Annotated in this window: 56 protein-coding genes, 1 tRNA gene, 1 pseudogene and 3 riboswitches (1 of these 61 cut by a window edge); of the genes and pseudogenes, 16 read left to right on the top strand and 42 right to left on the bottom strand. The window is 46.7% G+C overall.

Features of this window, described 5'->3' with window-relative positions:
• Positions 1-91, top strand: the 3' end of a protein-coding gene (locus RG959_RS11125; RefSeq protein WP_315693516.1) for a DUF3817 domain-containing protein. 212 nt of this gene lie to the left of the window's left edge; the window shows 91 of its 303 coding nt (coding positions 213-303); its start codon lies off the left edge, out of view; its stop codon occupies positions 89-91.
• 54 nt (positions 92-145) lie between these two features.
• Here the strand turns inward: RG959_RS11125 and RG959_RS11120 are convergent, their stop codons facing one another.
• Both RG959_RS11120 and RG959_RS11115 read right to left on the bottom strand, forming a co-directional pair.
• On the bottom strand, positions 146-940 hold the full coding sequence (locus RG959_RS11120; RefSeq protein WP_342797237.1) for an aldo/keto reductase: 795 nt from the start codon (positions 938-940) through the stop codon (positions 146-148).
• 103 nt (positions 941-1,043) lie between these two features.
• The gene (locus RG959_RS11115) at positions 1,044-2,249 is read right to left on the bottom strand and encodes an MFS transporter (protein WP_342797173.1); all 1,206 of its coding nucleotides are present in this window, start codon (positions 2,247-2,249) and stop codon (positions 1,044-1,046) included.
• 249 nt (positions 2,250-2,498) lie between these two features.
• Between RG959_RS11115 and RG959_RS11110 the strand changes: the two genes are divergently transcribed.
• Both RG959_RS11110 and RG959_RS11105 read left to right on the top strand, forming a co-directional pair.
• Positions 2,499-2,825 (top strand): winged helix-turn-helix transcriptional regulator, encoded by a 327-nt coding sequence (locus RG959_RS11110; RefSeq protein WP_342797172.1) that lies wholly within the window; start codon positions 2,499-2,501, stop codon positions 2,823-2,825.
• Between the two features lie 217 nt (positions 2,826-3,042).
• On the top strand, positions 3,043-3,564 hold the full coding sequence (locus RG959_RS11105) for a type 1 glutamine amidotransferase domain-containing protein (RefSeq protein WP_342797171.1): 522 nt from the start codon (positions 3,043-3,045) through the stop codon (positions 3,562-3,564).
• Between the two features lie 33 nt (positions 3,565-3,597).
• Here RG959_RS11105 and RG959_RS11100 read toward each other — a convergent pair whose 3' ends face one another.
• The 6 genes from RG959_RS11100 to RG959_RS11075 form a co-directional block, all read right to left on the bottom strand.
• On the bottom strand, positions 3,598-4,590 hold the full coding sequence (locus RG959_RS11100) for a LacI family DNA-binding transcriptional regulator (protein WP_342797170.1): 993 nt from the start codon (positions 4,588-4,590) through the stop codon (positions 3,598-3,600).
• 18 nt (positions 4,591-4,608) lie between these two features.
• Positions 4,609-6,087: a UDP-glucose--hexose-1-phosphate uridylyltransferase gene (gene galT / locus RG959_RS11095; protein WP_342797169.1), complete on the bottom strand. Its 1,479-nt coding sequence runs from the start codon at positions 6,085-6,087 to the stop codon at positions 4,609-4,611.
• Positions 6,084-7,085, bottom strand: a complete 1,002-nt coding sequence (gene galE / locus RG959_RS11090; RefSeq protein ID WP_342797168.1) for a UDP-glucose 4-epimerase GalE — start codon at positions 7,083-7,085, stop codon at positions 6,084-6,086. Before galE ends, galT begins: the two co-directional genes overlap by 4 nt.
• The gene (locus tag RG959_RS11085) at positions 7,082-8,263 is read right to left on the bottom strand and encodes a galactokinase (protein ID WP_342797167.1); all 1,182 of its coding nucleotides are present in this window, start codon (positions 8,261-8,263) and stop codon (positions 7,082-7,084) included. The genes galE and RG959_RS11085 overlap by 4 nt, the downstream gene beginning before the upstream one ends.
• A gap of 186 nt (positions 8,264-8,449) precedes the next feature.
• Complete coding sequence (locus RG959_RS11080) at positions 8,450-9,325, bottom strand: amidase (RefSeq protein ID WP_342797166.1); 876 nt, start codon at positions 9,323-9,325, stop codon at positions 8,450-8,452.
• Between the two features lie 43 nt (positions 9,326-9,368).
• Positions 9,369-9,456, bottom strand: a riboswitch (cyclic di-GMP riboswitch).
• 58 nt (positions 9,457-9,514) lie between these two features.
• Positions 9,515-10,255 (bottom strand): sulfite exporter TauE/SafE family protein, encoded by a 741-nt coding sequence (locus RG959_RS11075; protein ID WP_342797165.1) that lies wholly within the window; start codon positions 10,253-10,255, stop codon positions 9,515-9,517.
• A gap of 160 nt (positions 10,256-10,415) precedes the next feature.
• Here RG959_RS11075 and RG959_RS11070 point away from each other — a divergent pair, with 160 nt between their 5' ends.
• Together RG959_RS11070 and RG959_RS11065 are read left to right on the top strand one after the other, a co-directional pair.
• Complete coding sequence (locus RG959_RS11070) at positions 10,416-10,682, top strand: YiaA/YiaB family inner membrane protein (protein WP_242235144.1); 267 nt, start codon at positions 10,416-10,418, stop codon at positions 10,680-10,682.
• A gap of 133 nt (positions 10,683-10,815) precedes the next feature.
• Complete coding sequence (locus RG959_RS11065; RefSeq protein ID WP_342797164.1) at positions 10,816-11,466, top strand: DsbA family oxidoreductase; 651 nt, start codon at positions 10,816-10,818, stop codon at positions 11,464-11,466.
• Between the two features lie 67 nt (positions 11,467-11,533).
• Here the strand turns inward: RG959_RS11065 and RG959_RS11060 are convergent, their stop codons facing one another.
• The 3 genes and pseudogenes from RG959_RS11060 to RG959_RS11050 form a co-directional block, all read right to left on the bottom strand.
• Positions 11,534-12,598: an ATP-binding protein gene (locus RG959_RS11060; protein WP_342797163.1), complete on the bottom strand. Its 1,065-nt coding sequence runs from the start codon at positions 12,596-12,598 to the stop codon at positions 11,534-11,536.
• A gap of 338 nt (positions 12,599-12,936) precedes the next feature.
• Positions 12,937-13,349 (bottom strand): annotated as a pseudogene (locus tag RG959_RS11055) (ASCH domain-containing protein).
• Positions 13,342-14,517 (bottom strand): MFS transporter, encoded by a 1,176-nt coding sequence (locus RG959_RS11050; RefSeq protein ID WP_342797162.1) that lies wholly within the window; start codon positions 14,515-14,517, stop codon positions 13,342-13,344. Before RG959_RS11050 ends, RG959_RS11055 begins: the two are co-directional and overlap by 8 nt.
• Before the next feature lie 184 nt (positions 14,518-14,701).
• Positions 14,702-14,797: riboswitch (guanidine-I (ykkC/yxkD leader) on the top strand.
• A gap of 66 nt (positions 14,798-14,863) precedes the next feature.
• On the opposite strand from RG959_RS11050, the gene RG959_RS11045 reads away from it, so the two are divergent.
• From RG959_RS11045 to atzF, 5 genes are all read left to right on the top strand, one after another.
• On the top strand, positions 14,864-16,225 hold the full coding sequence (locus RG959_RS11045) for an APC family permease (protein ID WP_483298876.1): 1,362 nt from the start codon (positions 14,864-14,866) through the stop codon (positions 16,223-16,225).
• Positions 16,226-16,314: 89 nt separating this feature from the next.
• Positions 16,315-16,421, top strand: a riboswitch (guanidine-I (ykkC/yxkD leader).
• Positions 16,422-16,505: 84 nt separating this feature from the next.
• A complete protein-coding gene (locus RG959_RS11040; protein ID WP_342797160.1) occupies positions 16,506-17,234 on the top strand; it encodes an urea amidolyase associated protein UAAP1 in 729 nt (242 codons plus the stop codon).
• Entirely contained in the window at positions 17,234-17,887 is a 654-nt protein-coding gene (locus tag RG959_RS11035; protein ID WP_342797159.1) for an urea amidolyase associated protein UAAP2, read from the top strand. The genes RG959_RS11040 and RG959_RS11035 overlap by 1 nt, the downstream gene beginning before the upstream one ends.
• Before the next feature lie 13 nt (positions 17,888-17,900).
• The gene (gene uca, locus RG959_RS11030) at positions 17,901-21,557 is read left to right on the top strand and encodes an urea carboxylase (RefSeq protein WP_342797158.1); all 3,657 of its coding nucleotides are present in this window, start codon (positions 17,901-17,903) and stop codon (positions 21,555-21,557) included.
• A complete protein-coding gene (gene atzF / locus RG959_RS11025) occupies positions 21,517-23,262 on the top strand; it encodes an allophanate hydrolase (protein ID WP_342797157.1) in 1,746 nt (581 codons plus the stop codon). The genes uca and atzF overlap by 41 nt, the downstream gene beginning before the upstream one ends.
• 34 nt (positions 23,263-23,296) lie before the next feature.
• Here the strand turns inward: atzF and RG959_RS11020 are convergent, their stop codons facing one another.
• Positions 23,297-23,731, bottom strand: a complete 435-nt coding sequence (locus RG959_RS11020; RefSeq protein WP_251272487.1) for a DnaD domain protein — start codon at positions 23,729-23,731, stop codon at positions 23,297-23,299.
• Positions 23,732-23,891: 160 nt separating this feature from the next.
• Here RG959_RS11020 and RG959_RS11015 point away from each other — a divergent pair, with 160 nt between their 5' ends.
• Entirely contained in the window at positions 23,892-24,188 is a 297-nt protein-coding gene (locus RG959_RS11015; RefSeq protein WP_342797156.1) for a hypothetical protein, read from the top strand.
• Positions 24,189-24,230: 42 nt separating this feature from the next.
• Here RG959_RS11015 and RG959_RS11010 read toward each other — a convergent pair whose 3' ends face one another.
• From RG959_RS11010 to RG959_RS10975, 8 genes are all read right to left on the bottom strand, one after another.
• Positions 24,231-24,860 carry a LysE family translocator gene (locus RG959_RS11010; protein ID WP_342797155.1) on the bottom strand — a complete coding sequence of 210 codons (630 nt, stop codon included), beginning with the start codon at positions 24,858-24,860 and terminating at the stop codon, positions 24,231-24,233.
• Between the two features lie 135 nt (positions 24,861-24,995).
• Positions 24,996-25,712 carry a YebC/PmpR family DNA-binding transcriptional regulator gene (locus tag RG959_RS11005; RefSeq protein ID WP_309090790.1) on the bottom strand — a complete coding sequence of 239 codons (717 nt, stop codon included), beginning with the start codon at positions 25,710-25,712 and terminating at the stop codon, positions 24,996-24,998.
• A 73-nt stretch (positions 25,713-25,785) separates the two neighbouring features.
• The gene (locus RG959_RS11000) at positions 25,786-26,571 is read right to left on the bottom strand and encodes an enoyl-CoA hydratase-related protein (RefSeq protein ID WP_342797154.1); all 786 of its coding nucleotides are present in this window, start codon (positions 26,569-26,571) and stop codon (positions 25,786-25,788) included.
• A 128-nt stretch (positions 26,572-26,699) separates the two neighbouring features.
• Entirely contained in the window at positions 26,700-27,731 is a 1,032-nt protein-coding gene (locus tag RG959_RS10995) for an NADH:flavin oxidoreductase/NADH oxidase (RefSeq protein ID WP_342797153.1), read from the bottom strand.
• A 136-nt stretch (positions 27,732-27,867) separates the two neighbouring features.
• Positions 27,868-28,302 carry a MarR family winged helix-turn-helix transcriptional regulator gene (locus tag RG959_RS10990; protein WP_342797152.1) on the bottom strand — a complete coding sequence of 145 codons (435 nt, stop codon included), beginning with the start codon at positions 28,300-28,302 and terminating at the stop codon, positions 27,868-27,870.
• Between the two features lie 168 nt (positions 28,303-28,470).
• Positions 28,471-28,788, bottom strand: a complete 318-nt coding sequence (locus RG959_RS10985; RefSeq protein ID WP_342797236.1) for a thioredoxin family protein — start codon at positions 28,786-28,788, stop codon at positions 28,471-28,473.
• 223 nt (positions 28,789-29,011) lie between these two features.
• Complete coding sequence (gene ypfJ, locus RG959_RS10980; RefSeq protein WP_251272494.1) at positions 29,012-29,851, bottom strand: KPN_02809 family neutral zinc metallopeptidase; 840 nt, start codon at positions 29,849-29,851, stop codon at positions 29,012-29,014.
• A 183-nt stretch (positions 29,852-30,034) separates the two neighbouring features.
• Positions 30,035-30,523: an SRPBCC family protein gene (locus tag RG959_RS10975; RefSeq protein ID WP_342797151.1), complete on the bottom strand. Its 489-nt coding sequence runs from the start codon at positions 30,521-30,523 to the stop codon at positions 30,035-30,037.
• A gap of 165 nt (positions 30,524-30,688) precedes the next feature.
• Here RG959_RS10975 and RG959_RS10970 point away from each other — a divergent pair, with 165 nt between their 5' ends.
• A complete protein-coding gene (locus RG959_RS10970) occupies positions 30,689-31,273 on the top strand; it encodes an LOG family protein (RefSeq protein WP_342797150.1) in 585 nt (194 codons plus the stop codon).
• A 67-nt stretch (positions 31,274-31,340) separates the two neighbouring features.
• Here RG959_RS10970 and RG959_RS10965 read toward each other — a convergent pair whose 3' ends face one another.
• From RG959_RS10965 to cypC, 4 genes are all read right to left on the bottom strand, one after another.
• Positions 31,341-33,143: an ATP-binding protein gene (locus RG959_RS10965; RefSeq protein ID WP_342797149.1), complete on the bottom strand. Its 1,803-nt coding sequence runs from the start codon at positions 33,141-33,143 to the stop codon at positions 31,341-31,343.
• Positions 33,144-33,412: 269 nt separating this feature from the next.
• Positions 33,413-34,327, bottom strand: a complete 915-nt coding sequence (locus RG959_RS10960; protein WP_342797148.1) for a LysR family transcriptional regulator — start codon at positions 34,325-34,327, stop codon at positions 33,413-33,415.
• 114 nt (positions 34,328-34,441) lie between these two features.
• Complete coding sequence (locus RG959_RS10955) at positions 34,442-35,005, bottom strand: O-acetyl-ADP-ribose deacetylase (protein ID WP_342797147.1); 564 nt, start codon at positions 35,003-35,005, stop codon at positions 34,442-34,444.
• Between the two features lie 5 nt (positions 35,006-35,010).
• On the bottom strand, positions 35,011-36,270 hold the full coding sequence (gene cypC, locus RG959_RS10950; protein ID WP_342797146.1) for a CYP152 family fatty-acid peroxygenase CypC: 1,260 nt from the start codon (positions 36,268-36,270) through the stop codon (positions 35,011-35,013).
• Positions 36,271-36,440: 170 nt separating this feature from the next.
• Between cypC and RG959_RS10945 the strand changes: the two genes are divergently transcribed.
• Together RG959_RS10945 and RG959_RS10940 are read left to right on the top strand one after the other, a co-directional pair.
• Positions 36,441-38,174, top strand: coding sequence for an ABC transporter ATP-binding protein (locus RG959_RS10945; RefSeq protein WP_342797145.1), 1,734 nt, complete (start codon positions 36,441-36,443; stop codon positions 38,172-38,174).
• 187 nt (positions 38,175-38,361) lie between these two features.
• Positions 38,362-38,805, top strand: a complete 444-nt coding sequence (locus RG959_RS10940) for a KGG domain-containing protein (RefSeq protein WP_342797144.1) — start codon at positions 38,362-38,364, stop codon at positions 38,803-38,805.
• Between the two features lie 96 nt (positions 38,806-38,901).
• Here RG959_RS10940 and RG959_RS10935 read toward each other — a convergent pair whose 3' ends face one another.
• The 7 genes from RG959_RS10935 to proC all read right to left on the bottom strand — a co-directional run bounded on the left by RG959_RS10935 (position 38,902) and on the right by proC (position 43,516).
• A complete protein-coding gene (locus RG959_RS10935) occupies positions 38,902-39,363 on the bottom strand; it encodes an aldo-keto reductase family protein (protein WP_342797143.1) in 462 nt (153 codons plus the stop codon).
• Positions 39,364-39,604: 241 nt separating this feature from the next.
• Positions 39,605-40,309: a YjjG family noncanonical pyrimidine nucleotidase gene (locus RG959_RS10930; RefSeq protein WP_342797142.1), complete on the bottom strand. Its 705-nt coding sequence runs from the start codon at positions 40,307-40,309 to the stop codon at positions 39,605-39,607.
• Positions 40,306-40,776 (bottom strand): DMT family transporter, encoded by a 471-nt coding sequence (locus tag RG959_RS10925; RefSeq protein ID WP_342797141.1) that lies wholly within the window; start codon positions 40,774-40,776, stop codon positions 40,306-40,308. The genes RG959_RS10930 and RG959_RS10925 overlap by 4 nt, the downstream gene beginning before the upstream one ends.
• 16 nt (positions 40,777-40,792) lie before the next feature.
• Positions 40,793-41,503 (bottom strand): Crp/Fnr family transcriptional regulator, encoded by a 711-nt coding sequence (locus tag RG959_RS10920; RefSeq protein ID WP_342797140.1) that lies wholly within the window; start codon positions 41,501-41,503, stop codon positions 40,793-40,795.
• Positions 41,504-41,521: 18 nt separating this feature from the next.
• A complete protein-coding gene (locus tag RG959_RS10915; RefSeq protein WP_242235086.1) occupies positions 41,522-41,947 on the bottom strand; it encodes a DMT family transporter in 426 nt (141 codons plus the stop codon).
• Positions 41,948-42,079: 132 nt separating this feature from the next.
• Positions 42,080-42,421 (bottom strand): zinc ribbon domain-containing protein YjdM, encoded by a 342-nt coding sequence (locus tag RG959_RS10910; RefSeq protein WP_342797139.1) that lies wholly within the window; start codon positions 42,419-42,421, stop codon positions 42,080-42,082.
• A gap of 252 nt (positions 42,422-42,673) precedes the next feature.
• Positions 42,674-43,516: a pyrroline-5-carboxylate reductase gene (gene proC, locus RG959_RS10905; protein ID WP_342797138.1), complete on the bottom strand. Its 843-nt coding sequence runs from the start codon at positions 43,514-43,516 to the stop codon at positions 42,674-42,676.
• Between the two features lie 287 nt (positions 43,517-43,803).
• On the opposite strand from proC, the gene RG959_RS10900 reads away from it, so the two are divergent.
• Positions 43,804-44,565 (top strand): MerR family transcriptional regulator, encoded by a 762-nt coding sequence (locus tag RG959_RS10900; protein ID WP_342797137.1) that lies wholly within the window; start codon positions 43,804-43,806, stop codon positions 44,563-44,565.
• A 30-nt stretch (positions 44,566-44,595) separates the two neighbouring features.
• Here the strand turns inward: RG959_RS10900 and RG959_RS10895 are convergent, their stop codons facing one another.
• The 10 genes from RG959_RS10895 to sigW all read right to left on the bottom strand — a co-directional run bounded on the left by RG959_RS10895 (position 44,596) and on the right by sigW (position 56,764).
• Positions 44,596-45,459 (bottom strand): PPK2 family polyphosphate kinase, encoded by an 864-nt coding sequence (locus tag RG959_RS10895; RefSeq protein ID WP_342797136.1) that lies wholly within the window; start codon positions 45,457-45,459, stop codon positions 44,596-44,598.
• A gap of 157 nt (positions 45,460-45,616) precedes the next feature.
• A complete protein-coding gene (locus RG959_RS10890; RefSeq protein WP_342797135.1) occupies positions 45,617-46,903 on the bottom strand; it encodes an MFS transporter in 1,287 nt (428 codons plus the stop codon).
• A gap of 36 nt (positions 46,904-46,939) precedes the next feature.
• On the bottom strand, positions 46,940-48,541 hold the full coding sequence (locus tag RG959_RS10885; protein ID WP_342797134.1) for an amidohydrolase: 1,602 nt from the start codon (positions 48,539-48,541) through the stop codon (positions 46,940-46,942).
• A gap of 266 nt (positions 48,542-48,807) precedes the next feature.
• Entirely contained in the window at positions 48,808-50,610 is a 1,803-nt protein-coding gene (gene glmS, locus RG959_RS10880) for a glutamine--fructose-6-phosphate transaminase (isomerizing) (protein WP_342797133.1), read from the bottom strand.
• A 329-nt stretch (positions 50,611-50,939) separates the two neighbouring features.
• Entirely contained in the window at positions 50,940-52,145 is a 1,206-nt protein-coding gene (locus tag RG959_RS10875; RefSeq protein WP_342797132.1) for an MFS transporter, read from the bottom strand.
• A 151-nt stretch (positions 52,146-52,296) separates the two neighbouring features.
• Positions 52,297-53,646 carry a phosphoglucosamine mutase gene (gene glmM / locus RG959_RS10870; protein WP_342797131.1) on the bottom strand — a complete coding sequence of 450 codons (1,350 nt, stop codon included), beginning with the start codon at positions 53,644-53,646 and terminating at the stop codon, positions 52,297-52,299.
• 31 nt (positions 53,647-53,677) lie between these two features.
• On the bottom strand, positions 53,678-54,643 hold the full coding sequence (locus RG959_RS10865) for a CdaR family protein (protein ID WP_315693575.1): 966 nt from the start codon (positions 54,641-54,643) through the stop codon (positions 53,678-53,680).
• The gene (gene cdaA, locus RG959_RS10860) at positions 54,636-55,475 is read right to left on the bottom strand and encodes a diadenylate cyclase CdaA (protein ID WP_242235069.1); all 840 of its coding nucleotides are present in this window, start codon (positions 55,473-55,475) and stop codon (positions 54,636-54,638) included. The genes RG959_RS10865 and cdaA overlap by 8 nt, the downstream gene beginning before the upstream one ends.
• A 110-nt stretch (positions 55,476-55,585) precedes the next feature.
• Positions 55,586-56,182: a zf-HC2 domain-containing protein gene (locus RG959_RS10855; RefSeq protein ID WP_342797130.1), complete on the bottom strand. Its 597-nt coding sequence runs from the start codon at positions 56,180-56,182 to the stop codon at positions 55,586-55,588.
• A gap of 18 nt (positions 56,183-56,200) precedes the next feature.
• Complete coding sequence (gene sigW / locus RG959_RS10850) at positions 56,201-56,764, bottom strand: RNA polymerase sigma factor SigW (protein WP_242235058.1); 564 nt, start codon at positions 56,762-56,764, stop codon at positions 56,201-56,203.
• Positions 56,765-56,918: 154 nt separating this feature from the next.
• Between sigW and RG959_RS10845 the strand changes: the two genes are divergently transcribed.
• Positions 56,919-57,068: an aspartyl-phosphate phosphatase Spo0E family protein gene (locus RG959_RS10845; RefSeq protein WP_251272517.1), complete on the top strand. Its 150-nt coding sequence runs from the start codon at positions 56,919-56,921 to the stop codon at positions 57,066-57,068.
• Between the two features lie 131 nt (positions 57,069-57,199).
• Here the strand turns inward: RG959_RS10845 and RG959_RS10840 are convergent.
• A tRNA-Lys gene (locus RG959_RS10840) sits at positions 57,200-57,272 on the bottom strand.
• Positions 57,273-57,349: the final 77 nt, after the last annotated feature.

Raw genomic sequence — 57,349 nt, 5'->3', positions numbered from 1 at the left:
GCCTATTCTGTCAGTCATTGTCGCGTTTATTCCATTTGGCAATTTTATATTAGACAGAAAGCTTCATGATTTAGAGAAAGTATACAGATAAAAAAGAACCAGCCTGAGCACATTTCAGGCTGGTTCTTTTAAATATAATGTTCATTTAAAAATCGAAGTTATCAGGATCCGGCCCTACTCGGCGATGCTGGTCCATTTCGTTAATCGTCTTCACTTGCTCCTCATTCAGTTCAAAGCCATACAAGTCCGCATTTTCATAAATACGATGCTTTTTAACAGACTTTGGAATCACGGCCCATCCCGTTTGCAAATGCCATTTAAGGACAACTTGCGCCACCGTTTTCCCCAGGCTTTCGGCCATTCCGACTAAAACGGGCTCATTGAAAATGCCTCCCTGTGCCAGCGGTGCCCATGCTACAGGATGAATGTTTTTCTCTGTCAGATACTTGAATAACTCCGTTTGCACCAGCCGGGGATGGCGTTCCACCTGATTGATGGCCGGAACAATCTCCGCTGTTTGAAGCAATGTTTCTAAATGATGAATCTGGAAATTGCTGACCCCAATGGCGCCGACTTTTTCTTCTTTATATAAGTCTTCAAGCGCCCGCCAGCTCTCTGTAAATTTATTTTCAACCGGCCAATGAATCAAGTACAAATCAAGCTGATCAAGCCCTAAGCGTGCTGTACTTTCCCGGTAAGCCTCCAGCGCACGTTCATATCCCTGGTCAGCATTCCACAGCTTGGAGGTAATAAACAGCTCATCGCGGGTAATGCCGGCACGTTTCATACCGCGGCGGATTCCCTCTCCAACCCCCTCTTCATTTTCATAAACAGCCGCCGTGTCAATGTGGCGGTATCCTTGTACAATGGCTTCCTCTACAGAAGCTGCAACGGTTTCTCCATCTTCTACTTGAAAAACCCCCAGGCCCAGCCAGGGCATCTGTTTTTCTCCATGGTTTAATTGAAAGGTACTTTGTTTATTCACTTATTTTCTCCTCCATCTTTTTTCTTTTCTACGTTTCTCTTCATCATTTTCATTCACGTTATGATTTCTCAAGTTTCAATGAAACCGCGGTTAACAAAACGGCAAGCATTACCATTACGCCGCCTATCCACGGGGTATGGACCAATCCGATCGAATCCACGACAAAGCCGCCTATTGTCGCGCCGGCCGCAATACCAATATTAAAAGCGGCTATATTCAGAGCAGAAGCCACATCCACTGCGGATGGAACATATTTTTCCGCAAGCTGGACGACAAACAGCTGCAGGCCTGGTACATTCATAAACGCAAGCAGTCCCATCAGAACAACTCCGATCAGGCCAGCCGCTTTAAACGGAATCATAAAGGACAGGGCCACAAGAATGGCGGCCTGCGCAAGGAACATCCAAAACAACGCTTTAATAGGATGATGATTGGCCAAACGCCCGCCGGCCGCATTTCCAACCGCCACAGCTGCTCCATATACGAGAAGAACAATGCTGACCAGACCTGGCTTCAAACCTGTCACATCTTGTAAAATCGGTGTTAAATACGTAAAAGCTACAAATGTGCCTCCGTATCCAAGAGCCGTAATCGCCAGGCCAAGCAGAATTCGCTTGTTGGTGACAAGCTGCAGCATATCCCCAAATTTTGCCGGCTGTGACTGCTTTAAGTTTTTCGGAATCAACAGTGCACTTGCAACAACAGCAACTACACCAAGCAAGGCCACTCCCCAAAACGTAGCGCGCCAGCCGAACGACTGCCCAATAAATGTGCCAAGCGGAACACCTGTTACAGTTGCAACGGTTAAACCGGTAAACATGAGGGCAATCGCACTCGCTTTTTTATGCGGCGGTACGAGCTGAACCGCAATCGTTGATCCAATCGAGAAAAAAACACCGTGTGAAAAAGCCGTAATAAACCGTGCTGCAAGCAGCAATTCAAATGACTGGGACAAAGCAGCCACTACATTGCCTGTAATAAATAGCACCATTAAAGACATAAGCAGTGTTTTTCGGTTTAATCGATTTGTTAAAGCGGTCAGCACCGGGGCGCCAATTGCTACGCCGGCCGCATAACCAGAAACAAGTAACCCTGCCAGCGTAATCCCGATGTTTAAATCTTCTGCAATAGAGGCCAGCAATCCAACCGGTACAAACTCAGTGGTTCCAATTCCAAAGGCACTGACGGCTAATGCCCATAAAGCAAATCGACTGTTTGTTGAAGCGGCTTCCTGTTTAACAGCCGCTTGAACAGTGTGACTCATCTTTTTTCCTCCTTTTATTAAAAACGGCGGGCCCAGCCGTTTTCCTGTACGTCCATTTTGCATAGCAGCTATCCAAATAAAAGGTACGCACCTTTTTATCCTGTAGGAACGTTTAAGCATCTACCAGCTTTTAAGATCTTTTGTTTCGTTCCTGTGTATGTTATTATGGGTGCACTCAATCCAAAAGAAAAGTACGCACTTTAAAGTAATGTAGGTACTTAAAAGTGCCTGTATAAAGGAGGAAAGCATATGGCTTACAATATTCCGGTAGAAGCAACCCTTGATGTAATCGGCGGAAAGTGGAAAGTAGTCATTATGTGCCATTTGATCAAGGGGGAAAAACGGACAAGCGAACTTAAAAAGTTAATGCCGAATATCACGCAAAAAATGCTCACGCAGCAGCTGCGTGAGCTTGAATCAGACGGGGTTGTGAACCGGACTGTTTTTGATCAGGTGCCGCCAAAGGTCGTTTATTCCTTAACAGACTATGGCTGGTCGCTCCGTCCTATTTTAGATGCAATGTGTGCCTGGGGTGAAGGTCATATTGAATTAACCGAAAATGAAGTTATCCAATAAAAAAAACAGCCAATGTTATTTGGCTGTTTTTTTTTTTGGAAAAAGAACCGGTTTTAAACACACCCCGCTCTCAAACTATAATAAAAGCTGCCCGCTATTTTTTCTGCCACCATTGGACTTTCTGATTTTTTAATTCCCATGCACAAAGATAGATGGATGCTTTCATTTTTACCCACGCCATTCCTCTGTTACACTAAAGAAAAAAGGAGGCGTTTTGATGCGGCTGGAAAACAAAAAAGTCATCGCGCTTGTAGAAGAAGAATTCGAAGATTTAGAGCTTTGGTATCCGATTCTGCGGCTTCGGGAAGAAGGAGCGACTGTACACCTCGTCGGCAAGGAAGCCGGAAAAATATACACTGGAAAATACGGCGTGCCAGCGGAAGCCGATTATACTTTTGGAGATATTCGTGCAGATGAGTATGACGCCATTTTAGTGCCGGGCGGCTGGGCACCGGATAAGCTGCGCCGGTATCCAGAAGTACTTGAATTTGTCCGTTCGATGGATGCAGCCCAAAAGCCGATCGGGCAAATCTGCCATGCTGGCTGGGTATTGATTTCAGCTAACATCCTGCAGGGGAAACATGTGACAAGTACACCTGGCATTAAAGATGACATGACCAATGCGGGTGCCGTGTGGCACGACGAGCCGGTTACAGTTGACGGCCATATTGTGTCAAGCCGCCGTCCGCCGGATCTTCCGCCTTACGTAAAAGCTTTTGCGGACAAGCTTGCCGAATGAAAAAACTCCACCATCATAAGATGGTGGAGTTTTTTACTTTGTCGTGCCCCGCACAATCAATTCCGACGGCAGCACGACTTTTTTAGAAATACGCTTTGTGTTCAACTGTTCAAGCAAAAGCTCTACAGCGATTTTTCCCATCCATTCTGTATGCACCTTCACAGTCGTAAGCGGCGGATACATATATTTCGATACGCTGATATCATTCACGCCGATTAAGCCGACGCGCTCCGGAACTTGAATGTGTGCTTCATGCAGCGCCCGCAGTGCCCCGATCGCGAGCGTATCACTTGCCGCAAAAAAGGCTTCCGGCAGGTTTTCGCCGCGCTGTTCAATACAGTTTTTCATCAGCCGGTACCCGTCATCCGCGCTGTATGTTCCAACCAGCATATCTTCTTCAGCAAAAGCTCCTTTTTCCTGCAGGAAGGCACGGTAAGTCTGCTCACGCATGTCCGTGATCATACCAGATTTGTCTTCAAACTGCTCCCGGCCGCCAAGATAGCCGATACGGCCGATGCCCTCCTCCCAAAGATGGGTGAGCGCTTTTTCTGTTACACGCGAGAAATCCGTAATGACGCTGTCGAACGCTTCGTCTTCGGGTGAAAAATCAACAAAGACGATTCGGCTTGACCACTCGCTCAGCCGCTCAACCTGGGCACTGCTGTATTTACCGACTGCGATAATGCCTTCGATTTCCTCTCTGTCCAGCTGCTCCAGCTCATTGTACAACATTTTTTTCAATTGAAGACCGGATTCAAGGCAGCTGTTCTCAATACCGAGACGAATCGACCTGTAGTACAAGTCATTCAGCTCTTCTTCCTCGGTATACCAGTGAACGAGCGCTGCCGTCGTTTGAGGGGTTTTTTTTGAAACACGCCGCTTTTTGTAATCAAGCTGTTCGGCGGCTTCAAAAATTTTTTGTTTTGTTTCTGCGCTGACAGACAGGTGCGGATCATAGTTAAGCACACGCGAAACTGTCGCAATCGACACACCTGCCCGTGCAGCAATATCTTTAATGGTAGCCATTTTTCTCATTCCAATCGGTTAAAGTCGGTTCAAGAAACGGCTAAACCCGTCCTTCCCTTCTTTTGTCTGCTTAAATACCCCGCAGTCTTCCAGGCCTCGTAAAAATTTAGCCGCAACAGCCTGATGAACAAATTCTTCAGCGTCGACCCGGCTGTCATACGTTGACCGGAGCTCTTCCGCCCAGTCACGGTGTTCACTTTTAACCTGTTCTAACCCGCCGGCCACGAACGCGGCGACTTCAGCTAAATCCTCTTTTAAGCGTGCCGGCAACACAGCAAGCCCCATCACTTCAATGAGTCCGATGTTTTCACGCTTAATATGGTGAATGTCGGCATGCGGATGAAACAAGCCCATTGGATGCTCTTCCGTCGTTCGGTTATTGCGCAGCACGAGGTCGAGCTCGAAGAAGGCGCCGCGTTTTCGCGCGATGGGTGTAATCGTATTGTGAGGAGTATCCCCCGTACATGACTGAATGCCGCACGCTTCATCATCATATGCTTTCCATGTGGAGAGTACGTATTCAGCTGCCGCTGCCAGCTCGCTGCGGTCTCCGCTTTTCAGCCGGATCACAGACATCGGCCAATACAGTGTGGCTCCGTGTACGGACGGAAACTGTTTCATTGAAAAAACGTGTTCCTCTCTTGCTTTTGCCATGGCAAATTCATAGCGGCCGCCCTGGTAATGGTCGTGTGTTAAAATCGAGCCGCCGACAATCGGCAGGTCGGCGTTAGACCCGGCAAAATAGTGCGGAAATTGATGGACAAAATCGAGCAGGCGGTCAAACCCGGCCCGGTCAATCTTCATATCACGATGCTCACCTGAAAGCAAAATACAATGCTCATTGTAGTACACATATGGAGAGTATTGAAGAAACCATTCCTCACTGCCAAGCGTTACCGGTACAATCCGGTGATTGGCGCGGGCTGGATGGTTTGCATGCCCTTTGTATCCCTCGTTTTCCACGCATAAAAGACACTTTGGATAGTGCGTTTCCGGCTCCGGACGCAGTTTCGCCCGGGCAATTTCAGCCGGATCTTTTTCCGGCTTCGATAGATTAATCGTAATATCCAGTTCACCGTAGTCCGTTGCCGCTTTATACGAAACATTTTTGGCAATCCGTTTTGTCTGGATGTAATTGGACGCCTCGCTCAAGCTGTAGAAAAAGTCTGTTGCCTGCTGCGGGTCATCCGAATAGCGTTCCCAAAAAGAATAAGCGATTTGCGATGGCTTGGATACAAAAATATTCATAAGATCCGCTGCAAATATCTCTTTATCTTCTAGGAACGGCGGCACGATCCCCTTCGCTTCAGCTTCTTCTGTCAGCCGTTCTACAAGCTCTGGAATGGTCAGTGCCGATACGTTTTCCTCCGGCTTAATAAAATCGTTTTGCTTGAGCAGAGCGAGCAGCCGGTTTCTTGCATACACCTGGTCGCGCTTTTCAATCAGCCCGGCCTGCCAGGCTTTTCGGATAAGCTCCTCTACATAAGCAAAAATCATAAACGAGCCGCTCCTTTGTAGCCATGTGGATGATGCTCATGCCAATTCCAGGCGTCACGGATAATTGTTGAAATATCTGTCCGGGACGGCGACCAGCCGAGTAGCGTCCGCGCTTTTTCAGAAGAAGCGATTAAAACAGCCGGATCTCCCGCACGCTTTTCGCCGATGACCACAGGGATAGGATGCCCAGTTACCGCACGTGCTGCTTCCACAATTTCTTTCACAGAAAACCCTTGATTGGAGCCTAGATTAAAAATGTTGCTCTCGCCGCCCGCTTTCAAGTAATCAAGCGCTAAAACGTGCGCGTCCACTAAATCTTCCACATGGATATAATCGCGAATGCACGTGCCGTCTTCTGTTGGGTAATCCTCTCCAAAAATCGTGATATATTCCCGCTGCTCATTGGCTACCTGCAGGACGACCGGAATCAAATGTGTTTCCGGATCATGGTCTTCCCCAATCACACCCGATTCGCTCGCGCCGGCCACGTTAAAGTACCGCAGTGAAACAAACTTGATGCCATGTGCCGCATCACACCACTTCATCATCCGTTCCATCGCCAGCTTTGTTTCCCCGTATGCGCTTGTTGGATCATTCGGCGCTTTTTCGGTGATGGGCATTTCTTTTTGTTCTCCATATGTAGCAGCGGAAGAAGAAAAAACAATATGCTTCACTCCGTGCTTTGTCATCGTTTCAAGCAGCACCTGCGTGCCAAATACATTATTATCATAATACTTGAGTGGATTTTCCATTGACTCCCCTACAAGTGAATTCGCAGCAAAATGAACGACCTGCTCAACCTGTTCTTTCTCGAATACATCATTTAAAAATTGACGATCTCGAATGTCTCCAATGTGAAAGGAAACACCGTCCGGCACGGAAGCCGCATGACCTGTTTCAAGACTATCAATTACCACAACATCCCGCTTTTGCGCCAAGAGAGCCCGCACCGCATGGGATCCTACATACCCTGCTCCACCTATTACAGCTATACTCATCCTATTTCCTCCTTAACTAGTTCGCGCGCACCGCCGCCGATATGAGCCATGTAGAATTCGGCACGAATGCCGCATTCCTCCTCATACCGCTTTCCAACTTCACTGACAAATGATTCGATATTTTCATTGTTCACAATCGCAATAGCACAGCCGCCAAATCCGGCGCCTGTCATGCGCGCACCGATTACGCCGGGCTGCTTCCACGCTGTGTGCACGAGCGTATCAAGCTCTTTTCCTGTTACCTCATAATCTTGTTCGAGCGAATCATGCGATTGGTTCATAAGCCGGCCCACCGCTTCCACGTTTCCTTCTTTGAGTTTGTTCAGCGCCTCAATCGTCCGCGCATTTTCATAAACCGCATGACGGGCACGTTTTTCTAAAACAGCATCACCAATGACTGCTTTGTTCTGCTCAAATCGGTCCGGTGTCAGCTCGCCAAGCGACTTTATATCCATTCGTTTTTGAAGCCGGCTTAACGCTTCCTCACATTCACTGCGCCGCTCATTGTATTTAGACGAAGCAAGCTCACGGCGCTTGTTCGTATTCATTATAACAATGCTTGCATTCGGAAGCTCGATTGGCGCGTACTCATAATGAAGCGTTTCACAATCAAGCCAGATCGCTGCCCCTGTTTTCCCCATTCCAATCGCAAATTGATCCATAATGCCGCTGTTGACGCCAATGTAATGATTTTCAACCCTTTGGCCGATTTTCACCATTTCGATCCGATCTATATTCAAGTTAAACAGTCCTTCTAACATGACACCCGTTGCCATTTCAATGGAGGCTGAAGAAGAAAGGCCGGCTCCATTCGGAATATTGCCGTAAAAAAGAACATCATATCCGGTGTCGATTGCACAGCCATCTTCCTGCATCAGCTTTGTCATGCCTTTTGGGTAATTGGTCCATCCGTCCTCTTCCTTGTAGTCAAGCGCATCAAGCGATCCTTCCACAATTCCCCGTTCACTAAAATTAGCAGAATAAAAGCGAAGTCTGCGGTCTTCCCTTTTGGCTGCGAGCGCATACGTCCCGAATGTAATCGCAAGCGGAAATACGTGCCCGCCATTATAATCCGTATGTTCTCCAATCAAGTTAATACGCCCGGGTGCAAAAAAGACTCGTTCAGCTGGCTTGTTAAAAATGTCTGCAAATCGTTGTCCCATTTCCTCGATCCTCATGAAAGCGCCTCCTTTTTCTTTTATTTTAATTAATTTTTAGTAAAAGTCAAAATAATTTTTAGTAAAAAAATAGTGTTTGCTAAATTTCAGCCTTCGTTTTTACTCAAGAATCCAAATAACTTAACAAATAAGAACTTTTACATATAAAAAAAGATCCGTCTTTTTAAAAGACGGACCTTTTTTATTTTACGGATTCATCGTCATCCAGCTTCCTACATGGTGGACAGCTGTTCCATTGAATCCTGGTGTATTTGTGTAGTAAGACTGTACTTTTGTCAGCTCCTGCTGCATAAAAGCTTCTCCTTCTTCAAAAAAGGAGATGCTGTCGCCTTCGGTTGTTTCTCCTGTTTCTACACCGACCACAATTGCTTTTCCATATTCTCCAGCCATCGCAATCTCATTTTTTACAACACCAATAATAAATGATGCATCATCGCGGTAAGCCATAATGGTTACACTGTTTGTATTTGCAATAACCCATTCTGCCAGCATGCCGGCTCCATATGTGTTTTTGTAGCGAATTTCATCAAACCAAAACGGCATGTCCACTTCAAGTGGAAGCTTCAAGGATGCAGTGCTCGTTTTCGCACGCTGTAGTAGTGCCTGGTATGATTTAATCGTTCCAGCCTGATTGGATGTCCAGCCGCTGTAAAGATATGGTTCCACATCTAGATGAACGCCCGCAAATTTTTGATCAGCGGTTGATCCGCTTTGATATTGCCCAAGCCAGTTCATCAACTGATTTTGGCTTGTATATCCTTTCGGTGCTACCCAAGACGGCGCTCCATCCAGTGCATAAATGCGCATGCCTTTTGCAGCTGCTTTTTGAATAAAACTGCGGTACACGCCTGCAGGAATGTCACGGTCAATTTGTACGTATACTTTATTCAGCTGTTTGCTTTCTAAAAAAGCAAGTGTTCCTGCTTCATCATTGACAATCATCCACGGATTCCACAGCCACGTCGCCTGATCGCCTGCAGCGGCTGCCTCCGTTTTTGTTTGCTGGATTCCAGCGGCCAAAAGAACAAAAAGGGACAACAAGACGACTATTTTTTTCAACACAAAAAGCCCTCCATTCTGTAAGCCTAGACTCACAGAATGAGAGCCTGGCAACCTGACGACCATATGCTTTTCAGCAGTTAGGCTCACGGCTTTGCGTCCTATCCTTTCGGAGTAGTTTGCCTTTTTCAGATGTATTTTATAAATATATTATAAAACCTTCATGCTCTTTTGACTAGTGCTTTTGGAAGATTACATTAATAACAGGACTGCAGCCATAGTTGGTGTTAAAATAACCGCGGATTTTAATACAGGCTGAGGTAAAATATTGGTGAATTTCGCTCCGATATAAGCGCCAAAAGCCGTGCCGACAAGCACTTTCAGCAATAATGTGAAATCAATAAAGCCTTCTGACAGATAGCCGATCCCCCCTCCAATGGCGAGCGGCAAAATCACAAGCATTGTCGTTCCAACCGACTGTCGGATCGTTAAATGAAGCAGGACCATTAAGCCAATTTGAATAAATGGAGCAGATCCAATGCCGAACGTACCAGACAAAGTACCCGCAAGCAATCCAAGGAAAATACTTTTCATCCAAATAACATGACTTTTCTCATCTAAATGTTTGGACGTGTCTTTTAAAAAGAACAGCTTTACAAAAAGCAAAAAAGCGGACAAAAACAGCATGCCCGCTGTTAGCCAGTGGAGAGATTCTTCCGGGATAACAGCCGCGATTTTAGCACCGCCAAATGAGCCGGCTGCCGCAAAGGCGCCGATAATCAGGCCGACTTTCAAATGAATATTTCCTTCTCGATAATGGCTGTAGGCGCCAGATACACTTGTAAAGGCCATCGCCGCAAGAGAGGTCCCAAGCGCCATATGAATCGGCACACTGAAGAAAAGAGTCAGCACAGCAATAACAAATCCCGCTCCGCCCGCTCCGATAAAGCCAAACAGCATGCCAAGCAATAACATCGTAAACATGATTAACAATTTTTTCATCTCCAGCTTTTTTTGTCTTCAATCTCTTTGTTGTTCTCTTTATTTTAACATAGAGGCTTTTTTGGTTGACATTTTCCATTTATAGTTCTTTTCTTCAAATTATGGTATAGTATTAGTATCTGGTGCTAATAAAACTAAGGGAGGAGACAGCATGCAGCGATACCGAAGAAGAAATACCCCTGCTTTTACGTTTTTGGCTTACTTTACTTTTATTGCGGGTGTTGCTTTGTTTTCGATCGGTCTTTTTAATGCGGATATGGAGCTGAATGAAAAAGGCTATTATATTGCCGTTATGATTCTTGTGGCTGTCGGTGCTATTTTGACGCAGAAAGTAACACGCGATAACGCAGAAGACAATGAGATTATTGCGGAAGAAGAAGAACGCAGACGCAGCGGCATAAAGCCTCCTTCTGAATAAAGAAAGTTTAAAAGATGCCTGTACGGCGTCTTTTTTGTTTCACGTGAAACAATGCACAAAATGCAGATTGTTAGACGAACGTGCTCCAACGCTATATAATCAGCCCAAAGGGAGAAGAAAGGAGAAGGTCGCTTTGACGGTAAAAATCAGCGTATATTCTGATTACGTCTGCCCGCTTTGCTTTTTGGCAAAACAGTCACTCTATGAAGTCCTTAAAGAAAAAGATGATATAGATATTCAATGGATCCCTTTCGACCAGTCTGCGCAAGCTGATACCCTTCAAAAGGAAGAACGCATTCTGTATTGGAAAGAAACTGTTTATCCGCTCGCAGAAAAAATGGCTATTCCTATTACTCTGCCGGATGTAACGCCGTATCCCAGTTCCCGCCTTGCGTCTGAAGGATATTATTTTGCAAAGGCGCACGGCAAAGCACGTGAATACACGGACCGGCTGATGGACGCTTTTTTTCAGGAGCAGCAAAACATCGGCCAAGTAGAAGTGCTGTCCCGGCTGGCTGCCGAAATTGGCCTGGATCAGCAGGCATATGAGGAAGCGCTCAAACAGCGCCTGTATGAAGAAACACATAAAAATGAGCTGGACCGTGCCCATAATGAAGCTAATGTGACAAGCGTACCTGCTCTTATCGCCGGTTGTACGAAATTATCTGGTGTTCCCGTAAAAGAAGCACTTAAACAACTCATTAACCAAGAACAAAAACCGAAAAAGAAAAAAGTGACACTGCTTATGAACGGACCATCGTGTGGCATAAACGGGTGTCAATAAAAAAGCCGTCCAGTATGTGGACGGCTTTTTTATTCCTTTGCATGCTGTGCAAAGGCGTTTCATTTTTTCAGTGGGATATAGGCAGTCGAATAGAAAAAGTCGTTCCTTCACCAAGGCGGCTTTCAACCGAAATATGCCCGCCATGTTCATGAATTGTTGTATATACCTGTGTCAGGCCAAGCCCCGTTCCATCTGATTTGCTTGAAAAAAAAGGCGTTCCCAGCATAGAAAGCTTTTCCTCTGGCACTCCTACGCCTGTATCTGCCACTTTAATATACACCCATTGGTTGTCGCAGTAATGGCTAATTTTTATTTTTCCCTTTTCATGAATGGCTTCTAAAGCATTTTTGATTAAATTAAAAAATGCTTTTAAATACAGGTTTTTCTTCCCAAGAATCCGGCTTCCCGGATTACGCAGATCCATTTCCACTTCTACATCGTACAACTTGTCTTGAAATAACAGCATTAATGATTGCAGCTCTTTGCAAAAATCAATCGGTGTAAGCGGTTCGTCCTGCAAGTCCGGCTTTGATACCTGCAATAAGTTTTGCAATGTCATTAACGCTTTATCAAGCTCATTTTCCATTGTCTGTAGATACGGATGAGAATGAGATTCTTTCAACAGCTGTAAAAAGCCTTTTACAGCTGTCAGCGGGTTTTTTACTTCATGAACGATGCCGGCCGCAATCTGCCCGACTGAAGCAAGCTTTTCGCGGTTTTTAAGCATTTTTTCCGCTTCTTTGCGAACGGATATATCCCGAAAAACCGACTGCATCACTTTTCGATTTCCATAGGTAACTGGCCGGCAGTAAAGCTCTGTTTCTACTACAGTGCCGTCTGCACGGATGATTTTTTCTTCAATAAGCGGAGACAATACACCTTCCGTCATGGCTTTTTGAATCCGTTTTTTGATCATGTCATGTGATGATGGCTGAAATACGGATAGAATATTACCGCCAATAAGCGCTTCTTTTGGAGCCCGAAAAAAATCGGTCCCGGATTCATTAATATAAAGAATGTTATAATCAACATGAATCACAATTGTTTCAAGCGAATATTCGATAATATTCTGATACATTTCTTCTTGCTCACCAATGGTTTGATTGATTTGATCGGGCATGGTACCTGTCAATTGCCCCCACTCCTCTTTCCCATATTCCCCCTGTTTCTTTCTTACAATTCGATATCCGCAGGGCTTTTTCCTTTTCAAGCTCAAAAAAACACTTCTTATTTTTATGCGAGCGCTGCCGCCATTATCACTGGCGAAGAAGTAAATATAAACGGCAGACACCACCTCAAAACATCTCTTTTCTTGCTTCTGATTCATCCAGTCTTCGACCAGGACTTCTCTTTTGTGCATACCTGTTTATGACCAATCAGACCCACGTCCAAAATAAATCAAAAAATAAGCTTATCCCTATGATTATGTAACTTGCTGTACTCTTATCGCCATTTTTAAAGCGCTTTCTTTTATGCCCAAAAAACAAATCGCTTACATACGAGCAGCATATTGCCCTGAAATTCCCGGTCCAGCTCCTGAAAAGCAATTGTGAAAAAGTTATTATGCGCTTCGTACCGCTACGTGTATGAACGGTCCCCCTCTCCTTCTGCTTCCGCGAATTCGGCCGGCACTTCATTCATGGGCATGATTTGCGCCTCTGTTGTTTGGATAATAGCTGCCGGTTCCTCCCGGCTGTTTAACAGAATACTGGAATCTCCTTTTTGAGGAAGACGTTCCTGTTCAATTTCATAGAAAACAAGCCGCCGTTTTGATTCCAATGACAAGCCGAGCCGGAATCGGCGCCAAACAACCACGCCGATACAAATGCCGGTTCGCTTTTCCCTTTCCAAAACGAATCCCCATATGCTTTTGCTTTATTCACTTCCAGCCGCCTCTTCGTAGTTTCGAAGCCGGTGCATAGCCGTTATGCCCAGCACAGGGCCAATCCCAAGAACAAAAAAGGCCCATTCCCAGCCTGCATGCACTTGTATCCATGATACCAGATTAATGGATATAATTGTTAACAAAAATCCAATACTCATTTGAAATGTCAGCGCTGTGCCCAAATAATCTCCCTCTGTAAACTCAGAAACGGCTGCTGAAAACTGGGCAGAATCCGCAATAATAGAACATCCCCAAATAGAAGCCACTACCATCATAAGCAGCAGTGAATGTTCAAAAGTGAAGCCAATTACAAATGCACAGACAGCACTCACCCCCATGGCCCAAATAGTCAGCCGGGCACGGCCCACCTTGTCTGCGAGTAAACCGCCGAGCACACACCCAGCTGCACCAGCCAGGCCAATCGTTACAAATGAAAGAAAAGAAGCGTGCGCCAAGCCGCCTTCTGCCATAAAAAGCGGCAGCCATGTCCACATGGCATACAGCTCCCACATGTGCCCGAAATACCCGTAATTCGCCAGCATAACCGGCTTGTTACGCAGTACTTTACCAATCATATTGACCGAGAAAACAGACGGTGTGCCCTGCTGGGGGGCGTCCTGCACAAAACGAATCATAATGACTGCCGACAACACCGATAAAATAGAGCTTAAGAGAATAACCCCTCTCCAATCTACGTTCATCGTCAGAGCTGCCAGCAAATGCGGCAGGGCCGAACCCAGAGTGAGTGCACCAATCACAATGCCAATCGCGAGGCCCCGGTGCTTCGGAAACCAGAGCGTTAATACTTTAACGGCTACCGGGTAAACACCTGCAAGTGCTGCTCCGGTCACAAAACGCAGCAAAATACCGATAAAAGGATGGTCTGCAAACAAAAGCAGGCTGTTGGCAAGCGCTCCTGCCAGCGCTGATATCATAAATAATTTTCTTGCTGGAAATCGGTCAGAAATCCCTAAAACAGCACTTATCAAAGCGCCGGCTGCAAACCCAGCCGGCACGGCAGCCGACACCCATGGTTTATCCGCTTCCGTTAATCCCCATCGGTCTGTCAGATCATTGATCACAGCGGAAGCACTGAACCAAAGGCTGAGCGCAAAGAACACAGCGATAGAGCCCCATGCCAATGCCCTCCATTTTGACTGTTTCATTTCTTGTCCTCCTCTTTCTGTGTCCAGACCATTGTACAAAGAAAAGAAGAAAAAAGGGAACGCAAAAAAGAGTTTTCGAAATATTTTGTTATAAAATCTAACATGTTCGTTGCACACACTCTTTTTTCTCCTTATACTCCGTATTATCAAACAAATAGGGGTTCTTATTATCGCAATCAAGAACAAAGATGCTGCCTAGGGTTCCGGTTGAAAAACGTCTGGTCCGAGAGGGAGCGTACAGTATGTACTGTATACACGGAGGGATAAAAGCCCGGGAGAATTTTACATAAAATTCTCCCGGGCTTTTTTATTTTTCCGCTACATTCGGAAAAGAGGGTGAATGAAGATGACTGAAAAAACGACACTTGCGAAATCACTGAAGCTGCATCAAGTTGTATTTATGGGACTTGCCTGGATGACACCGATGATTTTCTTTACCGTTTACGGCGTTGCATTTGAAGCGGCAGGAGGGATGATGGCCGCTGCTTATATCGTTGCTTTTCTGGCTATTTTCTTTACTGCTTACAGCTACAGCCGCATGGTCAAAGCGTATCCGATGTCAGGTTCTGCTTACACCTATACGAAAAAAGCAATCCATCCCACAGCTGGATTTTTAGTCGGCTGGGCTCTATTAATGGATTATATTTTCTCACCCATCATTGCGGTCTTAACATTTGGCATTTTTATGAATACCGAGTTTCCAGCCATTCCGGTTTTCGTCTGGATTATTGTAATGAATGTGGTGCTTGCGGTCGTTAATATTGTCGGCATCAAGTCCGCCGCACGCGTCAGTGGTATTTCGGTTCTTGTACAAATTGGATTTATCCTGTTGTTCTGCTTATTCATCGTAAAAGATATGGTGACTGGCGACACCGGGTCAAGCTCCCTGTTTTCGCTCGCGCCGTTTTTCGGTGAACATGCTGGACTGGGTGCTGTTTTTTCCGGTGCCGCACTGATCTGCTTCTGCTTTCTCGGATTTGACGCCGTCACCACTATGTCAGAAGAAACGATCGAAGCGGATAAAACGATCCCGAAAGCCATTTTCCTCATTGTGTTTATTGCTGCGGCGATGTACATTGCGATTTCGTATTTAACGCAGGTTGCTTATCCTGACTTTACGTTTACCAATCCCGACAATGCCGCTTACAGCCTTGTACAGCTTGTTGGCGGAAACCTCTTAAGCTCGTTATTTATTATGGTATTGATCATCGCTACGTTTACGCAAGGGGTTTCCTCTGTCACTAGTGTCAGTCGGTTTATGTACGCTTTAGGACGTGAATCGATTCTGCCGGAGAAGCTGTTTACCTCTCTTCATCCGAAATATCAAACACCGGTCGCAAACATCTTGTTTATCGCTGCCGTTTCTTTATCCGCTGTTTTTATTAATTTGGATACAGCCGTTATGTTTGTCAGCTTTGGCGCTTTAACTGCTTTTACATTCGTGAATGTATCGGTTATTGCCCATTACTATATAAAGTTAAAGAAGCGTTCACCGAAAGAAACGTTTTTGTATCTTGTTTTCCCACTGGTCGGTGCCGGGTTTATCGGCTGGCTTCTGACGCTGTTAGATAAGCATACGCTGACGTACGGAGTTATCTGGGTCATTGCCGGCTTCATTTACTGGCAGGCTAGAAAAGCCTGGCTGTCAGCTCAAAGCAAGCAGCGGGATATTCAAACAAAACCGATTGTTCAGCAAAAAACGATGTAAGATAATCTAACATAAACGTTGTTTTCAGTTTTTTCAGATTGTTATACTTGTTGCATAAACCAATAAAGGTTTTCACATCGCGTTGAAAACAAAAAGCTGTCTAGGGTTCCGTTTAAAGAGTTCTTCTTTAAAGCCTGGTCCGAGAGAGAGCGTACAGCTGCTGCTGTATACACGGAAGGATAAAAGCCTGGGAGACGATCATCTCCCGGGCTTTTATCCTTTTTTCATGATTTCATATGAGCGCCCTGCGCTTTGTTCATTCAAAAGGAGGCTGTTTTACATGACTGATATGTTAACAAAGTATATTCCTGCTGGCGGCAAATGGTCCGGCCGGATCAGCCGCGGCAAGTCCATTACATTTACGGCGATGGAAGATGGCGCTAACGTCTCTCTTCTTCTTTATTCCGCCATGGATACGGCAGAGCGCTACAATATGCCGGATACATTAAAAGCTCAGCACACTGCCCACTTAACGACAGGGAACGTGCTGATGAGTGATAACGGGCGCGTGCTGGCCAGCCTCACAGATGACTCACTCGGCTGGCATGATACGATTTCCGGTTACATCTCACGCCGTACCGTCGACGAGCGCTACGGACGAACAACCTATCAGGAAAAACGAAACGACTGGTATCGAAGCGGTGAAGAAAACTTTGCCGTTGAACTGTTCCGAAACGGCCTGACAACACGCGATCTCGTCCCTGTTGTGAATTTGTTTTCCAAAGTGTACTGCACGGAAGACGGCCGCATGCATTTTGTTTCCGGCCATGCCAAAAAAGGCGACTCTGTGACACTGCGGACAGAATTAGATGTTCTACTCGTTTTATCTAATACACCAAATCCGCTTGACCCAAGCCCCGTCTACCCTTCTGTACCGGTGAAAATCGAAATTACAGATGCAGCTCCGGTGCAGGAAGACGACCTTTGCTTGAATCACCGCCCGGAAAACCGGCGCGCGTTTGAAAATACATGGGACCACACAATGCTTACTCAAGGAGGTGTTCGATAATGGCGGTATTACATCATGTTGTGAGTGATCGAAAAGCAGAGGATGCTTTTTACAATAAAACCATCCCAGCGGGAGATGGCTGGACGTATACGCTAGAGCCGGGACAGGTGCTTCGTATTGTCGACTTGGAGGGAAATCAAGCAGCAGACACATTGTTTTATGATGCTGATAATCCGGCGGATCATTACAGTGCGGTCAACACGATTACGTGCCAGGGCAATGTGTATTTAACAACCGGCTCTGTTCTTTTATCTGAATCAGGCAAAGAACTGGTCAAAATTGTGGCTGATACGTGCGGCAGTCACGATACGATCGGCGGCGCCTGCTCAGCACAAAGCAACACAGTGCGCTACTCACACGATACGCTGCCGATGCATAACTGTCGTGACACGTTTATGCTGCAGCTTTCCAAAAAAGATCCACGCTTTACAAAGCGGGATTTAGCTCCTAACGTCAACTTTTTCATGAATGTACCGGTCACACCAGACGGCGGGTTAACCTTTGCTGACGGTGTTTCGGCTCCCGGCTACTACGTGGAAATGCAGGCAGTGAGCCGGACACTTGTCCTAATCAGCAACTGCCCGCAGTTAAACAATCCTTGCAACGCCTATAATCCGACACCGATTCAGCTGCTAATCTGGAATCAAAACTAAAGGAGCGATGACCATGTTTACAAAAGTATTAATTGCCAACCGCGGAGCCATTGCCGTCCGCATTGAACGAACCCTTCGCCAAATGGGTATCGCCTCTGTTGCCGTCTACACGAAAGCAGACCAGGACAGCCTGCATGTTGATTTAGCAGATGAAGCGATTTTAATTGGGGAAGGCGCAGCGAAAGACAGCTATTTAAATGCCGAGCTTATTTTAAACGCCGCTATCCAAACAGGCGCTCAGGCGATTCACCCCGGATACGGATTTCTAAGCGAAAATGCTGATTTTGCCCGTGCCTGCCGCGAAAATGGCATTGCATTTATCGGCCCGACACCAGAACAAATGGAGCTGTTCGGCTTAAAGCATTCTGCCCGTGATATGGCGGAAAAAGCGGGCGTCCCGCTTCTTCCCGGTACAGCACTCATTACAGATCTTCAAACAGCTTTGTCAGAAGCAGCACAAATCGGCTATCCGGTTATGCTGAAAAGCACAGCGGGCGGCGGCGGCATCGGCATGCGTGTCTGCGGGGATGAAACCGCGCTTTGTGACGCCTTCGATTCAGTCTGCCGTCTGGCCGAGACCAACTTTAACAATGGCGGTGTGTTTTTAGAAAAATACATTCAAAAAGCGCGCCATGTAGAAGTGCAAATTTTCGGCAATGAATTCGGTGAGGTGGCCGCGCTTGGCGAGCGGGATTGCTCGATTCAGCGGCGCAATCAAAAAGTCGTTGAGGAAAGCCCGGCTCCCTGCCTCTCTTCTGCGGTCCGTAAACAAATGCTCGACTCTGCCAAGCGTCTTGCAGAAAAAGTCGGCTACCGGAGTGCGGGAACCGTCGAGTTTTTATATGATCCAGAAGCAGAACAGTTTTATTTTCTTGAAGTAAATACCCGGCTTCAAGTCGAGCATGGCGTGACGGAGGAAGTGCTTGGCATCGATTTAGTGGAATGGATGGTGCGCGAGGCAGCAGGCGAATTACGCGGGCTCAGCCACTTGTACAAAGCGCCAAAAGGCCACAGTATTCAAGCTCGCATTTATGCAGAAGACTGCTTGAACGACTTCCGGCCAAGCGGCGGCCAGCTCGACCAGGTCCGCTTTCCTGAACAAGCCCGCATTGAAACATGGGTGCGGGACGGGCTGAACGTGACGTCTCTTTACGACCCTATGCTTGCGAAAGTGATTGTTCATGCCGATACGCGCGAAGAAGCCATCGACAAGCTGCACGCAGCACTTCGTGAAACGCGCCTTTACGGTGTGACAACGAACCTTCAATATATTCAAGCGCTCCTGCGGGAAAACGACTGCCGAAGCGGTCTCGTTCATACCCGTATGCTCGACGGTTTTACACCGGCGGAACAGGCGATTGAAGTGCTTGATGGCGGCATTCAAACGACCGTGCAGGACTGGCCGGGTCGTGTCGGCCACTGGGATGTAGGCGTTCCTCCGTGCGGACCGATGGATCCTTTTTCGTTCCGAATCGGCAATAAACTTTTAGGGAATGAAGACCGGGCTGCTGGTCTTGAACTGACTCTTCGCGGCGGGTCTTACCGTTTCCGCGGCGATACTGCTTTTTGCCTGACAGGAGCGGACATGAAGGCTGTACTGAATAAAGAAGCGGTGCCTATGTATACGGTTGTGCAGGCAAAGCGCGGACAGGTGCTGACGTTCGGTGAAGCCGAAACAGGCATGCGCACTTACTTCCTCGTCGCAGGCGGGTTAGATATGCCGCTTCACCTCGGCAGTGCAGCAACGTTTACCCTTGGCGGATTCGGCGGACATGGCGGACGGGCGCTGCGGACAGGAGATGTTTTGCAGGTTCATCCTGTTTCCCTTCCTTCTCCTGCGGCGCTTGCGGTAGACAAACAGCCGGTTTTAACAAAAGAATGGACTATTGGTGTGATCCCAGGCCCTCATTGTACAACTGAATTTTTATTGCCGGAATACTTGGAGCAGCTCACTGAAACAAGCTGGGAAGTTCACTTTAACAGCTCGCGCACTGGTGTCCGTTTAATTGGGCCTGCCCCGCTCTGGACACGTGAAGACGGCGGTGAAGCCGGCCTTCATCCGTCTAATATTCATGATAATGCGTATGCCATCGGAACACTTGATTTAACAGGTGACATGCCGATTTTACTTGGTCCGGACGGGCCGAGCCTGGGCGGATTTGTCTGCCCGGTCACAACGGCTTCCGCAGAATTTTGGAAGATCGGCCAGCTGCATGCCGGCGACCGCATCCGTTTTCAGCTGTTGACGCTCCAGGAAGCCGAAGTTCTTCGCCAGGCACAAGAGCAGCACTTGAATGCCAGTGGGTTACAGGAAGCGTCTTCTCTGCTTCCATCGCTTCCGGAAAAAGCGGCCCGCCTTACGCCGGATTATCCGATTCTCGTTGAGCAGTCAACGGGCAGCTTCCCGATGACGATCCGGGCAGCAGGCGACGAGCACGTACTGGTTGAATATGGGGAGATGGAGCTTGACCTTCTGCTTCGTTTTCAAGTTCACGCTTTAATGGAAGCCGTTCAAGCACGCTCTGACATTCCGGTTCTTGATTTGACGCCGGGTATCCGTTCTTTGCAGGTTCATATCGATGCTTCCAAAATGTCGATCACGGAGCTTTGCGAAGTTCTCGCAGCCATCGATGAAAAGCTTCCACCGCTTGAAGAAATTGAAGTGCCATCGCGCATCGTCCGACTTCCCCTTTCCTGGGATGATCCGGCGACGCAGCTGGCCATCGAGCGCTATCAGAAAAACGTCCGCCCTGACGCTCCGTGGTGCCCGAGCAACCTCGAATTTATCCGCCGGGTCAACGGGTTAAACGACATCGAAGATGTAAAACGTATCGTATTTGACGCCAATTATCTTGTTCTCGGCCTGGGAGATGTGTACCTCGGTGCCCCTGTCGCAACGCCGGTCGACCCACGCCACCGGCTTGTGACCACTAAATACAACCCGGCTCGTACATGGACGCCGGAAAACGCAGTAGGGATTGGCGGTGCCTACATGTGTGTATACGGCATGGAAGGACCAGGAGGCTATCAGTTTGTCGGCCGTACCGTACAGGTTTGGAACCGGCTTCGTGAAACCGAAAGCTTCCAGGCTGGCAAGCCGTGGCTGCTCCGTTTCTTCGACCAAATTCAATTTTATCCGGTTAGTGCGGACGAACTGCTTGAAATGCGTGAAGACTTCCTGCGCGGACGTTTTGAAATCGACATTACGGAAACCACCTTTAAACTCGGCGACTATTTAGCTTTTCTCGAATCCATTGAAGAAAGCGCCCAAGAATTCCGCCAAACACAGCAGGCTGCTTTCCATGCCGAGCGGGAAAGCTGGCGCGAGCTTGGCCTTACGGAATATGTGTCCGAACACGAAGCAGCAGAGCCAGCGGAAGAAACCATTCCGGAAGGAGCGGAAGCGGTCCGCTGCTCAATGCCTGGAAGTGTGTGGAAGGTTCTTGTTTCTCCAGGAGACGAAGTGAAGAAAGGAGATACACTTATCATTGAAGAAAGCATGAAAATGGAATTTCCCCAGCCGGCTCCATGTGATGGCTTTGTCGAGTCTGTTTATGTAGCGCCGGGAGATGAAGTTCATGCGGGACAGTTGATTGTTTCCATTACCAAAGAAAAGCGAGGTGCTTTTGATGCAGACGATAAACCTGCCGAAAACGTTATCCATTCGTGAGTTAAAGAAGGGCTACCAATCTGGCAGCTTAAAGCCGGAGACGGTCGTTGAAAAAATTATCGAACGGTCTGAGACTGACCGGGACATGAATATTTGGATTACACCGCCGTCCTGGAGCTTCATCCGCCCTTACGTAGAGCGGTTAAAGACTATCGATCCATCCCAGGCACCGCTTTGGGGCATTCCATTTGCCATTAAAGACAACATCGACCTTGCTGGTGTGGCGACAACAGCGGGGTGTGCAGAATTTGCTTACACACCCGATGAACATGCAACCGTCGTTGGGCGCTTGATTGACGCCGGTGCTATTCCAGTCGGAAAAACAAACCTAGACCAATTTGCGACTGGCCTCGTTGGAACAAGAAGCCCGTATGGCGAAACGCAAAATGCGCTGAACCCCGATTTAATCAGCGGCGGTTCAAGTGCGGGCTCCGCCGTATCCGTCGCCCGCGGCCAGGCGGCTTTTTCACTCGGCACAGACACAGCAGGATCTGGACGCGTACCGGCCGGGCTCAACCGATTGATCGGCTACAAGCCGAGCCTGGGTGCATGGCCGGTCAAAGGCGTCGTTCCGGCGTGTGCTAGCCTTGATTGTGTAACGGTTTTTGCCAACAGCTTAGATGATGCAGATCTTGTCGATCAAGCTGCCCGCGGCTTTGATGCCCGGGACCCATGGTCGAAACAGATTACACGCCAGGCATCAGCGCTTCCCCAAAAAATATTAGTACCAAGCGAATTGCCAGTTTTTTACGGACCATTCGCAGATCAATACAAACAAGCCTGGCAGCATACGTTAGAAAAGCTGCATGCGCTCGGTCTGCCTGTTGAATCGATCGATGTTACCTACCTTTCCGAGGCGGCAGCTGTTTTATACGACGGCCCGTGGGTAGCAGAGCGCTGGGCTGATTTGGGCTCGTTCATTAACGAGCATCAAAGTGTCGTATTCCCGGTAACAGAAACCGTATTACGATCCGGAGCTAAGCCGGAATATGACGCAGCCTCCGTTTTCAATGCGATGCATACGCTTCAGGCGTTTAAACAAAGAGCCCATCAGCAGCTTCAAGATGCCGTTTTAATTATGCCGACAGCCGGCGGTACGTGGACACGCGAAGAGGTTCGCCATAACCCTGTTCAAACAAACAGTCAAATGGGGCTTTATACAAATCACTGCAATTTGCTCGATTTGTCCGCTGTGAACATTCCGGCCGAAGACGCAGCCCAAAACGTGCCGTTTGGCATTACACTGTTTTCAGGACCGAGAGATGAGCATTTGATTTCGGGCTTCGCCGGCTTGTTTTTGCACGGCCGCCGCGTGCCTGAAAAACCATCCACGACGCTCGTTGCTGTCTGCGGCCTTCATATGAAAGGATTTCCGCTTGAAAAGCAAATGCTCGAGCACGAAGCCAGTTTTGTCCGGGAAGCAAAAACAGCTCCTGACTATAAGCTTGTAGAGCTCGATACCATGCCGAAAAAACCGGGGCTCATTCGAACAACAGAGGATGGCTTCTCTATTGAACTGGAATTGTGGGAAATGCCTATTTCTCAATTAGGGTCATTTGTTTCCCTTATTCCGTCGCCGCTTGGTTTTGGCACTATTGAGCTCGAAGATGGCACACATGTGCAGGGATTCTTGTGTGAAGCAAGCGCGGCAGCGGCCGGAAAAGATATCTCTTCCCTCGGCGGATGGCGATATCGCCAAAACTAAAAAGCTTCAGCGGCATTAAGCCGCTGAAGCTTTTTTATGAGCGCGTAAACAGCTCCCGAATATAAGCGCCAAGCTGTTCATCTGTTAAATTACTGGCAGCCGCCCCACGGATCATATCCACTGTGAGGACGGTTTTTTTCTTCGAGTGAAGAATATCCGTCATCCAAAGCGTTTTATATTTTGTATGTTCTTTTTGAACGAGATTCATTGCTTCTTCTGCGGTTTCCACCTTTAACCTGCTCCAATGCATCGCAATTTTAAAAAGCGACGGGTGGCTGAGAGACAAGGAAGCCAAAAGTATGTATTGAATAAGGACATTAATCACCTCATCTCGCAGGTGGTACCGTTTATTTAAATCGGCAATAACAGTAAGATCCATATTAGAGACGGAATCTTTTCCAGTGGTATGCATGATCATCTGCCGTGGACTAATGCTTTTAAAATATGCGGCAGCGTTATGGCTCGTCATTGAGAGTGTCCTCCTTTTTAAAGAATGCTTATTCCTTTTCTTTCCCCGCCTGCCCCTTTCTAAAGCCTTCTTTTTTCTAGAAAATGTTTGAAGTTCCGTATTCCCGGCTATTCTACTACACAAAAGCTCTTTTAAGCCGAAAAAAGAAAGGACTTTTCCGATGAGTACAATAAAAGATCTTCACCACACAGATGAACCCGTTCAAGAAACCGGCACCTACATTTGTGCCGCTGGCAAAAGGGAAGAATTAAAGGAAGGCGAACAATTTCCTGTCTGCCCGAATACAAATGCACCGACCACCTGGCGCCATGAAGATCATATACACAATACCGGCGACCGCGTGACAGAAGCCGGTACGTATGTAGATGAAGACAAAGACGAAGTGGAGCTTGCACAAGGCGATACTTTCCCATCCTGCCCTAAATCCGGACAATCTACAACATGGAAACACGCTTAATAAAAAACAGCCTCTGGCATGAGAGGCTGTTTTTTACTTTTATCAGCGCCCTTGAAGTGCTATTTTAATGCCAAGGCCGATATAAATCGCCCCGATCACTTTATTACCGCCGCCCCGGTTCAGCCAGGAAACGCGCTTTATCCGCTCGCTGATCGGTTCGATGGCCAGCGCAATCAGCGTCGTATACACCACGCCGAGCAGCACGAAAATGAGACCGAGTGTCATAAATTGAAAAATAGACGCACCGCGCGCCGGATCCACAAACTGCGGCAAAAAAGCCAGAAAAAACAGCGCCGTTTTCGGATTCAATACTTCTGCCAGAATCGCTTGTCTATAAATGCGCCCGGCTGAAGCTGCCGATGCCTTTGCCATTTCCATTTGAGAAGCCTTAGCAAAAACAGCCCGGATGCCCATATAAAATAAATAAAAGGCACCAGCCCATTTCACCATATTAAATGCGGAAGCAGATGTCATTAAAATAGCCGACAGGCCGACAGCCGCAAAAATAGTATGAATTAAATCACCTGTTGCAAGACCCAGGCCGGTAATAACGCCGGCTTTCCGCCCGTTTTGAACCGTTCGTGCTGCCGTTAGTAAAACAGCCGGACCGGGAACCAAAAACAAGCCGATCACAACCGCCGTAAACGTCAGCAATGTCGAAAAATCAAACATGATGCACCCTCACTTTTGCTTCTTATTCTACTTTTATGATAGCAGGCACACCCTAAAATAATCCAGTTTATCTTGCTAAAGCGTTTTGGACAAAAGAAAAAGCAGCCGCTTCCTTAGAGCGCTGCTTTTTTCTTCTTATCCCAAATCAACGTTGTGGTATACCTGCTGTACATCCTCTAAATCTTCGATAGCATCAATCATTTTTTCGAATTGTGCCTGGTCTTCTTCTGACAATGTCACGTCGTTTTGTGCAAGCATCGTCAGCTCCGCAACCGTAAATTCTGTTACGCCCGCCGCTTTCAGCGCTTCCTGCACGGCATGGAATTGATCCGGCTCTGCGTACACAATCACGGAATCTTCTTCTTCAAGCACATCCCGTACATCGATATCAGCTTCCATTAACAGCTCCAGCACTTCGTCCGCTGTTTTTCCTTCCAAGCCAAACACAGCTGTTGCATCAAACATGTAAGCAACCGAACCGCTCACACCCATGTTTCCGCCGTTTTTCCCAAATGCAGCCCGCACATCAGAAGCGGTCCGGTTCACGTTATTCGTTAAAGCATCTACGATCACCATAGAGCCGCTTGGCCCAAATCCTTCGTAGCGAAGCTCATCGTAGTTTTCTTCCGCTCCGCCTTTTGCTTTTTCGATCGCCCGGTCTATAATCGTTTTAGGCACGCTGTATGTTTTCGCGCGCTCTAGCACCATCCGAAGCGCCTGATTGCTTTCTGGATTCGGCTCGCCCTGCTTGGCTGCTACGTAGATTTCACGGCCGAATTTGGCGTAAATACGGCTTGTGTTGGCATCTTTTGATGCTTTCTTTTCTTTAATATTATTCCATTTACGTCCCACACTGAACACTCGCTTTCCATTTTACAATCTATGTTTATTATACAATAAACATAGATCTCCATACAAAGAGGGTTTACTGATCCCGAAATACAGCCGGGCGCTTTTGGATAAAAGCAGTTACGCCCTCCTGCACATCTTGTGAAGCAAACAGCGCACCGAATTGTTCCACTTCAAGCGCCAATCCGTTCTCAAGTGGAAGCTCTGCACCCGCGAATACAGCCTGCATCGCTGCTTTTACAGACAAGCGGCTTTTCTGTGAAATGAGCTCCGCTATCCCGGCCGCTTCTTGCAAAAGCTGATCTACCTCGACAGAACGGTTCACCAAACCAATCCGTTCTGCTTCCCGTCCATCTATAAACCGGCCGGTTAAAATGAGTTCAAGCGCCGTTGCCGTATTCGTTAACCGGGTGAGGCGCTGCGTCCCCCCGTAGCCTGGAATCAAGCCAAGCTTTGTTTCGGGAAGCCCGAGTTTTGCTTCATGCACCGCAATCCGCAGCTGACAGCTCATCGCCAGTTCCAGCCCCCCGCCCAGGCAGGCACCATTAATCGCAGCAATGATCGGTTTTTCGGACTGCTCTATTTTTGTACATAATGCCTGGCCTTTCTGCGCGGCTTTCTTTGCTTCTTCTACCTGTCCAAACAAAGATGTGAATTCTTTAATATCTGCCCCGGCCACAAAGAAAGAGCCATCCCCTGTTAAAATACCAGCTCTGACAGACGGATTGTTATTCAGCTCATCGATACACTGCTCCAGCTCTTCCAGCAATCTTTCATTCAGCGCATTCACAGGCGGATTTTTCAGCATCATGTAAGCGATCTTGTTTTCCACTTTTGTTTGAATCAAAGAAAAAGGCTTCATTTCTATTCACTCTCCTTGTTAACATCTTGTTTTCATTTTATTGTACAAAAACCCAAATGAGTATTCATTCATTATTTACCCGCAAAAAAGCGTCTGAACAAACTTGTTCAAACGCTCCTGCTTCTATTTTATTTTCTTGGGAAGCCCATTTGGTACTGTTTAGGAATGCCTGCTTCTTTTCCTAATTGAACACCTGCTTCAAGCGTCCAGTTTGGATTTCTCAGCATGCCACGTCCGACCGCCACAAGATCAGCTTCTTCGTTGCCGATCACCGCATTAGCCAAAACAGGCTCATCCAGGCGCCCGACTGCAATAACGGGTACGTCGACCGCTTCTTTAATAGCCCGCGCCAGTGGTACTTGATAAGCGGCATGCGTGCCCGGCCGTCCAGCTGCGGCAATTGGACCTTCGCCGCCTGCGCTAATGTGGAACATGTCAACACCTGCTGCTTTATACTCTTTTGAAAAGGCAATGCTTTCCTCAATGCCATAGCCGCCTTCAACATATTCTCTTGCAGAAATACGCATAATAAGCGGCATGTCTTCCGGCATTTCGCTCTTAGCCGCAGCAATCACTTCTTTTCCGAACTTTGTTAACTCTTGTCCATATTCATCAGTCCGTTTATTTGTCAGCGGAGACTGGAATTGGTGAATCAAGTAGCCATGCGCTCCGTGAAGCTCAATGGCGTCCACTCCTGCTTCCACTGCCCGGCGGACAGCAGACCGGAATTTTTCGACCATCTCTTTTACTTCTTCCGTCGATAATGCTCTTGGTGTTTTAGACTTCTCGTCAAAAGCAATGGCAGATGGTGCCACCGGCTGCTCCGCATCTTCTGCTTTGCGTCCGGCATGAGCGATTTGAATCGCCACTTTTGCTCCGTGCTGGTGAACAGCATCAATAATTCGTTTTAAAGCTGGAATTTGCTCGTCTGACCATAAACCTAAGTCAAAGTCTGTAATACGGCCATCCGGCTCCACGTCGGTCATTTCAATAATAATAAAGCCTGTTCCGCCAACTGCCCGGCTGACATAGTGAACAAAGTGCCAGTCATTTGCGATTCCGTCTTTTGCTTCTACCGAGTATTGGCACATTGGCGGCATCACGACACGGTTTTTTAATTCAAGTCCTTTTATTTTGTAAGGTGTAAACAAATGCTCCATGCTGTTCGTCTCCTTTTCCCTGCATTTTATATGTATGCGCGTGCATGTAAATTATCCCTTACCAAAACTTCTCTGTCAAACAATGCGCATTGCATACAAAAAAGCTTTCCCCAAATGGAAAGCTTCCTAAACACACTTATCTTTTCAGCTGACGAAATGCAGACTGAAGACTTTCTTGAACAGCCGAGCTTGAAAAAGCGGACTCGAGCGTTTTGCAAAAAGTATTTAATACCTTTTCCAGCTTTTCTTCTCCTTCTTTTGTAAGCGAAGCGTAAATGGCACGGCGGTCATCCACGCAGCTATGACGCCTGAGAACCTGGCAGTTTTTTTCTTCAAGCCGGTTTACCAGGCGGGACAGCGCACTTTGACTTAAGCCGACCATTTCCTGCAGCTGATACAATTTTAGTTTTTTCTCAGGGGCTTCTGATAAAAACAGCAGCACGTAGCATTCATTTAGCGAAAGGCCGTGTTCCTGCTGCAGTGCCCCCTCCAGATCCTGGGCAACAGCCGCCTGCATCCTGGTCAAGGCGAGCCACCCGTTAAACAGCGGCGCCTTTTGATCGTTTTCCATCTTCACGTTCACCTATTTCTGCAAAATAATCATCCTATGCATGAAGCAGTATACTTCATTATACTATGTCGGCTTCTTCCTTCAACAGCAGGCAGGCCGCTGCGTTTTTACCGCCTGGCTGCGCCCATGAAAAAACCACTGCTCAAATCGAGCAGCGGCATAAGACAATCAAGCGGATAAGCTGTTAAGGAACGCTTCAATTTCTTCCTGTGTTTTCCGGTCTTTGCTGACAAATCGGCCCGCTTCTTCTCCGCTATGGTAAGCGACGAAGCTCGGAATACCAAATACATTCAGCTCACCGCACAAGTCAATAAACTCATCCCGGTCTACATAAATAAACTGATATTCCGGATAATCCGCTTCAATACCCGGCAAGATCGGCTCAATGACCCGGCAGTCCGGGCACCAGTCCGCTGAAAACATAAAAATAACGCGCTCTTCTTTTTTCAACTGCTCAAATTGATCCAGTGATTGCAATTTTTCCATCATGATTCCCTCCAGCTTTTTTCATGTACAACCCATTATACGACTTTTTAAGCGAAAGAAAAAAGAAGAGGTTTCAACGGCCGTTGAAACCTCTTCTTTTATCGTGCCTCGTCCGGATTTTTTATAATGAGCCGAGTTATTCTGCTGCCGGTCCGGTAAAAACTTTTTCCGGCTATGCAGCAGAATCATCCGGCCCTGTTATTCATAAATCCACCTAAACCCTTTATAAATCCTTTGCGTTAAAGGTGTCTCCGTTTTCTAAATTACCGGATTGAAAACCGCGGTAAAACCATTTTTTCCGCTGCTCTGATGTACCGTGCGTGAAGCTGTCCGGTACAGCATATCCTTGCGAGCGCTTTTGAATCGTATCATCTCCGACGGCGCTTGCCGCAGTCAATGCTTCTTCTACGTCACCTTCTTCAAGCAAATCCATTCCCTGTGCATGATGAGCCCAGACGCCCGCATAGTAGTCGGCCTGCAGTTCCAGCTTAACCGAATATTTGTTGTACTCTTCTTCGCTCAGCTGGTCCCGCAAAGCATGTACTTTTTGGGAGGTGCCCAGCAGTGTTTGAACATGGTGCCCGACTTCGTGGGCGATTACATACGCCATTGCAAAGTCTCCAGGTGCTTGAAACTTGCTTTGCAGTTCTTGATAAAAGCTTAAATCGATGTAGAGCTTCTGGTCACCCGGACAATAAAAAGGACCGACCGCTGAGGTGGCGGTTCCGCAGGCGGAGTCTACACTGCCGGAATATAAGACTAAAACCGGTTTTTCGTATACCATGCCTTCTTCCTGAAATACTTTGGTCCATACATCTTCTGTATCAGCCAGCACAACAGACACAAACTCGGCAAGCTCCTGATCTTGTTCGGTTTCTTCGTAAGGAACCGTATTGGTTCCCGACATACCGCCAAGTAATTGAGACGGATCACCGCCAAGCAGCGTAAAAATAAGCACTATAATTAAGCCAACTCCACCAAGCCCGCCGCCAAGCACCGCTTTTCCGCCCATGCCCCGCCGGTCTTCCACGTTTGAGCTGCCCCTTCTTCCCTGCCATTTCATTGTATTCCCTCCTCCAGAAAAACCTTGATCGTACTAGTGTTATACCCAGCGGAGAGAAGCGTTAGACTGTGAAAAAAGACATTTTTGCCCGCGGGCTGACAGAAAAATGTAGAAACACCATATAAAAAAGGGACCGATCGTCTTTTTCATTAAAAAAACGAATCGTCCCTTATAAAAGTTTCTTTATGATCGGATGTTTTCTATATAGGCTTCAAGCTGTACAAATGTCCCGGAAAATCCTTTTTTAATGGCTTCTTCGGCGGATTGAAACACCGCTCTTTCTTCTTCTGTCGCGTTAAACGGCAGTCCTTCTATCTCAATCGTCGTCTCGCCGTTTTCTTCTGAAAAACTTAGCGTATTTAAAACTTCAAGCGGCCAGCTTTCATTGAATGGCGCACGGATCGTCTCCCCTTGTTCGTCCGCAAATGAACTGGTAAAAGCAAGCTTGTTCGGTGATTCCACTTTATGATATGTAAATTTTCCGTACACCACTTGTCCATCCGGCAGTGTCTGCTTGTAGTGAAACAGCCCGCCCGGCTTCACGTCAATCGATACAACACCAAGCTTCACACCCGGCGATCCCCACCAGTGCAGCAAATGGTTTCCATCTGTCCACATGCTGAACACAAGGTCCTGCGGTGCATGTACTTGTTTTGTAATAACTACGTTCATCTCCCAATCCCCTTTCATAATACGTCCTTCTATTGACTATACGTCACATAAAGAGGATTGTACATGCCCGATGTAAATCTACTGTAAAGATCGGGACTCTGCTGTTCTGTTTTCCTAACAAACAAAGTATACTTGAAGAAAAAGAAAAGAAACGGGGCTAAGTGGATGAAGAGAATAGCAGTTTTTTGCGGTTCGGCAAGCGGCGCATCAATAAGCTATACAGACAGCGCTGTTTCACTCGGAAGAGAACTGGCCAAGCGGGGTATCAGCCTTGTTTATGGCGGATCGAGCGCGGGGCTCATGGGGACAGTAGCCGACACGGTTTTGCGGGAAGGCGGCGAAGTAATCGGCGTGATTCCAACATTGCTGAAGGAGCGGGAAATTGCCCATACCCGGCTTACCGAACTGCATGTTGTGGAGTCGATGCATGAAAGAAAAGCGAAAATGGCCGAACTTGCTGATGCATTTATTGTACTGCCGGGCGGCGCCGGCACGATGGAAGAGTTTTTTGAAGTGTTTACGTGGGCACAAATCGGCCTTCATCAAAAGCCGATCGGCCTGTTGAATGCTGCGAATTATTTTGATCCGCTTGTTTCCTTCTTTGACCATATGACCACTGAACAATTTTTACAGGAGCAGTACCGTTCCATGCTCTTAGTCCATGATTCGGCAGCACAGCTGATCCGCTCGTTTCATGCGTACGAACCGCCGGCTGTGAAAACATATAAAAAAGAAAAAACCATGTATTAAAAAAGCATGCTTCCTTTTCTATGGAAGCATGCTTTTTGGGCAGTTTCTTCTTTTTTCCGGGCGAATGTCAGGCGCCTGCGCTTTTCTCTTCCTTCTCACCCGCTTTAATCGGCAGCCAAACGGTTACCTTTGTTCCTTCTCCTTCACGGCTTTGGAATGTCATATCGCCGCCGTGCTCCTTTATAATTCTCATGCTGACCATCAGTCCAAGTCCCGTGCCTTTTTCCTTACTCGTATAAAAAGGTTCCCCGAGCTTTTCTAGCCGCTCTTTTGGCATGCCCATTCCCCGGTCTGTTATAGAAACGGCCAGCCTGTTATCGATTTGCTCGTGGTCAATGGCAATGATACTATTTTTCGGCGAGGCTTCCACCGCATTTTTTAACACATTAATAAATACCTGCTTAAGCTGATTTGCATTTCCTTCAAGCTCGACCTCTTCCTTAAACGGCTCCATTTGAATATTGATGCTTTGGGTGATCGCCTGCATATTTAAAAGGTCAACGACGTCTCTCATTAAATGGCTCAAGGTAATGCTTTGTTTCACGATGACTTCAGGCTTAGCAAGAACGAGCATCTCGCTCGAAACGAACTCAATACGCTCAAGCTCATCGAGCATAATCTTCGTATATTTCGGATCAATGGAATATTCCTGATCAATCAGCTGAATAAATCCCTTTAAGGAAGTGAGCGGATTGCGAATCTCATGGGCGACGCCGGCGGCCAGCTGGCCGACAATATTCAACTTTTCTGTTTTTCGTATATATTCTTCCTTTTGCTCCATTTCGGTAATATCCGTCGCTACACAAAGCAGTTCCTTATGCCCTGCTGAAAAAAAGAGCGGTTTTTTCGTTATCTGTACTGTGTAAATACGATTATCCGGCGTTTGTAAGTACTGTTTTTCCTGTATCTTTGCTTCATCTTTCTCCAGCAGGTACATATCTTCCTTTGCCATCTCTTCTGCCTGCTTTGGATCTGCATAAAAATCGCTTTCCCGTTTTCCAAGCATTTGTTCAGAAGAAACGCCATATAAAGCAGCAATGGCAGCGTTCGCCATCGTAAAGCGTCCGTACTGGTCTTTTGCATAAATAAAATTCGGATTCGCATCAATGACTCTTCGGAGAAAAAGCTGCTGAATCAACAGCTGTCCGTTTACTTCCTCCATCTTGTTGTAAATCAATTTCACGTATGCTGTGAAAATGCCCATTACCAAAATAATAAGAGCCAAAATCGCTTGAAACAAAGGGCTGTCCGATGATAAATTGATTACCCCGAATGAGTACGCTAGTAAAAGAGAAACGAAAAAGACTCTTAAGAACGTACGGCGATGCTTGTCGACGATTTTAAATGTTAAATAAATAGCGAGCAAATCCATCACAATAATGAATAAAACATGAATCGAGAACGTCCAGCCAAGCGGACCCGCCATCGGATAGTAAAACTCATCATTAAACGGCGGGATGGAATGGCGATCAAAACCGGCAATCCCAAGCGGTGTCCAGCTGATCATATAAACGGCAATAGTCCAAATGAGCATACCGATATAGGAAAAGCGATTGATCATCTTTTGAAGTATTTTCTTTTTCCGGACATCAAACTGCAGTTCTTCAAAAAAAAGCAGCTGATAAACCATATAAAATAAAAGCGGAGCAAAAATAACTGTTCCCATTCTAAAAAAACGGAACAAGCTTTCAATCGTTCTCTGATCCAGCCATTTCTCACCGTAGAGAACAGCAATGCTCATCTGCCACATTGAAACCGCTAAATAAAAAACAGCAAGCGGATAGGTGACACGCTGATACTTAAGGCGAAACAAAATGACAAACGTTGTAAGCGGAATAAGCGAAAAAAAGACCATTAATAAAAAAGCCATGTCATCACCTGTAAAATGTACTTGTTTCTTCTATCCTACAGGAAACCGGCTCATGTTTCGAACATTTTTTCGCCAGCCCTTTAGAAAAGTCAAAGAAAAAACAGGGGAAGCTCTCCCCTGTTTTTTCATCCCCCAACGACCTAAAAGTGTTTTTATTTGTGCTGTCGTTTGTATTGATTCCCTTCGTTCGTTAAGTTGTATGTATCATCATAGAACGAAGGTATAGCGTAACGGTTAGAATAGATTTTCCGCTATAGATAAAAGTTATATCACGGAGCCAAATGAGCCTCGATGATATTTTGAAGCTCCTGGAGATACACGTGCGCCATCCGGCCAAGCCGTGTTTTTTCATGTGCGACCCAGCCGACCGTAATCGTTTCATCTGCCTCAAGCGGTACTGGCACAATATTCGAGCCGTTTAAATCCTCGCTTAAAATACCGGTAGAAATCGTGTAGCCATTCAATCCAATCAATAAATTAAACAGCGTAGCCCGGTCGCTCACCTGAATGCTTTTAGAGCGTGGAAGCGTGCTGAACAGCTCTTCTGCATAATAAAAGGAATTGAATTCCCCCTGCTCGAACGACAAGCGCGGGTATTCTTCCAGGTCTTCAAGCGTAACGGATGCTTGGCCGGCCAGTGGATTTTGAGCGCTGACAAAAATGTGCGGTTTCGCTTGGAACAGCGGATGAAACAAAAGCCCTTCTTCCTTCAGCAGCTGTCCCATCACTTTTTCATTAAAAGAGCTGATATAAAGAATCCCAATCTCGCTGCGCAGGTTTTTCACGTCCTCGATAATTTCATAGGTTCTTGTTTCACGCAGTGTAAACTGGTACTCATCTGCCCCATGCTTTTTAATCATGTCTACAAATGCATTGACGGCAAATGCATAATGCTGTGTGGAAACAGAGAAAAGCTGGCGTGCCGACGGGGATCCTAAATAGCGCCGTTCAAGCAGTTCTGCCTGCTCGACTACCTGACGTGCATAGCCTAAAAATTCCGCTCCATCTGTAGACAGTGTAATGCCTTTTGGTGTCCGGATAAAAATAGTAATACCAAGTTCAGCCTCCAGCTCTTTCACAGCTTTCGACAAGCTCGGCTGTGACAAAAAAAGCCGGCGTGCCGCTTCATTAATCGAACCGCAGTGCACAATTTCAATCACATACTTTAACTGCTGCAGAGTCATCTTTCTACCTCTTTACTTTACATATTGATCTATTTTTCTAAACCCCTATTATGCCAAACAACGACCGCTTTGTGAAACAAGGGATAGCACGTACAAAAAAACCGCTGAGCTTGCTCAGCGGCCTTCTTCCTGCATAACGCGGTTCATAGCCGCTTCATAAATCCGGTAGTCGTGATCTGAAAACAATGTAAAAGCTACATAACCAAAGGCCTGCTTCTCCAGAAAATCGATGACCGTGCGGAGAGCGACAACCGCTGCCTGCTCGATCGGAAAACCGTATACACCGGTCGATATGGATGGGAACGCGATGCTTTTAATCCCGTTATCTGCTGCCAGCATTAAGGTATTCTGGTAACAGGAAGCAAGCTTTTCTTCTTCTCCTTCTGACCCGCCGCCCCACACAGGGCCTACTGTGTGAATCACATATTGAGCCGGCAGCTCGTACCCTTTTGTCAGGACGGCTTCACCTGTTGCCAGCTCTTCCCCGTTCAGCTGTTCAGTACGGATTTTTTTGCACTCATCCATTAGCGCATGCCCTGCTGCCTGGTGAATGGCTCCGTCTACCCCGCTGCCTCCAAGCAGTGACCCATTAGCGGCATTGACGATCGCTTCTGTTGTCTGCTCAGTAATGTCTCCGACCATGAGTTCAAGAACATTATCATTGATTTGTGTTTTCATTGTCTTCACTCCTTTAATTGGATGTTACGCATGATAAAGCCGCTTTTCGGCATGCTTGGCATGCTGGTCATACTGAAGCTGATATCCTGCTCAGGTACTTCGTAAGACAAACGGTTAACGAGAAAATCAACGCTTACTTTCATCAGCTCGATCGTAATCCACTCTCCTGCGCAGCGATGCCCATTATGATAGTCGCCGCCGCCCTGCGGAATAAAATCGAACGGGCTTTTGTCCCACTCTTCAAACCGTTCCGGCTGAAACAAATCCGGATTTCCCCACAGATGCGGGTCATGGTTGGTGCCGTATAAATCGAGAAGCGCTAACGTTCCTTCCTTAAAGTGCATGCCCCGCCATTCAAAATCTTTTTTCACTTTAGCGCCCGTGAAAGGAAAAAACGGATAAAAGCGGCGGACTTCCTGCACAAAATATGTTGTATAGGAACCATTGGCAGACGTTAATTTTGGTTTTTGCTCTGGAAACTGATGCAGCGCAAGTGCCGTAAAAGCAAGGTAAATGGACACCGCTGTAATCGGCCTTAAAATGTTCACCACTTCTACAGCGGCTGTTTTTGTATCCAATACTTCACCGTCGGGCTCCCGATGATGAGAAAACACATACAGCGTTGATTCTTCCGGCGGATGAAGCTTTCCAGCCCGTACCTCTTCAATCAGGCCGCCTACCCACTTTTCAGCTTTTCGTCTGGATCGGCGCGTTTTCCAGTATTCCGGTCCGGCTGAAACGGCGGATTCAAACAAAGCACTCAATTCCTCTGTCCGCTGCTGTACTTCCTCTTTCTCAAGCGGTACACCGGCCCATTGGCAGGCAATCCGGCACAGCAGTTCTTTGGCTTCTGTGTATAAAACGATCTCGTTTTGCTGTGTCCACTTCCTTGCTGCCTCTTTCCACTGTTCTTCGGCGATGTCATTCAGCCGGGCAATGTGTTTCGGAGCCATTAAAGACATAAAAGCCGCTTTGCGCTGCCGGTGTGCTTCCCCGTCAAGTGTTTGAACGCCGCCTTCTCCAAACAGCGTTTTAACGACTCTCTTCGGCGCCGCTCCTTCCCGCTGAAACTTTGCCGGATCATAAAACAAAGCGGCCGCTTCCTTGCCGCCCATACAAATCGCCGGCTTCCCCATTAAACTTGTTTCAAACAAATCGGATTGAAAAGACCTGCGCCGGCTTGGTATGTACATGTATCCTTCTCTAAGCAGGCTTAAGCTTTGATCCAGCCCTTCTTCATGCGGCATTTCGTTTTGTCCGGACATCCACATCTCTCCTTTATGTTTTATGCTCCTCTTTGTTTTCCCCCTTTTGTCGGAAATATAGCTTTTTTTTCGCAAAAAGGTTTCCGTTCCCTGTAAAACTTTGGCCATGCTGTTTTTTCCTTAAGAGAGTATACTGAAGGAAAAACGAGTATAGATAGGAGTTTATTCTGGTGGAAAACCGACCGAACAGCTTAAAGCCTTTTGTTTCTCTTCTTTTGTCGTCCGAGTTTCCACAGCGGCTGCTTGTTGCCGGACTGGCAGCAAGCGTGCTGACGACAGCTGCCGGGCTGGTCGTTCCTTTACTGACCAAAAACCTGGTCGATGGCTTTTCGCTTTCTTCCTTGAGTGTACCCCTCATGTCTGCCATCGCCCTTGCTTTTATCGCCCAGGCTGTCATTAACGGCCTCTCGATTTACTGGCTCAGCGTTGTCGGTTATAAGATTGTCTCAAGCCTGCGTGACCGGATGTGGATGAAGCTGATCCGGCTGCCTGTTTCCTATTTCGATCGGCAGTCAAGCGGAGAAACCGTCAGCCGGGTCGTAAATGATACAAGTGTCGTACAGGACTTGATTTCTAACCGATTTCCTCAATTTATTTCTGGCATCATTTCGATTATCGGTGCTGTGATCATTTTGCTTTTGATGGATTGGAAAATGACGATGCTGATGCTCGTCTCTGTGCCGCTGACGATCGCCATTATGTTTCCGCTTGGGCGGAAGATGGCGCAAATCTCGCGCGGGCTGCAGGATGAAACAGCCGCTTTTACCGGACACGTGCAGCAGACGCTCGGTGAAATTCGCTTAATGAAAGCTTCAACGGCTGAACAAAGCGAAGAAAAAAAAGGATTAGCGGGAATTGAAAGACTCTTTCAGTTTGGATTAAAGGAAGCACAGATTTTCGCCCTGATCGCGCCGATTATGTACCTTGTCGTCATGATCGTCGTTGTGATGATTATCGGCTACGGCGGCATACGTGTGTCAAACGGAACTATGTCAACCGGTTCCCTTGTCGCCTTTTTGCTTTATTTGTTTCAAATTATTATGCCCATTACCTCATTCGCGATGTTTTTCACCCAGCTTCAAAAAGCAAAAGGAGCCACTGAACGAATTATCGCGATTCTGGATTTACCGCCGGAGCCTGGACAGGATGGAATAGCCATGGATATTAAGAATGAACCTATCCACGTAGAGAATGTATCGTTCGCTTACAGCAAAGAAGAGCCTGTTTTAAAAGGAGTGTCTTTTACAGCACAGCCAGGTGATATGATTGCCTTCGCCGGACCGAGCGGCGGCGGCAAAACGACGATGTTCGGTCTGCTTGAGCGATTTTATGAACCGTCTTCCGGTGAAATTCGAATTGGCTCAACACCTATTACGGACTTATCGATGGCTTCGTGGCGCAGTCAAATCGGCTATGTACCCCAGGAAAGTGCCATGATGGCTGGCACGATTCGGGAAAACTTGGTTTATGGGCTGGCAGGCGGCAAAACAATTCCGGATGAACAACTGTGGGAAGTAGCGAGAATGGCTTATGCCGACCAGTTTATTAGAAGCTTTCCGAACGGTTTGGATACAGAAGTAGGCGAACGCGGTGTGAAGCTGTCCGGCGGTCAGAGACAGCGTATTGCGATTGCCCGCGCTTTTTTGCGGGACCCGAAAATTTTAATGATGGATGAAGCAACAGCCAGCCTCGACAGTCAATCAGAAGGGATTGTCCAAGAAGCGCTGGTGCAATTAATGAAAGGCCGAACCACCTTTGTGATCGCTCATAGGCTTTCTACGATTGTCGACGCCGATCAAATTATTTTCATTGAAAAAGGGCAGGTTACAGGAATGGGAACGCACGAGGAGCTGCTCGAATCTCATAAGTTGTACCGTGAATTTGCTGAACAGCAGCTGGCATAACATGGATGTACTGCAAGGTTTTCATAAAGAGCTGAGAATAAAAGAACATATGAAGAGGCTTTTTCCTGCGCTTGAAAGCGCCTTTTTAGTTCTTTCGATCTTTTTTTGCAAATTCAGTTTGATTGATTGAGAGCCGGGTAACATACAACCGTAAGCAAAATCCAAATTTACTGAGGAGGAATTTTCGATGGCTAATAATAACAACGATAAAATGAGTCGAGAAGAAGCAGGACGTAAAGGCGGAGAAGCAACAGCAAAAAATCATGATAAAGAATTCTACCAGGAGATTGGACAAAAAGGCGGAGAAGCTACCGCTGAAAGCCATGACAAAGAATTCTACCAGGAAATCGGACAAAAAGGCGGAGAAGCTACCGCTGAAAGTCATGACAAAGAATTCTATCAGAAGATCGGACAAAAAGGCGGAGAAGCTACTGCTGAAAATCATGGTGAAGAGTTCTACCAGGAAATCGGCAAAAAAGGTGGAGAAGCTACCGCTGAAAGCCATGACAAAGAGTTCTATCAGGAAATCGGACAAAAAGGCGGAGAAGCCAGAGGCCGTAATGATGACAACGATGGCAAAATGAGCCGCGAAGAAGCAGGCCGCAAAGGCGGACAAAGAAGCCGCCGTTAAAACGGATGCTTGAAGCTCCCTCAATAACGGTAAAAAAGCCCGTGGACAATATCTTCTTTGAAGATGTTGCCCGCGGGCTTTTCGTGTATAAATACTTTAAGCCGCACCATCGTGATACGGTTCTAGCGACATATGCATCAAGAAATGTAAAAATTCACTGTTGTCTTCCTGTAAAAGGCGGCTTGCGTAACTCCATGCGTTTGTTTCAATCCGCAGAGCGATCCGTTTTTTCTCCAGCGGATCATCCGTGCAGTCAAGCTGGTCGGCCAGCTCTTCCAGCTCCCGGTCTTCCGCATGGCCAAGTTCATGGGCAAACACAGCGGCTAAATGCTGTTCAAACGGCTTCAATGAGCCGTAGAGTGTCCGGCACTGTTCTTGAATACCATCCCAATAAAGCGTAATTTTATGCTGAGCCAGGCTGTATTTGCCGCCGGCGATCGTATGGCGGCCTTCTGAATCATGAATTTCAACAGAAACACTGCTGCCGGATCGGTCAAGAAGGTGTTGAACGACTGCTGGAAGCCCATCTTCTCTCTTATAAAGTTCCATTTCTCTCATTTTTTCTCTTTACCCCTGATCCTTAAATTTTTCTCTATAGGCGGAGGAAGCATGTTAAAAATTGAACAATCAAGTTATTTTACTATTATACGATATTCGGGCTTCTTTCGTACATGAGAACAACTTAAAGAAATAAATCACTTGCTGCCCGTGTATTCCTCCTCATAAAAGAACTAATCATTTCCCGGGAAAACACGGTGCTTTTCATTCTTCTCTTTATCCCGCGAATGTATTGGCTCCCTTATACTGGCTCCTTTTCCCTCACAAGGATCTGCGACAACTCTGCGAGTGCTTGAATCTGATAAGTCGGCTCAATCCCTGCTTTGTTCAGCTTCATGCCCGGGTTAAACCAGCACGTATCAATCCCTGCCTGCTGTCCCCCCTTGATATCCGCATTTAATGAATCTCCAATGATCAGTGCTTCTTCTGCATTGAAATGAGGAATGCGTACAAACACATAATCAAAAAATTCCTTCATCGGCTTTTGAAAACCTGTATCTTCAGAAACAAAAATACCTTTAAAAAGCGCATGAAGATTTGAATCCAACAGGCGTTTATATTGTGTTTTTGACACTCCATTTGTCACAATGTACAAGTCATAGTGCGGCTGCAAACCCATCACCAGTTCCAGTGCGCCCTCTATAAGCTGGTGGCCTTCCTCTAGATAGCCCCGGTATTTTGCTTCCAGCACAGTTCCATCCACTGAGTACCCGTATTCTTGAAACAGAAGAGAAAAACGGCTGTTTACAACTTCTTCACGCGTGATGCGGCCTTCTTCAAACTCACTCCACAGCCGTTGATTGATTTGTTTATATCTTTCTTTTATTTCATCCGTGAGCTGCATGTTTTGCTCAGCAAAAAGCAGAGCCAGTGCCGCCTGCTCTGCTGCGCGAAAATCTAAAAGCGTATCATCAATATCAAATAACAATGTTCGGTAGTGTTTCATTCAAATCGCTCCACTTTCTTTTCTGCACTGCGTTCCCCGCCTAGCTTAAATACCACAATTCCTCCCACAATGACCAATACCCCAATAAACTGCTGAAGCGTAAATGGCACCTGGGCAAGGCCAAGCCAGCCAAATGAGTCCCATAAAAGCGCAAAGCCCAGCTGCGCAGTAAGCACAACCGCCACTGCATATGTCGGGCCCAAAAGCTTAATCCCCTGCACAAGGCACGTTACCACTCCTACACCGATTAAGCCGCTGAACCAAAACCATGGCTCCATTGGCTTAGGCTCTAGAAGCTTTCCGCCTTCAAACAGCAAACCCATCAAAAAAGACGCCGCAAAGCCCATCCCGAGAACAAGCGTAGTCGTTGCCCATCGGCCTGCCCATTCATTTACCTTACTGTTAAAGACATTTTGCACGCTGACCAGTGTACCGGCCACAAGTGCAAACAATAAACCCATTGCCATCCTTTCTTCTCCCTTCCTATCTGCCTGGCGGCTCGTAAATACTTTGTCCTGCCAGTGCCTGAAGCCCCTGCCGGTCCTTGACTATAATACATCCTTTTTTTCTCTCCACAAGCCCTTGAGCACAAAATGACTGAATCACCCGGTTCATATGGCGATAACTTGTGCCAATTAAGTTAGCCGCATCTCTTAAACTGGATGTACTCAGTTTTCCTTCAAAAAGTGCATGAGACTCATCGAAGGAAACCGATAATAAATAGCTCGCCAGCCGTACGTCTACCGGATACATAAAATGAAAGTTTAACGATGTGGACTTCACGTAAAACTTTTCTGTAATGATATGAAGCAAAAATTGTAAAAGCGGCGGGTGATCGGCCGCCCATTGCTTCAACAGATGATGATGCACACCAATCATCACTGCCGGCGAAACAGCTTCCACCGTGTTAATGATGTCTATTTCCTGTACATACTCGATATCGCCAATAACGGCAAGTGGCTTTTGAAACGAAAGAATAAGCGTTTTTCCTTCAGCAGAAGTGGTATAAACCTTCAGTTTCCCTTTGACCAGCACATAGACATTCTCAAGTGCTTCACCTTGAGAACACACCCATTCTCCTGGCTCAAAATGGTATAAAGATAAATACGGCTGCAGCTCATCCGGAAAAACAGACTCAATGTGATGCATGCACAAATAATCTTTCAGCTGCTTGCTGTCGGTCTGCTCTTTCACCTTTTTTCCCCCATTCGGTTAAAGCTTTAAAATCACCACGCCAGCGACCATCATCATAATGCCGATCACCTGCGGCAGCCTGACTTTCTGTTTTACAACGCCAAACCATCCATTCAAATCAATGATAAAGGTAAACAGAAGCTGCGCGATAAGCAGTACCGCAATCGTTAACGTTACGCCTACATGCTGAATGGCCGTCACATTGCCGAAAATAATGATGGCAGCCAGAGCGCCGCCTGCCAAATAAAGCGGCTTTACCTGCTTAAACTGCCCCCAGGTTCCATCCCGGACAATCAGAAAAACGAGCAGCGCTGCCAGAAAACCGGTCAGCTGTGTTAATGAAGCGGCCTGCCATGTGCCGATGGCGTCACTAATTCGTGTATTGGCTACACCCTGCAATGTAATAAATGCTCCGCCTAAAAAAGCGAAAAAAATCCCTTTCATCCTGCTTCTCCTCATTCTTTGTTTTTTCTTATTAAAAAACAAAGTGGCAGACGCTGAAAAGGACATATGTCCTCAATCATTAAAAAAGAAAAGAATTCATTTTGAAAAGCGCTTCAAAATGAATTCTTCTTCTTAAATCTTTTTCACAAATTCCGACTTCAGCTTCATCGCACCAAACCCGTCAATTTTGCAGTCGATGTCATGATCTCCATCCACCAATTGAATGCTTTTTACTTTTGTGCCAATTTTAATGACTGATGAAGTGCCTTTTACTTTTAAATCTTTAATCACTGAAACAGAATCTCCATCTTGCAGGATGTTTCCATTCGCATCTTTCACTACTTTACGATCCTCGCTGCTCTCGGCCGCTGCGCCAGGCGTCCATTCATGTGCGCATTCCGGACAGACAAGCACATTTCCATCTTCATATGTATACGCCGAGCCGCATTCCGGGCAATTTGGCAGTTCTGTCATTTGTATTTCCTCCAACTTCACTGTTTCTTCCCAGTATACAATGAATCCTGGAAAATCGTAAGCTCGTGACTTACAGTCTTTCTCCGAAAGCAATCTACCCTAAAAAGTGGTGTTCCTTGAAGACAGCTTTTCTCTTGCCTTAGAAGAAAGGCTTTATTTTTCTTCTCTATGCTGTCTCGTTAAGAATGGCTTCCAATTTTCACAACCACCCGTTTTTTCGTCGTATTGGCCACCCAATTACTCCTTTTCAACTTATACGTGTGTTGCTGTATGGGAAAACTGTTCACTAATTTCTTTTGATCTTTTTGCGGCGCCTTTGACCGCCTCGTATATGGCTTCCCCTCCGCCAAACGATTCGAGCGCTGCCAGTCCTGCATACGTTGTGCCATTCGGCGATGTAATGTTCTCTCGCAGCTCGGCTGGCGTGTTTTCCTGCCGCATAATCATTTTGGCCGCGCCAAGCAGCGTCTGCGCACCGATCTCCCGGACCATTTGAATGTCCATGCCGCTTTCCCGGCCCGCTCTTTCCATTTGTTCGAGTAAAAAATAAAAGTATGCCGGACCACTTCCCGCAATGCCCGTAAATAGATCCATCTTTTCTTCTTCAATAGAGTACACTTTTCCGATGCTGCTCAAAAGGGCGATTGCAATGTTTATGTTTTTTTCCTTCACCCAGCGCCCTGCGCAAATCGCTGTTGCAGATTCACCGGCAATGGCTGAAGTGTTTGGCATGGCCCGGATCACCTGCTGGCCTTCTGGAAAAAATGCCTCGATAAAGGCGGTTGTGAGGCCGGCCATCACCGAAACAATCACCTGATGCGGACGGACGGAGCCTTTTAATGACTGCAGCGCTGTATCTGCGTCTTTCGGCTTCATAGCTAAAATAAAGAAATCGATTTGATCAAACGGCAAATCACCGCTTTGCATCGCCCGGATTCCGTATTTTGCTTGAAGCGCCGCCCGTTTTTCATGATTGCTGTGGTTCGTGACGATCACATGCTCCGGAGCCCATTGCCCATTTTGAACAATCCCCGCGATCATGGCCTCCGCCATTGAACCTGCACCTAAAAACGCGACTATTGTTTGTTTGCCCATCTGTCTCTCCTTCGTGTTCGTATTTTCTGTTCGTATTTTCATAACGGTTTTCATACTAACATGCTCAGGTTGTATGTCAAGGGAGAACCCTAGAATAAAAAGCAGACCGAACATATACTCGCCATTATTTTCCTTTCTAATGACAACGCTTAATGATGCAAAGGAATAGGCGTTCAGGAAAAAAGGAAAAAGCGATTTTTTCAACTCATTTTTTATTAAAAAAAGATAACCACTTGACCTTTACGCAGCGTCAGCGTGTAGGATAAAAACAATCAGGAGGGCTGCTTATGGAATATACGATCAACAAAATGGCACAAATGTCCGGTGTGACAACGCGCGCACTCCGCTACTATGACCAAATTGGGCTTTTAAAACCGGCGCGCATCAATTCATCCGGTTACCGCCTTTACGGCCAAAAAGAAATTGATCTGCTGCAGCATATCCTTTTTTACCGGGAGCTTGGCGTCAGCCTGAATGATATTGCGGCTATTTTACAAAAGCCGGACTTTGATGAGATTGCTGCGCTGAAAAGCCATTACGAAAAACTGGCCGCCAAACATGCCCGTCTTGAAAAAATAATGGCGACAGTCAAAAAAACGATCGCCAGCAAAGAAGGAGAGATCATCATGCAGGATGAAGAAAAGTTTGAAGGACTAAAAGAAAAGATGGTCGAGGAAAACGAACAAAAATACGGTAGTGAAATTCGCGCCCGATACGGGGATGAAAAGGTTGACGTCAGCAACGCCAAGCTGATGAATATGTCAAAAGAGGATTTTGATGCGATGAACCAACTTGGGGAGAACATTTTCATCCTGCTTGAGAAAGCGTCCGCTACAGGTGATCCTGCCTCACATGAAGCGCAGAAGCTGGCTGCCAAGCACAAGGAATGGCTCGCTTATTCCTGGCCGAACTATTCCAAAGAAGCACATGCGGGACTCGCTGAAATGTATATCGCAGATGAACGGTTTACGGCTTATTATGATGCCCGTGTAAAGGGCGGCGCCCAATTTTTACGGGACGCGATTATGGTTTACACAGGGATGAAGTAAGAAAGAAGCCACACAGTTGTGTGGCTTCTTTCACTCGCTTTCCAGCTTTTCAATATATTCATCCAGCTTTTGTCGGTCCTCATCTGAAATAACCGGGAATTGCGGATCAATCCCCTCCAGCAGCTCAATCATCACTTCTGTAATAATGTAGCGTGAATACCATTCATCATCTGCAGGAAGCACATACCACGGAGCATGCTCGGTTGATGTATGGCGCAGCATATCGGTAAAAATCTCCTGGTAGTTATCCCAATGCTCCCGCTCTCTTACGTCATTGAAGGAGAATTCCCAATTTTTCTTCGGGTCTTTCATTCTTTCCAGCAGCCGCTTTCGCTGTTCTTCTTTCGATACGTGGAAGAAAAACTTTACTACATAAAAGCCGTTTTCCACCATATAGCGTTCAAAATCATTAATTTGCCGGAATCGCACCGGCCAAATATCTTCTTCTTTCTCTAAATGATCCGGAATGGTTTCCTCTCCTAACAAATCATGAACACGTGTCGCGATGACTTCCTCGTAATGAGACCGGTTTAAAATGCCGATCTGCCCTCTCGCCGGAAGCGCTTCGTGAATTCTCCAAAGATAATCATGGCTCATTTCCGCAGCAGAAGGCTTCCCTAGTGTCGTCGTTTTCAACCCTTGCGCATTTAAATTCGAGAAAATATAACTGATGGCTTCGTCTTTTCCGGCTGCGTCCATCGCCTGCAGTACAACCAAAATGCCTTTTTTCTCCTCCGCATAAAGCTTCCAGTGCAGCTCCTTCAGCCGGCTCACACGTTCAGGAATCTCATTGTCCAGCAGTTCTCGTTCCTCGATACCACCTTTTTCCGATGTCGCATAATTTCGCAGATCCAGTTCTTGATTGGCTTTCACTAGATATTTTCTCGTGTCCATGCCATCCTCCTATTTTTCATGATCCCACAAATCAGGTTTCTTTTTTCTTACCCGCCTGATGCGAGGAGCAAACGAGCAGAAAAGATGGACAGCATACAGAAAAAGCAGGTCCCGTTCCAGCGGGCCTGCCTGCTTTTTATATTTTACAGATGTTGATTTAACTTCGGCGGGACCATATCACCATTGGAATAAGCAATAAGGACAACATGGCACCTGCAAGAGACAGCGCAGCATAGCTTGAATGAGCAACGACAACGCCGGACAACACTCCTCCAGACGCACCGGCCAGGGCAACGAGCACGTCAACGGACCCCTGCGTTTTTGCCCGGCTGGACGGATGCGTGGCATCGACGATGATCGCAGTGCTGCTGATCAAGCCAAAGTTCCAGCCAAGTCCGAGCAAAACGAGCGCAATGACTAAAAGCACCATAGAATCAGCCGGTGCAAAAGCAGATACCAGCCCGGCCGCGAGCAAAACCGCACCGGCGGCAACCGCCATCGCTGTCCGCCCCACTTTATCTACGAGAACACCCGTTATGAGAGAAGGAAGATACATAGCTCCGACATGAAAACCAATTACTATTCCAACTTCTCCAAGCTCATGGCCATGATGGCCCATATGAACAGGCGTCATCGTCATAATGGCTACCATCACCAGCTGGGTGAGCACCATGACAGATGCGCCAGCCACAATTCCCCGCTTGTTTACGGCCGGTTTGGCAGCCAAATGTACGGCATTCTCTTCTTTTGGTTCAGACGCGATGGCTTTTGCCACTATAAGCGGATCCGGCCGGAGAAAAACAAACAGCACCAGCCCGGCTAAACTAAAAGCAGCCGCAGCCAAAATAAACGGACCGGCGAGAGCAGGGATGCCGATCGAGTGAGCAAATTCCCCCATTATCTCTACTAAGTTCGGACCGGCCACGGCGCCAAATGTGGTCGACACCATCGCCAGGCTGACCGCCATAGCCCGCTGGGTCGAAGCAGCCATGTCCGTTCCTGCATAGCGCGCCTGCAGGTTTGTTGCTGTACCAGCTCCATAAATGAACAGGGAAGCAAACAGCAGGACGATGCTGTTTGTGACGGCTGCCGCAACCACACCGGCCGCCCCGACAGCACCGGCCCAAAACCCGGCTGCCAGACCCGTACGCCGGCCAAACCGCTGTGAAAGCCGTCCCACCAAAAGAGCAGATGCGGCGGAGCCTAATGTGAACAGAGCTGTTGGAAAACCGGTCATACTATCCGTTCCAAGCATATCCTGTGCCAACAAGGCTCCTACTGTAATGCCAGCTGCCAGACCCGCTCCCCCAAAGATTTGCGAAAGAATCACAATAAAAAGTGTTTTCTTATATAACTGCTTTTGCTTCTCGGGAGAATCAAGGTATGGCTGCATCCAGGCAGGATGGGGGGCTGCCTCTTTGGCTCGTTCGTCTTGAAGGATCATTCGCTCTTCCTCCTTTCCATTCTTTTCAGATTACGTTTATTCAATTGTTTTTGATTTGTTCCTTCTATCGTAGACAATCCGTCCTGCTACAACTGTCCGCACTGCTTTGGCAGCCAGCATCTCTTCCGATGTTCCGGCAAACAAATCCCGATCAAAAATTGAAAAATCCGCCACATAATTCGGTTTAATGAGTCCACGCTCATGCTCTTTACAAATCGCCTGGGCACTGCCGAGGGTATACATTTGAATGGCCTGGAAACGGGACAGCTTTTGCTCGGGCAGATACCCTTCATGCGCCTCCCCAGGCTTTTTGCGTTCAACCGCCGCATAAATGGAAGCCAGCGGATGGATATTCTCCACCGGCGCATCCGTTCCCGCTGCACACATAATTCCACGGTCTAACAACGTTTTCCACGGATATGCGTAACGGAGCCGCTCTTCGCCAAGGCGGTCCATCACCCACGGAAAATCGGATGGAACAAAAGCAGGCTGCACATCCACCACAACGGGCAATGCCGCCATTCGCTCCATTAAGTCTTTGCGCAATACGCAGCCGTGGATAAGACGGTCTCGTTTGCCTGCTGGCGGCGGATATCTTTCAATAAAATGAAGAACCTGTTCCGCCGCTGCATCTCCAATGATGTGCACCGCAATCGCTTCATTATATTGACGCGCGAGCTGGATTAATGCTTCCAGCTGTTCATCCATATGAATAAGCAGCCCCTGGTTATCAGACTGGTCCGTATACGGCGCAGACAGAGCAGCGGTTGATCCGCCCAGTGCACCGTCCGCAAAAATTTTCATTGCACCCGGCTCAATAAACGGTTCATCAAATACGGCATTCGCTTTCATCATCTTTTCGAAGACAGCGTGATGGCGAAGCAGGTTTACTCTGAAATGATGCTTCTCCCCAATCACACGCTGAAAGGCCATCAGCGGATTGGTAAAGTCCCCGAAATAATGCATATCCTCTGTATGGCCGCCTGTTAGTCCATACGACAGCATTTGATCCACCGTCCGGTTTAGCACATCTGTTAAATAATCAACGTATGCTTCTCCTTTTCTTGGAATCGCCGCCGTAACTGGATCGATGGCTTTGTCATAAAGAAGCCCCGTTAACCTCCCATCCACACTCCGCCCAATGTCACCACCGGCTGGAGATTCACTTTTCTCATCAATGCTTCCAGCCAAAAGAGCGGCCCTGTTACCGAGCGCTACATGATGGCATACTCTCGTTAACAGGATGGGTTCCGCCCGGATTGCATCAAGCTCTTTCATCGTCGGGATGCGCGGATGAGAAAACGTATTTTCATCCCAGCCTTCCCCAAACAGCCACTTGTCCGTAGGCGTCGTTCGGGCGGCTTCTTTGACCATTTCCAGCATTTCTTCCGCTGAAGAAGCTGCCGACAAATCAAGCCGGACAAACGTTTCTCCTTGAAAGATCATATGCAGATGGCTGTCCACAAAGCCCGGGTACATAACCGCTCCCTGCAAATCAATCTCTTCTCCTGCTTCTTTTCTTAACTCATCCGCCGTGCCTATGGCGACAATCCATCCATTTTCCACTAACACCGCTTCTACCGTCTCATTTTCTCGTTCCATCGTGTAGATCGTTCCGCCGTGCCAAAGTTGTTTCATAAAAAGACCCTTTCTGTCGTTTCTCTTCTATTTCATCCTGATATTTATAAACAACACGTGAGGCTGCATATTAACAGCTATCAAAAAGAAACCATTTTGAATAAAGAATAATCACAATGGTTTCTAAAATCGAGTTCTGCTTATGTACATATTTTCATAACTCGTTCGGTAAAGCTGAACCTTCTCTCTGGCAGCCTAGTCTTAATGTTAACCAGTTTGTCTATAGTATAACAAAAAAACCGCCCATTTCCGGGCGGTTTTCCAATTTATTCTACTGTTACAGATTTTGCAAGGTTACGCGGCTTATCCACGTCACAGCCGCGGTGAAGAGCGGCGTAGTACGCGATCAACTGGAATGGTACAACAGCTGCAAGCGGTGCAAGCATTTCGTGAACGGCTGGAAGAACGAAACGGTCGCCTTCCTGCTCAAGGCCTTTCAAGGAAATGATGCATGTATTAGCGCCGCGCGCTGCCACTTCTTTCACGTTGCTGCGGATGCTCAAGTTTACACCTGACTGCGTCGCAAGAGCGATGACCGGCGTACCTTCTTCGATCAAGGCGATTGTGCCGTGCTTTAACTCGCCGCCGGCAAATCCTTCTGCCTGGATATAAGAGATTTCTTTTAGCTTCAAGGCCCCTTCTAAGCCAACATAATAGTCAACAGAGCGGCCGATAAAGAAGCAGTTACGTGTTGTCGCCAGATATTCTTTGGCGATTTGCTCGAATTCTTCTTTTGCATCACAAAGCACTTCCATCGCATTAGCCACAATTCCAAGCTCGTGCACAAGATCAAAGCCGATGTCGATGCCCGCTTTTTTCGCTGCTGCTTCTGCTAAAATAGAAAGCACCGCGATTTGCGCTGTATATGCTTTTGTAGACGCTACGGCAATTTCTGGGCCTGCATGTAAGAGCAGTGTATAATCCGCTTCACGTGAAAGCGTAGAGCCTGGTACGTTTGTGATTGTCAGCGCTTTGAAGCCAAGTTCTTTTACTTTTACAAGTACAGCACGGCTGTCCGCTGTTTCTCCGCTTTGGGAAATAAAGATAAAGAGCGGCTTTTTCGAAAGAAGCGGCATGTTGTAAACGAATTCGCTCGCTACGTGCACTTCTACCGGAATATTCGCCATTTGCTCCAAGTACTGCTTGCCGACAAGGCCCGCATGGTAGCTTGTGCCGCATGCAACGATGTACAGACGATCTGCTTCATTTACTGCATTCACGATTTCCTCGTCTACATAAAGCTCTCCCTGCTCATTTTGATACGATTGTGTAATTTTACGGATAACAAACGGCTGCTCATCCGTTTCTTTTAACATGTAATGCGGATACGTACCTTTTTCAATATCACCAGCGTCGATCTCCGCTGTGTATGGCGCACGCTCTACCACTTCACCTTGTTCGTTTTTAATCGTCACGGCGTTTTTTGTCACGATCACCATTTCTTTGTCCATCAATTCTACAAATTGGTCTGTTACTTGAAGCATCGCCATTGCATCAGATGCAACAACGTTAAAGTCCTTACCAAGACCAACTAAAAGCGGGCTTTTATTTTTCGCCACGTAAATTGTATTTTCATCTTGTTTGTCTAGAAGGGCAAGCGCGTAAGAGCCTTTTAACAGACCAAGCGTCTTGCGGAAGGCTTCTTCTGTTGACAAGCCATCTTTCGCAAACAAACCGATCATTTGTACAATCACTTCTGTATCTGTATCGCTTTGAAGCTCAACATTTGAAAGATATTCGCTTTTTAATTGTTCGTCGTTTTCGATAACGCCGTTGTGCACAAGTGTGTAACGGCTGTCTTCGTTTTGATGTGGATGCGCATTGTAACGGCTTGGAATACCGTGAGTAGCCCAGCGTGTGTGGCCGATTCCTACGTGTGATTGTACCTCTTCGTTCACAACCGCACGCAAATCAGCGATACGTCCTTTTTCTTTGAAGATGTGCACACCCTCTTCGTTGCGCACAGCAATACCAGCTGAATCATAACCGCGGTATTCGAGCTTTTCAAGCCCCTTCAATAAAATTTCCTTTGTATCTTCACTGCCAATATATCCAACTATTCCGCACATAAATAGATTTCCTCCTGATTGAAGGCCTCGACAAACAAGCGCCGGCTAAGGCACCTGCCCGTCGCGCTTCGTTAAATTTTATATTTATGATTGGCACATGTCCGCTCCCTTTGTGCGAGAAGTTGCCCTCTCGTTTTAAGGATGAACGTAACAGCTGTGTACCAGCAGCCGGGAGGTATCCGCCGAAACATCGATAAACCTCCTCCTCGTCAACTGAACGTATGGTCGTCCCGCTCAGTTCAGGCGCTTTAAGGTAAACCAGTCGTTCTATAGCTCCTTTCTTTTTAGGAATAAAAACACGATAATCATACCGTGTTTTCATCCCTGCGTCAATCAAAAACTGACTTTCTTCTGCCTGCAGACAGCAGGACAAAAATGGCAGCAGCCACGCACAGAAAGCCGGTAGTCATAAAGACTGCTCCTAGGCCCATTTGATCTGCTATCATACCGGCTGCAAGCGGGCCGAGAAAAATGCCAAGCGCATAAAAAGACTGAAAAAAGCCCATGGCTGACATTTTAAATGCCGGCGGGCTGGCCAGCACCACTTCGCTGAGTAAAAGAGGAAAAATAAAGCCAAGTGCCAGACCAATAAATATGTGCACACTACTAAGAGATGCAAGTGTATGCGTAAATGGAACCGCAAATAAAAAAACCGCAGTAAGAATGAAGCAGATCGTAAGTACGGGTTTATTCCAGCGCGGATCGAGACGATAAAAGACGAGACTGAGCGAAGCAGCCGCATGCGGAATGAAAAAAGCACATGTCAGCCAAATAAAAGACTGCTCCTCCACGCCAAGTGCAGCCGCATAAATAGGACTGAAGCCAAAGATCGTAATAAACAAAGCTGCATGTGCGATCATGGACAGAAACGTCAGCCCTTTCAGACGCGGCAGCCGGATCGTTTCTTTTATATGAAGCGCTGCACTTCTGTGGGCAGCAGGTTCTTCTGATGGCTGTATCTCCTTAATTTTCCACGCGAAAAAAGCACCTAAAATAGAAGCAGCAGCCCCCGCCCAAAAAGGGAAAGTCCAGCCGAACTGGTGAACAAGCCAGCCGCTGACGGCCATGCTGAAAAACTGTGTGGCTACTGTAACAAACTGCATGATGCCCATCGCCTTGGAAGCACGGCCGGCGCTGAAATAATGGGAGTAAAGCACTGTCGCCATCACCCACATCGATGCGGTTACGCCTCCTAAAAGACGTGCCGTCAGCACCATCGCGAATGAATCAAAGAAAATAAGCATAAGGGTGCTGAGAAGCGCTGCGATAAAGCCGCCCACAAATAAATGCTTGCGGATTTTCTGCAGAAAGTCCGACAGGATGCCGAGCGGGAAACGAAGCAAAACCTGCGTAATACCGTAAGCGCCTAAAATGATGCCAATAGCCGAAAAGCGAAAGCCGATTTCCTGAAGGTATACACCAAAAACGGGTGCATAAATGTACGTAGCCAGCCAAAAACAAAATACAGCTGCTAAAAAGTACGCATGATCGCCGCGCCCGACAATGGGCTGTTTCTTTTCTATGTATTCTTCCACTCTATAAGCTGCCCCCTTTTTATGTGAACGCTTTCTGATTATTATTGTGCAGATGATTCTTCATTTCAACCATTATGATTTGAAAGGGCGGGGCAAGCAAAAAAAGAAGCCCGGCCTGCCAGTATTCCACCAGCGTCCGGACTTCCTTTTCTTATACGCGAAGACCCATTTCTTCGTCAACGATTTTTGCAATGCGCTCTGTGTATGAACGGCATTGCTCTTCTGTCGCCGCTTCCACCATCACGCGTACGAGAGGCTCTGTACCGGATGGGCGAACAAGAACTCGGCCATTACCGGCCATTTCTGCTTCCACACGTTCGATTTCTGCTTTGACTTTTTCATTTTCTGTCACATGATGCTTATCTGTTACACGCACATTGACAAGCGTCTGCGGGAATTTTCTCATCTCTGCCGCAAGTTCAGACAGCGATTTTTTTGTTGCTTTCATAATGTTGACAAGCTGCAGGCCGCTGAGCAGGCCATCACCTGTCGTATTGTAATCAAGGAAAATAATATGGCCGGACTGTTCGCCGCCAAGATTATAATTGTACTTTTTCATTGCTTCTACTACGTATCGATCACCGACAGCCGTTTGTTCGCTTTGAATGCTGTGCTCGGCGATGCCTTTGTAAAAGCCCAGGTTACTCATAACGGTCGAAACAATCGTATTGTTGTTTAAGCGCCCCTGCTCTTTCATATAGCGTGCACAAATAAACATAATTTGGTCGCCATCCACGATGCTGCCGTTTTCGTCTACTGCAATCAAGCGGTCACCGTCACCATCAAAGGCAAGGCCGATATCCGCCTCTTTTTCTTTAACAAATTGTGCAAGCTTTTCTGGGTGGGTTGATCCAACACCGTCGTTGATATTTAAGCCATTTGGCGCAGCGCCCATTGTTGAAATATCTGCTTCAAGATCGGCAAACAAGTGAGCAGCAAGTGAAGAGGTCGCGCCGTGTGCACAATCAAGTGCCACGTGAATACCGTCAAAATCTTCTTCAACAGACTGCTTCAAGTACTGGATGTACTTTTGGCCGCCTTCGAAGTAATCACTCACTGAGCCAAGATCTGCTCCTGCCGGACGCGGCAGTGTATCCTCTGCCTGATCTAAAAGTGCTTCGATTTCTGCTTCCTGCTCATCAGAAAGCTTAAAACCATCAGAACCAAAAAATTTAATGCCGTTGTCCTGAACAGGATTGTGCGAGGCTGAGATCATGACACCTGCCTGCGCATCCATGGCTTTTGTTAAATACGCAACTCCTGGTGTGGAGATGACGCCAAGGCGCATAACTTCCGCTCCAATAGAAAGAAGTCCTGCTACAAGTGCTCCTTCAAGCATTGGACCTGAAATGCGGGTATCCCGTCCGATTAATACTTTTGGACGCTCCGCATCTTTCGTTAACACATATCCGCCAAACCGGCCTAGCTTAAACGCAAGTTCCGGTGTCAGTTCTGTATTTGCCACGCCTCTGACGCCATCTGTACCAAAATACTTACCCATCTATTGTTTCTCTCCTTTTATCAAAACGGCTTTATGAAGATTTTTCCGTTGATTTTTCCACTGTGACTTTCACTTTTACTTCCTGCGGCGATGAGAAATTAAATTGTTCTCCCAAGTTCACCGGCACGGTAAGCGTTGTATCCTTTGTTATCCCGCTTACATCAACCGGAAGAGAAAATTCCTTTAACTCCTGCAGCGCTGATTCTTTTCCATAAATCGTGATTTCATCTACATCCGGCTGGAGTGAAGAAATCTTCACGTTATCGGCCGGCGTGCCTTTTGCTACCGGATTGAGCGGCACCTTTTTACTTGGATTTTTTACCGCGATCGACACTTGGACCGTTTCAGGCTCAACTTTTACATCAAGCTTATTTAAATTTCCATCGAGTACCTGTACCGCTGCGGTTGCGGTCGTTTCCTCATCGATTTCGTCTTCACCGGTCAGGGCTGTACGGACAAATGCAATTTTCTCAATATCCGACTCAGACCCTGTTACTTTTACTTCTCTTGGGGCAACCGTTACGTTGTCGACCTGATAGCCTTCTGCAAGCGCAGAATCATTAAATTCGGGTGTGACGGTTTTCGTAGTGGTTACTTTCTCTTCTATGTTTACATCAACCGTAGCGGGCTGAATCGACACATCCAGCTTGTCAGAGAAGTTTTTGTGCGTAATAGCTACCCGGTGCTTTCCAATCTCATAATCCGTTAAATCAAGGTTCACCTCGAAATCACGCAGGCGCTTTGTTGATTCAATGATACTCTTCGGACCGGAGATCTCCACCCTCACCTGTTCCGGTACACCAGACACATATAAATTTTCTGTATCATAATATGTCTTCAATGGTACGTTCGTCAATACCTCGGTTGTATCAAGTGCACCGCTTCCTGCCTGCTTAACTGATTCAAAATCACCAAAATTCACGGTCATGTAAAGCAAAAAAGCCAGTAAGAAAGCCACAATGCGTACAAACCATTTGCTTTCCACGAAATTATCCATTGTTTCTGCGCCCCTTCCACATCCAGCGGTTGGAAGACTCATTTTTATTGATGCCAGTCAACAGCTGATGCTCTAAAATGTCCCGAAATTCTTCTTCCGTTAAATCACGGTACAAATCACCGTTTCGGGTTACAGAAATAGCGCCTGTTTCCTCCGATACGATAATCGTCAAGCTGTCTGTGACCTCACTAATACCAAGCGCTGCCCGGTGCCGTGTGCCCAGCTCTTTTGAAATAAACGGGTTTTCCGATAAGGGCAGATAGCAGGCGGCAGCGGCAATCTGGTCTTTTTGAATAATAACAGCTCCATCATGCAGCGGCGTATTGGGAATGAATATATTAATCAGTAGCTCTGATGTAATAACGGATTGCATCGGAATGCCCGTTTCAATATAGTCGTTCAGGCCTGTTTCTTTTTCAATGGAAATAAGTGCACCAATCCGGCGCTTCCCCATGTAACGGATCGACTTAACGAGCGCGTCAATAATTTTACGCTGTTCCTCGTCTTCCTGTATGGCACTGCGGGAAAAAATGCGCCCGCGTCCCAGCTGCTCCAATGCACGCCTTACTTCCGGCTGGAAAATGATGATCACAGCCAGGAAGCCCCAGGTGAGCGCCTGCTGCATAATCCAGCTTAATGTATCAAGGCCGGCAAAACCTGCTATGGCGCGTATAATGACAATAACAAAAATTCCTTTTAACAACTGGACAGCTTTTGTCCCTCTAATGACCATAAGCAGCTTATATATCACATACCAAACAAGCAGTATATCAATCGTATTCGATAAATAATCAATAAACGTATAATCTTGAAAATAAGTCGTAAACGGCATACTAGATCCTCCAGGTTGGAATTACGGAGCCGTGAAGAAATCACTCTCTTACTTAACCTGTCCATTATAACATACAAGCGAAAAAGAAGCAGACGATTACCGTCAGCTTCTTATTGAAACACCATTTTTATCTCATACCAAATTCGACCAAACAATGCATCTATCTCCTCAATATCTCCTGTAACGTTACCAGCAGATGCCATAAAACGATCTCCATTAATCACAGTGACATTTCCATCGACAGAGCCTTCGATTCGAATGTCGCCGTTTTTCACGACAATATCTTCTTCAACAACGGTTCCAGCCGGTACAATGACGGTCTCATTTTCTACTTTTAGCGCACTATTTTTCGTAAAAGCAAACTGATTGTCTTCCTGACTAAAAAAAGAAGCAAAGCCCCCGCTCATTAACAGCAGAAACAACGCTGCTGCCGTAAAAAACGGATGGTTTTTAAACCATCGCTCTATCCCGACCTTTTTCCCTTCTCGCGGAAGCAGCTCCATTACACGGCCCGTAAAGCCTGCCGGCGCTGCTATATGAGAAGCACTTTGAACAAGTGCAATGGTTTTCTTTAATTCAGCAAAATGCTGTCTGCAGTCCTTACACGTTTCTATATGATCTTTTAACTCTTTTTTTGCTTCTTCTTGAATATCCCCATCCAGATACTCATGCATATAATGAACAATCCGTTTCGGACAAGATGTCATCGTTCATCGCACCCTTTCTCACAAATGCCGCAAATGCTTTCGCAGGGCTTCACGTCCCCTGTGTACACGTGTTTTTACCGTTCCAAGGGGCAGTTCTAATATATCTGCTATTTCCTGCAGCGGCAGTTCTTCAATATATTTCAACACAACAACGGAACGATACTTCTCTGGAAGCAATAAAATTGCCTTATGAATCGATGCCTGCAATTCCAGGCTCTCGACTTCATCTTCCGGAAGCTGATCGCCTGAGGCCAAATGTGAGTACATATTTAATCCTTCTGTTCCGGCAATTTCTGCATCTAAATGATAATCCGGTTTCTTTTTACGGATTTTATCAATACATAAATTGGTGGCAATTCGATACAGCCATGTTGAAAACTTTTTGTTTTGATTATACGTATGAATGTTCAAAAAAGCTTTCAAAAAAGTTTCTTGTGCCGCATCCTCTGCCTCATGGCGATCCCAGAGCATCCGAAAACAGATTTGGTATACTTTGTCCTTATAAAGCTCGACAATTTCTCCAAATGCATTTTGGTCTCCTTTTACAACTTGCTTAATTCGTCTTTGTACAATTAAATCCATTTTCTCTCCCTCCGCCCTCGCGGTATGTGTTTATACGGATGCACGTACATAAAGGTTTCAAAGAAATAAAAATTATTTTTTCGGGTTTACACTTCCATTAAGTGGGTAATTCTTTTGTATGTATAATTTATTTATGGATAGGGGGTATCATCTGTTGCAGTCCATTCAACTCGAAACAACGATTGAGCAGTACCGTTCTGAAATGATCTCCCAGGCCATGCTGACATCTTTTAATGATCAAAAAGTCATTGAAATCAGCCAAAAGCTGGATCGACTTTTAAATGAATGGTCCATCCGTAAATAAAAAAGCAACCTCTTTTTTAAGACGTTGCTCCCTTTTATTTCTAATTATAGCAGTTTTTTTGTCGTAAAACGAAAAAATAGATGAAAAAAGGCATTTCATGTATATGCATGAAATGCCTTTTTTCATAAAAATGAGCCATGAAGGACTCGAACCTTCGACCCTCTGATTAAAAGTCAGATGCTCTACCGACTGAGCTAATGGCTCAAAATGGCTGGGCTAGAAGGATTCGAACCTTCGCGTGACGGAGTCAAAGTCCGTTGCCTTACCGCTTGGCTATAGCC

Source organism: Domibacillus sp. 8LH (assembly GCF_038806185.1).
GTDB lineage: Bacteria > Bacillota > Bacilli > Bacillales > Domibacillaceae > Domibacillus > Domibacillus indicus_A.
The sequence above is the reverse complement of the archived record's forward strand: the minus strand, read 5'-3'. Positions and strand labels throughout refer to the sequence as shown.

Excerpts from the sequence above, each read along its gene's own strand:
- RG959_RS11120 (WP_342797237.1), bottom strand. The coding sequence starts at position 940 with ATGCCCTGGCTGGGCCTGGGGGTTTTTCAAGTAGAAGATGGAGAAACC.
- RG959_RS11115 (WP_342797173.1), bottom strand. The coding sequence starts at position 2,249 with ATGAGTCACACTGTTCAAGCGGCTGTTAAACAGGAAGCCGCTTCAACA.
- RG959_RS11110 (WP_342797172.1), top strand. The coding sequence starts at position 2,499 with ATGGCTTACAATATTCCGGTAGAAGCAACCCTTGATGTAATCGGCGGA.
- RG959_RS11105 (WP_342797171.1), top strand. The coding sequence starts at position 3,043 with ATGCGGCTGGAAAACAAAAAAGTCATCGCGCTTGTAGAAGAAGAATTC.
- RG959_RS11100 (WP_342797170.1), bottom strand. The coding sequence starts at position 4,590 with ATGGCTACCATTAAAGATATTGCTGCACGGGCAGGTGTGTCGATTGCG.
- galT (WP_342797169.1), bottom strand. The coding sequence starts at position 6,087 with ATGATTTTTGCTTATGTAGAGGAGCTTATCCGAAAAGCCTGGCAGGCC.
- galE (WP_342797168.1), bottom strand. The coding sequence starts at position 7,085 with ATGAGTATAGCTGTAATAGGTGGAGCAGGGTATGTAGGATCCCATGCG.
- RG959_RS11085 (WP_342797167.1), bottom strand. The coding sequence starts at position 8,263 with ATGAGGATCGAGGAAATGGGACAACGATTTGCAGACATTTTTAACAAG.
- RG959_RS11070 (WP_242235144.1), top strand. The coding sequence starts at position 10,416 with ATGCAGCGATACCGAAGAAGAAATACCCCTGCTTTTACGTTTTTGGCT.
- RG959_RS11050 (WP_342797162.1), bottom strand. The coding sequence starts at position 14,517 with ATGAAACAGTCAAAATGGAGGGCATTGGCATGGGGCTCTATCGCTGTG.
- RG959_RS11045 (WP_483298876.1), top strand. The coding sequence starts at position 14,864 with ATGACTGAAAAAACGACACTTGCGAAATCACTGAAGCTGCATCAAGTT.
- RG959_RS11040 (WP_342797160.1), top strand. The coding sequence starts at position 16,506 with ATGACTGATATGTTAACAAAGTATATTCCTGCTGGCGGCAAATGGTCC.
- RG959_RS11035 (WP_342797159.1), top strand. The coding sequence starts at position 17,234 with ATGGCGGTATTACATCATGTTGTGAGTGATCGAAAAGCAGAGGATGCT.
- uca (WP_342797158.1), top strand. The coding sequence starts at position 17,901 with ATGTTTACAAAAGTATTAATTGCCAACCGCGGAGCCATTGCCGTCCGC.
- atzF (WP_342797157.1), top strand. The coding sequence starts at position 21,517 with ATGCAGACGATAAACCTGCCGAAAACGTTATCCATTCGTGAGTTAAAG.
- RG959_RS11020 (WP_251272487.1), bottom strand. The coding sequence starts at position 23,731 with ATGACGAGCCATAACGCTGCCGCATATTTTAAAAGCATTAGTCCACGG.
- RG959_RS11015 (WP_342797156.1), top strand. The coding sequence starts at position 23,892 with ATGAGTACAATAAAAGATCTTCACCACACAGATGAACCCGTTCAAGAA.
- RG959_RS11010 (WP_342797155.1), bottom strand. The coding sequence starts at position 24,860 with ATGTTTGATTTTTCGACATTGCTGACGTTTACGGCGGTTGTGATCGGC.
- RG959_RS11000 (WP_342797154.1), bottom strand. The coding sequence starts at position 26,571 with ATGAAGCCTTTTTCTTTGATTCAAACAAAAGTGGAAAACAAGATCGCT.
- RG959_RS10995 (WP_342797153.1), bottom strand. The coding sequence starts at position 27,731 with ATGGAGCATTTGTTTACACCTTACAAAATAAAAGGACTTGAATTAAAA.
- RG959_RS10990 (WP_342797152.1), bottom strand. The coding sequence starts at position 28,302 with ATGGAAAACGATCAAAAGGCGCCGCTGTTTAACGGGTGGCTCGCCTTG.
- RG959_RS10985 (WP_342797236.1), bottom strand. The coding sequence starts at position 28,788 with ATGGAAAAATTGCAATCACTGGATCAATTTGAGCAGTTGAAAAAAGAA.
- ypfJ (WP_251272494.1), bottom strand. The coding sequence starts at position 29,851 with ATGAAATGGCAGGGAAGAAGGGGCAGCTCAAACGTGGAAGACCGGCGG.
- RG959_RS10975 (WP_342797151.1), bottom strand. The coding sequence starts at position 30,523 with ATGAACGTAGTTATTACAAAACAAGTACATGCACCGCAGGACCTTGTG.
- RG959_RS10970 (WP_342797150.1), top strand. The coding sequence starts at position 30,689 with ATGAAGAGAATAGCAGTTTTTTGCGGTTCGGCAAGCGGCGCATCAATA.
- RG959_RS10965 (WP_342797149.1), bottom strand. The coding sequence starts at position 33,143 with ATGGCTTTTTTATTAATGGTCTTTTTTTCGCTTATTCCGCTTACAACG.
- RG959_RS10960 (WP_342797148.1), bottom strand. The coding sequence starts at position 34,327 with ATGACTCTGCAGCAGTTAAAGTATGTGATTGAAATTGTGCACTGCGGT.
- RG959_RS10955 (WP_342797147.1), bottom strand. The coding sequence starts at position 35,005 with ATGAAAACACAAATCAATGATAATGTTCTTGAACTCATGGTCGGAGAC.
- cypC (WP_342797146.1), bottom strand. The coding sequence starts at position 36,270 with ATGTCCGGACAAAACGAAATGCCGCATGAAGAAGGGCTGGATCAAAGC.
- RG959_RS10940 (WP_342797144.1), top strand. The coding sequence starts at position 38,362 with ATGGCTAATAATAACAACGATAAAATGAGTCGAGAAGAAGCAGGACGT.
- RG959_RS10935 (WP_342797143.1), bottom strand. The coding sequence starts at position 39,363 with ATGAGAGAAATGGAACTTTATAAGAGAGAAGATGGGCTTCCAGCAGTC.
- RG959_RS10930 (WP_342797142.1), bottom strand. The coding sequence starts at position 40,309 with ATGAAACACTACCGAACATTGTTATTTGATATTGATGATACGCTTTTA.
- RG959_RS10925 (WP_342797141.1), bottom strand. The coding sequence starts at position 40,776 with ATGGCAATGGGTTTATTGTTTGCACTTGTGGCCGGTACACTGGTCAGC.
- RG959_RS10915 (WP_242235086.1), bottom strand. The coding sequence starts at position 41,947 with ATGAAAGGGATTTTTTTCGCTTTTTTAGGCGGAGCATTTATTACATTG.
- RG959_RS10910 (WP_342797139.1), bottom strand. The coding sequence starts at position 42,421 with ATGACAGAACTGCCAAATTGCCCGGAATGCGGCTCGGCGTATACATAT.
- proC (WP_342797138.1), bottom strand. The coding sequence starts at position 43,516 with ATGGGCAAACAAACAATAGTCGCGTTTTTAGGTGCAGGTTCAATGGCG.
- RG959_RS10900 (WP_342797137.1), top strand. The coding sequence starts at position 43,804 with ATGGAATATACGATCAACAAAATGGCACAAATGTCCGGTGTGACAACG.
- RG959_RS10895 (WP_342797136.1), bottom strand. The coding sequence starts at position 45,459 with ATGGACACGAGAAAATATCTAGTGAAAGCCAATCAAGAACTGGATCTG.
- RG959_RS10890 (WP_342797135.1), bottom strand. The coding sequence starts at position 46,903 with ATGATCCTTCAAGACGAACGAGCCAAAGAGGCAGCCCCCCATCCTGCC.
- RG959_RS10885 (WP_342797134.1), bottom strand. The coding sequence starts at position 48,541 with ATGAAACAACTTTGGCACGGCGGAACGATCTACACGATGGAACGAGAA.
- glmS (WP_342797133.1), bottom strand. The coding sequence starts at position 50,610 with ATGTGCGGAATAGTTGGATATATTGGCAGTGAAGATACAAAGGAAATT.
- glmM (WP_342797131.1), bottom strand. The coding sequence starts at position 53,646 with ATGGGTAAGTATTTTGGTACAGATGGCGTCAGAGGCGTGGCAAATACA.
- RG959_RS10865 (WP_315693575.1), bottom strand. The coding sequence starts at position 54,643 with ATGGATAATTTCGTGGAAAGCAAATGGTTTGTACGCATTGTGGCTTTC.
- cdaA (WP_242235069.1), bottom strand. The coding sequence starts at position 55,475 with ATGCCGTTTACGACTTATTTTCAAGATTATACGTTTATTGATTATTTA.
- RG959_RS10855 (WP_342797130.1), bottom strand. The coding sequence starts at position 56,182 with ATGACATCTTGTCCGAAACGGATTGTTCATTATATGCATGAGTATCTG.
- sigW (WP_242235058.1), bottom strand. The coding sequence starts at position 56,764 with ATGGATTTAATTGTACAAAGACGAATTAAGCAAGTTGTAAAAGGAGAC.